This is a genomic window from Micromonospora costi, from assembly GCF_003626655.1.
In the GTDB taxonomy this organism is placed as follows: Bacteria; Actinomycetota; Actinomycetes; order Mycobacteriales; family Micromonosporaceae; genus Micromonospora; species Micromonospora costi.
This window is the reverse complement of record NZ_RBAN01000004.1, coordinates 343,482-399,897: the sequence shown is the minus strand read 5'-3', so window position 1 is coordinate 399,897 and position 56,416 is coordinate 343,482. Positions and strand designations below refer to the sequence as shown.

General features: G+C 73.4%; 55 protein-coding genes and 1 riboswitch (2 of these 56 only partly in view). Of the genes, 35 read left to right on the top strand and 20 right to left on the bottom strand.

Annotated features, from left to right (window positions below; genetic code table 11):
• Window positions 1-143, top strand: partial view of an MmcQ/YjbR family DNA-binding protein gene (locus D7193_RS23635; RefSeq protein ID WP_120781728.1) — the 3' end only. The gene continues 199 nt to the left of window position 1, outside the view; the window shows 143 of its 342 coding nt (coding positions 200-342); its start codon lies off the left edge, out of view; the stop codon is at window positions 141-143.
• Between the two features lie 19 nt (window positions 144-162).
• Here the strand turns inward: D7193_RS23635 and D7193_RS23630 are convergent, their stop codons facing one another.
• From D7193_RS23630 to D7193_RS23585, 10 genes are all read right to left on the bottom strand, one after another.
• Window positions 163-1,050 (bottom strand): alpha/beta fold hydrolase, encoded by an 888-nt coding sequence (locus tag D7193_RS23630; RefSeq protein ID WP_120781727.1) that lies wholly within the window; start codon window positions 1,048-1,050, stop codon window positions 163-165.
• A gap of 58 nt (window positions 1,051-1,108) precedes the next feature.
• Window positions 1,109-2,332 (bottom strand): 4-hydroxybenzoate 3-monooxygenase, encoded by a 1,224-nt coding sequence (locus D7193_RS23625; RefSeq protein WP_120781726.1) that lies wholly within the window; start codon window positions 2,330-2,332, stop codon window positions 1,109-1,111.
• A gap of 115 nt (window positions 2,333-2,447) precedes the next feature.
• Complete coding sequence (locus D7193_RS23620; RefSeq protein ID WP_120781725.1) at window positions 2,448-3,644, bottom strand: MFS transporter; 1,197 nt, start codon at window positions 3,642-3,644, stop codon at window positions 2,448-2,450.
• Window positions 3,641-4,471, bottom strand: coding sequence for an IclR family transcriptional regulator (locus D7193_RS23615; protein ID WP_120781724.1), 831 nt, complete (start codon window positions 4,469-4,471; stop codon window positions 3,641-3,643). The genes D7193_RS23620 and D7193_RS23615 overlap by 4 nt, the downstream gene beginning before the upstream one ends.
• A gap of 14 nt (window positions 4,472-4,485) precedes the next feature.
• Window positions 4,486-5,946: a benzaldehyde dehydrogenase gene (locus tag D7193_RS23610; protein WP_120781723.1), complete on the bottom strand. Its 1,461-nt coding sequence runs from the start codon at window positions 5,944-5,946 to the stop codon at window positions 4,486-4,488.
• Between the two features lie 44 nt (window positions 5,947-5,990).
• A complete protein-coding gene (locus D7193_RS23605; protein ID WP_120781722.1) occupies window positions 5,991-7,589 on the bottom strand; it encodes a thiamine pyrophosphate-binding protein in 1,599 nt (532 codons plus the stop codon).
• Window positions 7,586-8,416 (bottom strand): ABC transporter ATP-binding protein, encoded by an 831-nt coding sequence (locus D7193_RS23600; protein WP_120782174.1) that lies wholly within the window; start codon window positions 8,414-8,416, stop codon window positions 7,586-7,588. Before D7193_RS23600 ends, D7193_RS23605 begins: the two co-directional genes overlap by 4 nt.
• Before the next feature lie 5 nt (window positions 8,417-8,421).
• Entirely contained in the window at window positions 8,422-9,216 is a 795-nt protein-coding gene (locus D7193_RS23595; RefSeq protein WP_120781721.1) for an ABC transporter permease, read from the bottom strand.
• Entirely contained in the window at window positions 9,213-10,040 is an 828-nt protein-coding gene (locus D7193_RS23590) for an ABC transporter permease (RefSeq protein WP_206611951.1), read from the bottom strand. Before D7193_RS23590 ends, D7193_RS23595 begins: the two co-directional genes overlap by 4 nt.
• Window positions 10,037-10,999: an ABC transporter substrate-binding protein gene (locus tag D7193_RS23585; protein ID WP_120781720.1), complete on the bottom strand. Its 963-nt coding sequence runs from the start codon at window positions 10,997-10,999 to the stop codon at window positions 10,037-10,039. The genes D7193_RS23590 and D7193_RS23585 overlap by 4 nt, the downstream gene beginning before the upstream one ends.
• A 305-nt stretch (window positions 11,000-11,304) precedes the next feature.
• Here D7193_RS23585 and D7193_RS23580 point away from each other — a divergent pair, with 305 nt between their 5' ends.
• Genes D7193_RS23580 through D7193_RS23540 form a run of 9 tightly spaced genes read left to right on the top strand, consistent with a single transcriptional unit; the run spans window position 11,305 to window position 18,641 of the window.
• Complete coding sequence (locus tag D7193_RS23580; RefSeq protein WP_120781719.1) at window positions 11,305-12,123, top strand: CoA transferase subunit A; 819 nt, start codon at window positions 11,305-11,307, stop codon at window positions 12,121-12,123.
• Entirely contained in the window at window positions 12,120-12,884 is a 765-nt protein-coding gene (locus D7193_RS23575) for a CoA-transferase subunit beta (protein ID WP_120781718.1), read from the top strand. The genes D7193_RS23580 and D7193_RS23575 overlap by 4 nt, the downstream gene beginning before the upstream one ends.
• Complete coding sequence (locus D7193_RS23570) at window positions 12,881-14,062, top strand: thiolase family protein (RefSeq protein ID WP_120781717.1); 1,182 nt, start codon at window positions 12,881-12,883, stop codon at window positions 14,060-14,062. The genes D7193_RS23575 and D7193_RS23570 overlap by 4 nt, the downstream gene beginning before the upstream one ends.
• Before the next feature lie 11 nt (window positions 14,063-14,073).
• Window positions 14,074-14,826, top strand: coding sequence for a protocatechuate 3,4-dioxygenase subunit beta (gene pcaH, locus D7193_RS23565; protein WP_120781716.1), 753 nt, complete (start codon window positions 14,074-14,076; stop codon window positions 14,824-14,826).
• Complete coding sequence (gene pcaG, locus D7193_RS23560; protein ID WP_120781715.1) at window positions 14,819-15,391, top strand: protocatechuate 3,4-dioxygenase subunit alpha; 573 nt, start codon at window positions 14,819-14,821, stop codon at window positions 15,389-15,391. The genes pcaH and pcaG overlap by 8 nt, the downstream gene beginning before the upstream one ends.
• The gene (pcaB, locus tag D7193_RS23555) at window positions 15,366-16,706 is read left to right on the top strand and encodes a 3-carboxy-cis,cis-muconate cycloisomerase (RefSeq protein ID WP_120781714.1); all 1,341 of its coding nucleotides are present in this window, start codon (window positions 15,366-15,368) and stop codon (window positions 16,704-16,706) included. Before pcaG ends, pcaB begins: the two co-directional genes overlap by 26 nt.
• The gene (gene pcaD / locus D7193_RS23550; RefSeq protein WP_174242711.1) at window positions 16,703-17,482 is read left to right on the top strand and encodes a 3-oxoadipate enol-lactonase; all 780 of its coding nucleotides are present in this window, start codon (window positions 16,703-16,705) and stop codon (window positions 17,480-17,482) included. The genes pcaB and pcaD overlap by 4 nt, the downstream gene beginning before the upstream one ends.
• Window positions 17,479-17,859: a 4-carboxymuconolactone decarboxylase gene (gene pcaC / locus D7193_RS23545; RefSeq protein WP_120781713.1), complete on the top strand. Its 381-nt coding sequence runs from the start codon at window positions 17,479-17,481 to the stop codon at window positions 17,857-17,859. Before pcaD ends, pcaC begins: the two co-directional genes overlap by 4 nt.
• Window positions 17,856-18,641, top strand: a complete 786-nt coding sequence (locus tag D7193_RS23540; protein ID WP_120781712.1) for an IclR family transcriptional regulator — start codon at window positions 17,856-17,858, stop codon at window positions 18,639-18,641. The genes pcaC and D7193_RS23540 overlap by 4 nt, the downstream gene beginning before the upstream one ends.
• A gap of 22 nt (window positions 18,642-18,663) precedes the next feature.
• On the opposite strand, the gene D7193_RS23535 is transcribed toward D7193_RS23540, so the two are convergent.
• Window positions 18,664-19,236, bottom strand: coding sequence for a TetR/AcrR family transcriptional regulator (locus D7193_RS23535; protein WP_120781711.1), 573 nt, complete (start codon window positions 19,234-19,236; stop codon window positions 18,664-18,666).
• A gap of 73 nt (window positions 19,237-19,309) precedes the next feature.
• Here D7193_RS23535 and D7193_RS23530 point away from each other — a divergent pair, with 73 nt between their 5' ends.
• From D7193_RS23530 to D7193_RS23510, 4 genes are all read left to right on the top strand, one after another.
• Entirely contained in the window at window positions 19,310-21,088 is a 1,779-nt protein-coding gene (locus D7193_RS23530) for an ABC transporter ATP-binding protein (protein ID WP_120781710.1), read from the top strand.
• 108 nt (window positions 21,089-21,196) lie between these two features.
• On the top strand, window positions 21,197-22,744 hold the full coding sequence (locus D7193_RS23525; protein WP_120781709.1) for a tannase/feruloyl esterase family alpha/beta hydrolase: 1,548 nt from the start codon (window positions 21,197-21,199) through the stop codon (window positions 22,742-22,744).
• Between the two features lie 104 nt (window positions 22,745-22,848).
• Window positions 22,849-23,760, top strand: a complete 912-nt coding sequence (locus D7193_RS23520) for a TIGR03619 family F420-dependent LLM class oxidoreductase (RefSeq protein ID WP_120782171.1) — start codon at window positions 22,849-22,851, stop codon at window positions 23,758-23,760.
• Window positions 23,761-24,089: 329 nt separating this feature from the next.
• Complete coding sequence (locus D7193_RS23510) at window positions 24,090-24,857, top strand: VOC family protein (RefSeq protein ID WP_120781708.1); 768 nt, start codon at window positions 24,090-24,092, stop codon at window positions 24,855-24,857.
• A gap of 236 nt (window positions 24,858-25,093) precedes the next feature.
• On the opposite strand, the gene D7193_RS23505 is transcribed toward D7193_RS23510, so the two are convergent.
• The 3 genes from D7193_RS23505 to D7193_RS23495 form a co-directional block, all read right to left on the bottom strand.
• Entirely contained in the window at window positions 25,094-25,636 is a 543-nt protein-coding gene (locus D7193_RS23505) for a hypothetical protein (RefSeq protein WP_241563334.1), read from the bottom strand.
• Between the two features lie 162 nt (window positions 25,637-25,798).
• Entirely contained in the window at window positions 25,799-27,235 is a 1,437-nt protein-coding gene (locus D7193_RS23500; RefSeq protein ID WP_120781707.1) for an MFS transporter, read from the bottom strand.
• A 136-nt stretch (window positions 27,236-27,371) separates the two neighbouring features.
• Window positions 27,372-27,581, bottom strand: coding sequence for a hypothetical protein (locus D7193_RS23495; protein WP_120781706.1), 210 nt, complete (start codon window positions 27,579-27,581; stop codon window positions 27,372-27,374).
• 655 nt (window positions 27,582-28,236) lie between these two features.
• Between D7193_RS23495 and D7193_RS23490 the strand changes: the two genes are divergently transcribed.
• The 12 genes from D7193_RS23490 (at window position 28,237) to D7193_RS23435 (ending at window position 38,860) form a co-directional block, all read left to right on the top strand.
• A complete protein-coding gene (locus D7193_RS23490) occupies window positions 28,237-29,460 on the top strand; it encodes a multidrug effflux MFS transporter (RefSeq protein ID WP_120782169.1) in 1,224 nt (407 codons plus the stop codon).
• 378 nt (window positions 29,461-29,838) lie between these two features.
• Window positions 29,839-30,600: a DeoR/GlpR family DNA-binding transcription regulator gene (locus D7193_RS23485; protein ID WP_120781705.1), complete on the top strand. Its 762-nt coding sequence runs from the start codon at window positions 29,839-29,841 to the stop codon at window positions 30,598-30,600.
• A 97-nt stretch (window positions 30,601-30,697) separates the two neighbouring features.
• Window positions 30,698-32,038 carry an ABC transporter substrate-binding protein gene (locus D7193_RS23480; protein WP_120781704.1) on the top strand — a complete coding sequence of 447 codons (1,341 nt, stop codon included), beginning with the start codon at window positions 30,698-30,700 and terminating at the stop codon, window positions 32,036-32,038.
• A 62-nt stretch (window positions 32,039-32,100) separates the two neighbouring features.
• Entirely contained in the window at window positions 32,101-33,036 is a 936-nt protein-coding gene (locus D7193_RS23475; RefSeq protein WP_120781703.1) for a carbohydrate ABC transporter permease, read from the top strand.
• On the top strand, window positions 33,033-33,905 hold the full coding sequence (locus tag D7193_RS23470; protein ID WP_120781702.1) for a carbohydrate ABC transporter permease: 873 nt from the start codon (window positions 33,033-33,035) through the stop codon (window positions 33,903-33,905). Before D7193_RS23475 ends, D7193_RS23470 begins: the two co-directional genes overlap by 4 nt.
• Window positions 33,902-34,915: a zinc-dependent alcohol dehydrogenase family protein gene (locus D7193_RS23465; protein ID WP_120781701.1), complete on the top strand. Its 1,014-nt coding sequence runs from the start codon at window positions 33,902-33,904 to the stop codon at window positions 34,913-34,915. The genes D7193_RS23470 and D7193_RS23465 overlap by 4 nt, the downstream gene beginning before the upstream one ends.
• A gap of 91 nt (window positions 34,916-35,006) precedes the next feature.
• Complete coding sequence (locus D7193_RS23460) at window positions 35,007-35,786, top strand: SAM-dependent methyltransferase (RefSeq protein ID WP_241563429.1); 780 nt, start codon at window positions 35,007-35,009, stop codon at window positions 35,784-35,786.
• Between the two features lie 58 nt (window positions 35,787-35,844).
• Window positions 35,845-36,294, top strand: coding sequence for a VOC family protein (locus D7193_RS23455; RefSeq protein WP_120781699.1), 450 nt, complete (start codon window positions 35,845-35,847; stop codon window positions 36,292-36,294).
• Between the two features lie 45 nt (window positions 36,295-36,339).
• Window positions 36,340-36,807: a nuclear transport factor 2 family protein gene (locus tag D7193_RS23450; protein WP_120781698.1), complete on the top strand. Its 468-nt coding sequence runs from the start codon at window positions 36,340-36,342 to the stop codon at window positions 36,805-36,807.
• Window positions 36,808-36,943: 136 nt separating this feature from the next.
• Complete coding sequence (locus D7193_RS23445; protein ID WP_120781697.1) at window positions 36,944-37,699, top strand: phosphatase PAP2 family protein; 756 nt, start codon at window positions 36,944-36,946, stop codon at window positions 37,697-37,699.
• A gap of 236 nt (window positions 37,700-37,935) precedes the next feature.
• Complete coding sequence (locus tag D7193_RS23440; RefSeq protein WP_120781696.1) at window positions 37,936-38,184, top strand: hypothetical protein; 249 nt, start codon at window positions 37,936-37,938, stop codon at window positions 38,182-38,184.
• Window positions 38,185-38,452: 268 nt separating this feature from the next.
• Window positions 38,453-38,860, top strand: coding sequence for a DUF2267 domain-containing protein (locus D7193_RS23435; protein ID WP_120781695.1), 408 nt, complete (start codon window positions 38,453-38,455; stop codon window positions 38,858-38,860).
• 47 nt (window positions 38,861-38,907) lie between these two features.
• On the opposite strand, the gene D7193_RS23430 is transcribed toward D7193_RS23435, so the two are convergent.
• Entirely contained in the window at window positions 38,908-40,353 is a 1,446-nt protein-coding gene (locus tag D7193_RS23430; RefSeq protein ID WP_120781694.1) for a coiled-coil domain-containing protein, read from the bottom strand.
• 290 nt (window positions 40,354-40,643) lie between these two features.
• On the opposite strand from D7193_RS23430, the gene D7193_RS23425 reads away from it, so the two are divergent.
• The 3 genes from D7193_RS23425 to D7193_RS23415 all read left to right on the top strand — a co-directional run bounded on the left by D7193_RS23425 (window position 40,644) and on the right by D7193_RS23415 (window position 45,064).
• On the top strand, window positions 40,644-41,435 hold the full coding sequence (locus D7193_RS23425; protein ID WP_120781693.1) for a maleylpyruvate isomerase family mycothiol-dependent enzyme: 792 nt from the start codon (window positions 40,644-40,646) through the stop codon (window positions 41,433-41,435).
• Window positions 41,436-41,964: 529 nt separating this feature from the next.
• Window positions 41,965-42,927, top strand: coding sequence for a LamG-like jellyroll fold domain-containing protein (locus tag D7193_RS23420; RefSeq protein WP_120781692.1), 963 nt, complete (start codon window positions 41,965-41,967; stop codon window positions 42,925-42,927).
• A 40-nt stretch (window positions 42,928-42,967) separates the two neighbouring features.
• Complete coding sequence (locus tag D7193_RS23415; RefSeq protein WP_120781691.1) at window positions 42,968-45,064, top strand: PQQ-dependent sugar dehydrogenase; 2,097 nt, start codon at window positions 42,968-42,970, stop codon at window positions 45,062-45,064.
• A gap of 67 nt (window positions 45,065-45,131) precedes the next feature.
• On the opposite strand, the gene D7193_RS23410 is transcribed toward D7193_RS23415, so the two are convergent.
• Window positions 45,132-46,160, bottom strand: coding sequence for a LacI family DNA-binding transcriptional regulator (locus tag D7193_RS23410; RefSeq protein ID WP_120781690.1), 1,029 nt, complete (start codon window positions 46,158-46,160; stop codon window positions 45,132-45,134).
• Between the two features lie 219 nt (window positions 46,161-46,379).
• On the opposite strand from D7193_RS23410, the gene D7193_RS23405 reads away from it, so the two are divergent.
• The 3 genes from D7193_RS23405 to D7193_RS23395 all read left to right on the top strand — a co-directional run bounded on the left by D7193_RS23405 (window position 46,380) and on the right by D7193_RS23395 (window position 49,614).
• Entirely contained in the window at window positions 46,380-47,531 is a 1,152-nt protein-coding gene (locus tag D7193_RS23405) for a Gfo/Idh/MocA family protein (RefSeq protein ID WP_120781689.1), read from the top strand.
• Window positions 47,528-48,691, top strand: coding sequence for a dihydrodipicolinate synthase family protein (locus D7193_RS23400; RefSeq protein ID WP_120781688.1), 1,164 nt, complete (start codon window positions 47,528-47,530; stop codon window positions 48,689-48,691). Before D7193_RS23405 ends, D7193_RS23400 begins: the two co-directional genes overlap by 4 nt.
• 89 nt (window positions 48,692-48,780) lie before the next feature.
• Complete coding sequence (locus D7193_RS23395) at window positions 48,781-49,614, top strand: sugar phosphate isomerase/epimerase family protein (RefSeq protein ID WP_206611981.1); 834 nt, start codon at window positions 48,781-48,783, stop codon at window positions 49,612-49,614.
• A 27-nt stretch (window positions 49,615-49,641) separates the two neighbouring features.
• On the opposite strand, the gene D7193_RS23390 is transcribed toward D7193_RS23395, so the two are convergent.
• From D7193_RS23390 to D7193_RS23375, 4 genes are all read right to left on the bottom strand, one after another.
• A complete protein-coding gene (locus D7193_RS23390; protein ID WP_120781686.1) occupies window positions 49,642-50,385 on the bottom strand; it encodes an amino acid ABC transporter ATP-binding protein in 744 nt (247 codons plus the stop codon).
• Window positions 50,382-51,161 (bottom strand): amino acid ABC transporter permease, encoded by a 780-nt coding sequence (locus tag D7193_RS23385; RefSeq protein ID WP_120781685.1) that lies wholly within the window; start codon window positions 51,159-51,161, stop codon window positions 50,382-50,384. The genes D7193_RS23390 and D7193_RS23385 overlap by 4 nt, the downstream gene beginning before the upstream one ends.
• Before the next feature lie 44 nt (window positions 51,162-51,205).
• Window positions 51,206-52,069, bottom strand: a complete 864-nt coding sequence (locus D7193_RS23380) for an ABC transporter substrate-binding protein (RefSeq protein WP_120781684.1) — start codon at window positions 52,067-52,069, stop codon at window positions 51,206-51,208.
• A 288-nt stretch (window positions 52,070-52,357) separates the two neighbouring features.
• Window positions 52,358-52,470: riboswitch (SAM riboswitch) on the bottom strand.
• Between the two features lie 171 nt (window positions 52,471-52,641).
• Complete coding sequence (locus tag D7193_RS23375; RefSeq protein ID WP_120781683.1) at window positions 52,642-53,859, bottom strand: S8 family peptidase; 1,218 nt, start codon at window positions 53,857-53,859, stop codon at window positions 52,642-52,644.
• Between the two features lie 279 nt (window positions 53,860-54,138).
• Between D7193_RS23375 and shbA the strand changes: the two genes are divergently transcribed.
• The 3 genes from shbA to D7193_RS23360 form a co-directional block, all read left to right on the top strand.
• Window positions 54,139-54,711 carry an RNA polymerase sigma factor ShbA gene (gene shbA, locus D7193_RS23370; RefSeq protein WP_120781682.1) on the top strand — a complete coding sequence of 191 codons (573 nt, stop codon included), beginning with the start codon at window positions 54,139-54,141 and terminating at the stop codon, window positions 54,709-54,711.
• Window positions 54,708-56,024, top strand: coding sequence for an anti-sigma-D factor RsdA (locus D7193_RS23365; RefSeq protein ID WP_120781681.1), 1,317 nt, complete (start codon window positions 54,708-54,710; stop codon window positions 56,022-56,024). Before shbA ends, D7193_RS23365 begins: the two co-directional genes overlap by 4 nt.
• A gap of 84 nt (window positions 56,025-56,108) precedes the next feature.
• A protein-coding gene (locus tag D7193_RS23360) for a ChaB family protein (protein WP_120782168.1) crosses the window boundary here: on the top strand, window positions 56,109-56,416 show its 5' portion. The gene runs 100 nt beyond the window's last position; the window shows 308 of its 408 coding nt (coding positions 1-308); its start codon is at window positions 56,109-56,111; the stop codon falls past the right edge of the window.

The following is a 56,416-nucleotide window of genomic DNA, read 5'->3' as shown; positions in this document are numbered from 1 at the left end:
TGCCCGGCGTGTCGGACCTGCGGTTCAACTGGGTCTGCTGCCACACCGCCCGGCTCGACCACGACCACATGACCGAGCTGGTGACCGAGGCGTGGCGCATGTGCGTGCCGAAGTTCCTCGCCCGGCAGCGGCTCGGCGACTGACGGCCGGGGTCGCCTGCGGTCAGGCCAGCGCCTCGGCCTGGCCGATGAAACCGATGGTCCGCTCGACCACGAGGTCGGGGGAGTGCACCTGCAGGTCGTGGCTGGCCCCCGGCACGACCTCGACGTGGGCGGCCGGCAGCAGGTCCCGCAGCCGGGCCGCCACGACGCCCGCGTCGTACATCTGGCTGCGCTCCCCGAGCAGGACCAGCACCGGGGGCGCGATGCCCCGCCAGTCGTCGTCGGAGAGCGGGGGCGGCGCGGGCAACCGCCGGCGGAACCGCATCGTGGCACCGGCGAGGCGCATCAGCTCGCCGTCGAGCAGCGTGGCGTTGTGCAGCCAGCGGGCGAGGCGCCGACGGGCCGGCGCGGGGGTGAGCGCCGCGAGCCCACCGGCGAGCACCCAGAGGAGGAACCGCCCGCTGATCCGGCCGAGACCGGCGGGGTCCAGCAGCGTGATCGTGGCCGTCCGGCCGGGCGCGTGGAGGGCGTGTTGCAGGCCGACCCAGCCGCCGTAGGAGCAGCCCACCACGTGCGCGCGCCCGACGTCGAGGGCGTCGAGCACCTCGTCGAGCCAGCGGGCCAGGTCACGGCCGTCGCCGATCGGCGCGCTCTGGTCGGAGGCGCCGGGTTCACCGACCGGATCGACGGCGATCACCGGGTGGGTCCGGCCGAGCCTGGTCACGTACCGGTACCAGGTGAGCGCGTTGCCGCCGGCGCCCGGCAGTAGGACGACGGGAACGCCGTCGGCCGGCCCGGACCGGTAGACGCGGGTCGTGCCGAAGGCGGTGGGCACGTCGAGTGACGTCCGCTCGACCGGCCACAGTCGATCCATCGCCCGGGCGTAGGCGGCCAGGAACGTGGTGCGCGCCCGGTCGCTGGTGAATGCGCTGATCCGTGGTTCCGCCATGGTGGCCTCCGATCCCCGGCAGCCGCTTTTTATGGTGCAACCGTACCATAAAAAGCGCTCACCGGACCCCGCCCGCCGGCAGGCCGGGCTCGTCGGCGATCCGGCCCGCGAGGTCCTGCCACGGCAGGCCCACGTAGTTCTCGGCCAGGCTCGTGGCGTACGCCCGGGACGTGGTCACGTACCGCAGGGTCGCCGACTGGAGCCGGGCCTCGTACGGGTCGTCGGCGGCCAGCCGGTGCAACATCGAGGTCATCCACCAGGAGAAGTGCTGGGCCCGCCACACCCGACGCAGCGCGGTCTCCGAATAGCTCTCCAGCAGGTCCGTCCGCCCCTCGCCGTACCACGCCGCGAGGGCCTCCCCGAGCAGCGCGACGTCGGCCAGGGCCAGGTTCATGCCCTTCGCGCCGGTGGGCGGGACGATGTGCACGGCGTCGCCGGCCAGGAACAGCCGCTGCCACTGCATCGGCTCGACCACGAAGCTGCGCATGGGCGTGATGCCCTTCTCCAGGATCGGGCCCTCGTTCAGCGACCAGCCCGGCACCGTCTCCAGGCGGGCGCGCAACTCCGCCCAGATCCGCTCGTCCGGCCAGTCGGCGATGTCCTCGTCCGGCGCTACCTGGAGGTAGAGCCGGGAGATCTGCGGCGACCGGAGACTGTGGAGGGCGAAGCCCCGCTCGTGGTTGGCGTAGATCAACTCGTCCACGGCCGGGGGAGCGGCGGCCAGGACGCCCAGCCACGCGAACGGGTACGTCCGCTCGTACGTGCGCAGCACCCCCTCCGGCACCGCGCCGCGGCTGATCCCGTGGAAGCCGTCGCAGCCCGCCACGATGTCGCAGTGCAGCTCCTCGTCGCGACCGTCCCGGCGCAGGTGGACGACCGGCGCGCTGTCGAGGTCCGACAGGCGCACCGCCTCGGTGTCGAAGAGGATCGTGCCGCCGGCCGCGAGCCGGGCGGCGATGAGGTCCTTGACCACCTCCTGCTGCCCGTACACGGTGATCGCCCGCCCGGTCAGCTCCGTCATCGGCACCCGGTGCGACTCGCCGTCGAAACGCAGCTCGATGCCCTCGTGCCGCATCCCCTCCCGGCGGAGCCGCTCGCCGAGCCCGGTGCGGCACAGCAGGTCGACCGAGCCCTGCTCCAGCACGCCGGCGCGCACGCGCTGCTCCACGTACGCCCTGCTGCGGGACTCGACGACGACCGACTCGATTCCCTGCAGGTGTAGCAGGTGCGAGAGCATGAGCCCCGCGGGTCCCGCGCCGACGATGCCCACCTGGGTCCGCATCCGTGCCTCCTCACTCCCGTCGCGGCACACCGCGACGCCGTTGCGCGCCGGGCACCAGCCTGCCCCCACGGGCGACGGATCGTCCCGCCCGGTTTCCACTCAGTGGAAGCTCCGGTCACACCGTCCGGTCCCGTCCCGCACCCACGGCGGCCACCGCCATCGCCACCGCCGCCACGCACAGCGCGCCGAGGGGCAGGCCCCACCCGCCGGACCGGTCCCGGAGCACACCCACCAGCAGCGGGCCGGTCGACCCGACCAGGTAACCGACCGACTGCACCGTCCCGGACAGGTCGCGGGCCCGCTGGGGCGTCCCGGCGCGCAGCACCAGCAGAGCCAGCGCGAGGCCGATCCCGGCGCCCTGGGCCAGGCCGGTCACGGTGGCCCAGAGCAGATACAGCGACGGCGCCACCAGCAGGCCGAGAAGGCCGGCGCCCCAGGTGGCCGCCACCAGTACGCCGAACCCGCGCTGCCGGCGCAGCCGCGCGGCCAGCGCGGGCGCGGCCACCGCGGTCGAGATGCCGAGCAGGTTGAACAGTCCCAGCGCCCAGCCGGCGCCGGCCGCCGACACCCCGGCGTCCCGGACGATCGTCGGCAACCAGGCGAGCAGCGCGTAGTAGGTCAACGACTGCATGCCCATGAAGACGGCCAGGGCCCAGGTCACGGGGGAGCGGAGCACCGAGGCGCCGCGTACCGCCACCACCGGGACCACGTGCCGGCGCCGCACCCGGGGCAGCCACGCGACGGCGGCGACGGCGGCGGGCACGCCCACCAGCAGCAGGGCGCCGCGCCAGCCCAGCCCGGTGTGCGCGAGCGGGGCGGCGACCGCCGCCGCCACGGCCGCCCCGCCGGTCAGGGCCGCCGTCGTGAACGCGGTGACCGTGCCCTGCCGCGCGGGGAAGTCCTGTTTGACCGCGCTGGGCACCAGCACGTTGCCGACGGTGATCCCGGCGCCGATGACCACCGTGCCGGCGATCATCCACCAGAACCCGGGCGCCGTGCGCAGCACGCTGCCCGCCACGATGGCGAGCATCGCGGCCAGCAGAGCGGACTCGACGCCGACGCGGCGGCCGAGGAGCGCCGCGAACGGTGACAGCAACCCGAAACAGAGCACGGGAAGGGTGGTCAGCAGCCCCGCCGCGCCGCTGCCCAGGTGCAGGTCGGCGCGGACGTCCGGCAGCAGCGGCGCGAGTGCCGCGATGGCGGCCCGCAGGTTGAGCGCCAGCAGCAGCACACCGAGCAGGGCCAGCGGGCCGGTGGTGCCCGCCGTGCCCGCGCGCTCGCCCGTCCGCGGCCGGTCGTCGGCCACTCTCATGTGCCGGCCCGCCGGCCCGCCCGGCCGCGCAGCGCGATGGCGTGCTGCAACGTCGGGTACGGATCGTCCGCCGTGTCGGCCAGCCGGGCGGCCACCTGCTCGGCCGCCTCCCGCAGGGCCGGCGCCAGTCGTTCCGGCGCCGCGCCGAGGCTGTGCCCCACGACCCCGATCGACGCCAGCGCCGTGCCGTCCGCGTCGCGTACGGGCACGGCCACCGAGCAGGAACCGAGGGTCATCTCCTCGCTGGTCCGCGCCCACCCCCGCGCACGGACGGTGGCCAGTTCCCGGGCCAGCCGGCCGGGCTCGGCGATCGTGTACGGCGTGCAGCGGGTCAGCGGCCGTCGCAGGTGGGCCGCCACGAACGCCGGTGGGGCGAAGGCGAGGAGAGCCTTGCCGACGCCGGTGGCGTGCAACGGCAACCGGCCACCGACCCGGGAGATGATCGGCACCGCCCGGTGGCCGGTCACCTTCTCCACGTAGAGCGCCTCGTCCCCGTCGCGGACCGCCAGGTGCACGTTCTCCCGGACCGCGGTGTGCAGATCCTGCAGGAACGGCAGCGCGACCTCCCGCAGCCGGGTGTGCAGCGGCGAGAGCAGCCCGGCCTCCCAGAGCCGGACGCCGATGCGATAGGCGCCGTCCGCGTCGCGGGTCAGCGCCCGCCAGGCGACCAGTTCCCCGACCAGGCGGTGCGCCGTGGCGAGCGGCAGCCCGGTCCGCCGGGCGAGGTCGCTGAGGGTGAGCGCGGGGTGGGTCACGTCGAACGCGCCGAGGATGGCGAGCACCCGGGCCGTCACCGACGTGCCCGGGGTCCGGATTCCGCCCGCCACAGTCGTCCGCCCGATCAGAACGGGTACCGGCTGATGTCGCCCTGCACGGTCAGCCACTGCGTCTCGGTGAACGCCTCGACGTTCGCGGCCGGGCCGCCGAAGCGGGAGCCGGTGCCGGAGGCGCCCACCCCGCCGAACGGCGCCACCGCCTCGTCGCTCACGGTCTGGTCGTTGATGTGCACGATGCCGCTCGGGATGCGGTCGGCCAGAGCCATGGCCCGCATCACGTCGCGGCCGAGGATGCCCAGTGACAGCCCGTACTCGGTGTCCCGGGCCAGCGCCACGGCCTCGTCCGGGTCGGCGAAGGTGAGCACCGGGGCGACGGGGCCGAACACCTCCTGCGCGTACGCCGGGGTGGTGGGGGTGACGTCGGCGAGCACGGTGGGGCGGTAGAACAGCCCGTCGTACCGGCCGCCGGCGGCGAGCCGGGCGCCCGCGTCCACACTGGCCGTGACCAAGTTGTGGATCTTGTCACGCTGCCGCTCGTCGATGATCGGCCCGAGCGCCACCTGTTCCTTGGCCGGGTCGCCCACCGGCAGGTGGTCGGCCTTCTCGGCGAGCGCGGCCACGTACCGGTCGGCGATGCTCTCGTGGACCAGGTGCCGGCCCGTGGTCATGCAGATCTGCCCCTGGTGCAGGAAGGAGCCCCAGGCGCCGGCGGAGACCGCGAGGTCCAGATCCGCGTCGTCGAGCACGATGAGCGCCGAGTTGCCGCCGAGTTCCAGGTGCGCCCGCTTCAGGTGGCGGGCGGCCGCCTCGCCGACCTTGCGTCCGGCCGCCGTCGAGCCGGTGAAGCTGACCACGCGCACGTGCGGATCTGCGACCAGCGCCTCCCCGGTCTCCACGCCTCCGGGCAGCACGTGCAGCAGCCCCTCGGGCAGGCCCGCCTCCTCGAAGACGCGGGCGATGGCCAACCCGCCGCCGACCGCGGTGCGCAGGTCCGGCTTCAACACCACCGCGTTGCCCAGCGCCAGCGCCGGCGCGACCGAGCGGATCGCCAGGATGAGCGGGAAGTTGAACGGGGCGATGACCCCCACCACGCCGACCGGGATCCGCCGTACGAGGCTCAGCCGGGGCTGCGCACTCGGGATGATCTCGCCGAGCGGGCGCGAGGCGAGAGCTGCCGCCTCGTAGCACTCCTGCGCCGCGGTGTCGGTCTCCACGCCGGCCTTGGGCGGGATCGACCCGGCCTCGCGTACCAGCCACTCGCCGACCTCGGCGGCGTGCCGCTCCCACAGTTGCCCGGCGCGGCGCAGCACCGCGGCGCGTTCCACGTAGCTGGTCGCGGCCCACGCCCGCTGCGCCTCGGCGGCGCGGGCGCAGGCACGTGCCACGTCGTCGGCGTTCGCCACACCCACCACGCCGATCTCGTCCCGGGTGGCGGGGGAGCGCACCGGCGCCGTTCCGCCGGCTGCCTCCACCCAGCCGTCGCTGTAGAGCGTGCCGTGCCAGGTGCCGGTGTCGAGCAGGGTCATCGTGGTCTCCTTGAGAGGGGGCGGCGCGGGGGACGCCGGCGGAGTCAGGGTTCGAACCGCGTGTCCACCCGGACGGGCACGTCGAGCAGCAGCGGTTCGGTGCGGTGGGCCAGCGTCGGGACCACCTCGTCGAGGACGGCCAGGAGTTCCGGGTGGTCGACCACCCGGCGGGCGGGACAGCCGAGGGCCTGCGCGATCCCGTGCACCGAGACGTCCTCGAAGGCCGGCCAGGGGGCCTTCCCGCCGGCCTTGTCGGCGAGCCGGTCCAGCACGGCGTACCGGCCGTTGGACAGGACGACGAAGAGCACGCCGCAGCCGTACCGCGCGGCGCTCCAGAGCCCCTGGATGCCGTAGAGGGACGAGCCGTCGCCGAGCACCGCGACGACCGGCCGGGACGGGTCGCCCATCCGCAGTCCGGCCGCCGCCGGCAGCGCGAAGCCGAGCCCGCCCATGGCCGCGCTCACGAAGCCGCGGGGTTCCCGGGCGGGGAGCAGCCGGTGCAGGTCCGGCCGGGACGACGGTGTCTCCTCGACCAGCACGACGTCGCGGGGCAGCCGCTCGGCGAGCGCGGCGAACACGTGCACGGCCCGCATCGGCTCGCCGGCCGCCGGCGGCTCGACGGTCCCGGCGCGGGGCGCCGGTGCCGGTGCCCGCCGCGGCGTCACCTGCTCGGCCACCGCGAGGCAGAACGCCGCCGGGTCGGCGAGCACCGCCAGCTCGGCCCGGCTGTGGTGCAGCTCGTCCGGGTCGTCGGAGACGACGGCCACCGTGAGGCCGTCGGGCACCAGCGGCCCGGGCTCGTACGGGTACTGCCGGAACGCGCCGGTGCCCACCACGAGCGCCACGTCGTGCGGGGCGAGCACCGCACGCAGCCGGGACCGGCCGGCCGGCAGGTGACCGGCGAAGCGCGGATGGTCCTGCGGGAACCCGGCGCGGGCGCCGAACGCCTCCTGCCAGACCGGCGCGCCGATCCGCTCCGCGAGCGACACCAGCGCGTCCCAGGTGCGGCGGTCGTCGGCGCCCGCGCCGACCACCACCAACGGGTTCGCCGCCCGGTCCAGGAGCCGGACCACCTCACCGGCGGCCGCGTCCGCCTCCGGACCGGCGCGCAGCACGGTGGTCGGCGCGGCCAGCCCGAGCGCCGGGTCCGTCGGCGCCGACCAGTCGTCCATCGGCACGACCACGATGGCCGGGCCACGGTGCTGCCGGGCCTCGTGCCACGCCCGCCGGATCGCCGCCGGTACGTCCTGGGCGAGCGCCGGCTGGTTGACCCAGACCGGGTACGGCCCGGCCAGCCCGTCCAGGCGGCCGGCGAGGAACGGCTCCAGGGCGAGGTGCCGGCGGTCCTGCTGGCCGACCACCACGACGAGCGGCGCCCGGTTGACCCGGGCGGTGGCCAGCGCACCGACGGCGTTGCCGAGCCCGGCCGTGGTGTGCAGGTTCACGAACGCCGGCCGACCGGTGGCGATGGCGTGCCCGGTGGCCATCCCGACCACCGAGCCTTCGTGCAGCGCGAGGACGAACTCCAGGTCGTCCGGCAGGTCCGCGAGGAAGGCGACCTCGGTCGAGCCGGGATTGGCGAAGATGCGGTGCATCCCGTACCGGCGCAGGACGTCGAGGGTGGCGTCGCGGACCGTCGTCATGCCGGCTCCACCGCGCCACGCTGTTGCTTGGCCCGCTGGATCTGCGCGAAGACCTGCCCGCGCAGTTCGGCGAAGCGGGTCGAGGAGCGGGTGGTGAGCTGGTCCCGCTCCTCGGGCAGGTCGATGGCGATGTCGTCGAGCACCACCGTCGGCGCGGACGAGAGCACCAGCACCCGCTGGCCCAGGTAGACGGCCTCGTCGATGTCGTGGGTGACGAACAGGGTGGTCACCCCGAGGCGGTGCCACAGCGACCGGACCAGGTCCTCCAGGTCCGCGCGGGTCTGCGCGTCCACGGCCGCGAACGGCTCGTCCATCAGCAGGATGTGCGGCTCGTACGCGATCGCGCGGGCGATGGCCACCCGCTGCTGCATGCCGCCGGAGAGCTGCCACGGGTACGCGGTGTGCACGTCGGCGAGACCGACCGCCTCCAACGCCTGGTGGACCAGCTCGCTCCGGCGCGCCTTCGGCAGCTTCTTCTGCTTCAGCGGCAGCTCGACGTTCCTGCGCACGGTCATCCACGGGAAGAGGCTGCGGCCGTACTCCTGGAAGACCACCGCCATGCCCGGCGGCGGGCCGTCGACCGCCGTGCCCTCCAGCACCACCTCGCCGCCGGTCGGGGCGAGCAGGCCGGCGATGCACTTGAGCAGGGTGGTCTTGCCGGCGCCGGACGGGCCGACCACGCACACGAGGTCACCGCGTGCGACCGCGAACGTCAGGTCGCGGACGGCCTCCACCGAACGGCCGTGGCCCTCGTACACCTTCCGCATGCCGCGCACGTCGAGCAGCACCTCGGTGCGGGTGGCGGACTGGGTCTGCGTCTCGCTCATGACGGTCATCGACTCCCCCCTCGCTGCGCCTGGCGCAGACCGAAGTACCAGTTGAGGGCCCGCCGTTCGAACAGCCGCATGAGCATGGCGAGCAGGAACCCGAGCAGGCCGAGCAGCAGGATGCCGGTCCACATCTCCGTGACGGCGAACGTCCGCTGGAACTGGATGATGCTGAACCCGAGCCCGTTGCTCGCGGCGAACATCTCGCTGATGACCATGAGGATGATCCCGATCGACAGGCCCTGCCGCAGCCCGGTGACGATCTGCGGGCTGGCCGACCGGACCACCAGGTGCCAGAGTCGGGACGGGCCGCGCAGGCCGTAGCAGCGGGCCGTCTCCACCAGCACCTCGTCGACGGCGCGGACCCCCTCGACGGTGTTGAGCAGGATCGGCCAGACGCAGCCGGAGACGATCACCAGCACCTTCATCGTGTCGCCGATCCCGGCGAAGAGCATGAGCACCGGCACCAGCACCGGCGGCGGGATGGCCCGGAGGAACTCCAGCACCGGCTCGCAGAAGGCCCGCAACCGGCGGGACGACCCGATCGCGATGCCGAGCGTCACGCCGAGCGCGACGGCCAGCAGGAAGCCGCCGAGCAGTCGGAGCAGGCTGGGGAGCACGTCCGCGCTCAGCCGGCCGGAGCGCAGCCACACGTCGTCGACGGCGGCGAGGATGTCCGACAGCGGCGGCAGGTAGTAGCTCTCGCTGTCGGCGGTGAGGATCCACCAGAGGGCGAGCAGCGCGGCCGGCAGCGTGAGTGCCGCGAGGCTCGCGCGGGTGACGCGCCGGAGGATGCTCACGACACCACCTCCCGGCGCAGGGACGGGTGCCAGGACAGCAGCCAGCGTTCGAGCCGCCGGGCCAGCACGTTGACCGCCACGCCGAGCAGCCCGGTGACGACGACCAGCGCGTACATCCGGGCCACGGCGCCTCCGGACTGCGCGATGCCGATCTCGTTGCCCAGGCCGGGCGCGCCGATGACGAGCTCCGCGGTGATGGCGAGGATCAGCGCCACCGCCGCCGCGAGGCGGACGCCGGTGAGCACGTACGGCAGGGCGGTCGGCCAGGTGACGTGCCGTACGCGTGCCCAGCGGCTCAGTCCGAAGGTGCGCGCGGTCTCGCTCGCGACCGGGTCGACGTCCCGGACGCCGTAGAGCACCTGGACCAGCACCTGCCAGAACGAGGCGTAGACGACCAGAAGCAGGACGGAACGCAGTTCGGTGCCGAAGACCAGCACCGCCAGCGGAATGAGCGCGACGGAGGGGATGGGCCGCAGGAACTCGATGGTCGAGGCGGTGAACTCGCGCAGCACCGGAACGGTGCCGATGACGAACCCGACGGTGACACCGAGGGCGACCGCGATGGCGAGGCCGAGGAACCAGCCCCGCACGGTGTCGCCGAGCGCGGTCCAGAAGGCGGCCTCGCCCGCGAGGTCGGCCAGTGCGCCGCCGACCCGGCTCAGCGGCGGCAGGTAGTCCGGTGAGACGAGGCCGGCGCGCGGCACGGCCTCGAGCAGCGCGAGGAAGGTGGCGAAGCCGAGCACGCCCAGCAGGGCGTTGCCGCCGGCCAGCCGGCCGGCCCGGGACCTGCGGGTCGGCGCGGCGAGGGTGGACGGCGACGTCACGGGAGCAGCGCCCCGACGTCGACCTTCTCGGTGATGAGCCCGTCGGTGAGCATCAGGTCGGCCAGTGTCTGGACCGAGTCCCGGTTGATCTGGCCGGACCAGGCGGGCAACGTCATCTTCTCGGCGACGGCCGGGTCGATCTTCGCGTACGACGGCAGCACCGCCCGGGCCTCGTCCGGGTGCTCCTGGGCGTACGCCAGTGACTTCTCGATGGCCGCCGTGAAGCGCTTGGTGAGGTCGGCCTTCTGCTGGACCGTCCGCTCGGTGGTGAAGTACGCCGCGATCGTCAGGTTCGGCGCGGTGTCGACGAAGTTCGAGGCGATCACCTTGGCGCCCTGGTTCTGGGCGACCGTGAAGAACGGCTCGACGATCCAGGCGGCGTCGACCCGCTTGTTGGCGACGGCGGCGGGCATGTCCGGGAAGGCCAGCTCGACGAACTTGACGCCGGTCGGGTCGCCGCCGGCCTTGCGGATCGAGGCGCGCACAGTGGTGTCGCCGATGTTCTTGAGGTTGTTGACGGCGACGGTCTTGCCGGCCAGTTGGGCGGCGCCGGTGATCGGGCTGTCCTTCGGCACCACGATGCCGCCGAAGTCCTTGCCCTGCTGGCCGGTCGAGGAGTTGCCCTCCGCGACCGCCTTGAGGGGCAGCTTCTGCGCGCGGGCGACGATGAGCGAGACCAGGTTGCCGAAGGCGAAGTCGAACTCGCCGCTGACCACCCCCGGCACGGCGGCCGCGCCGCCGGTGGTGTTGACGACCTCCACCTCGAGACCCTGCTCGGTGAAGAAGCCCTTCTGGATGCCGAGGTGCAGCGGGGCGACGTCCACGATGGGGATGGCGCCGACCTTGATCTTGGTGGTGCCGCCGTCGCCCGCGGACCCACCCTCGTCCGAGGAGCCGCAGGCGGCGGTGGCGGTGAGCAGAGCTGCGGCGGCTATGGCACTGATGACGAGACGGCGCATGTAGGTACTCCCGCGTCCGGCGGTCCGAAGAGGACCGGGGGGTGTGGTGGGGCGTCCGTGCCGGAAAGCCGCCCGTGGTCGTGTTCGCTAGCCGAACGGCTGTTCTCATCTAGAACGTTGGCACGTGGCCTGGCTCACGTCAACGGGTCGTCGCAACATTTCTGCAACGGGGCCGACGCCGTCCGGCCGGTCCGTCCGGGCCGCGTTGACGGATGCCGTTGCGGGGCATTACGTTCGTGATAAGTACGGCAGTCCGCATAGCGAACAGCGCGGTCCGTGGGGATCCGCGGGAGGCGGGGAGGCTCATGGCGAAGCTCGTCTCGCTGGCCGAAGGCGTGGCGGACCTGGTCCGCGACGGCGATGTGGTGGCCCTGGAAGGGTTCACCCACCTCATCCCGTTCGCCGCCGGACACGAGATCATCCGTCAGGGACGGCGGGACCTGACCCTCGTCCGGATGACACCCGACGTCATCTACGACCAGCTCATCGGCGCCGGCTGCGCCCGCCGCCTGGTCTTCTCCTGGGGCGGCAACCCCGGCGTGGGCTCGCTGCACCGGTTCCGCGACGCCGTGCAGAACGCCTGGCCGGGGCCACTGGAGCTGGAGGAGCACAGTCACGCGGGCATGGCGAACCGGTACGTGGCGGGCGCCTCCGGGCTCCCGTTCGCGGTGCTGCGGGGCTACACCGGCACCGACCTGCCGCGCCACACCGCCAACATCCGCACCATCACCTGCCCGTTCACCGGCGAGGAACTCACCGCGGTCCCCGCGTTGCGGCCCGACGTCACGGTGGTGCACGCGCAGCGGGCCGACCGGGCCGGCAACGTGCAGATGTGGGGCATCACCGGCGTGCAGAAGGAGGCCGTGCTCGCCGCGCGCCGCTCGCTGGTCACGGTCGAGGAGGTCGTCGACGAGCTGAGCCCCGTACCCGGCCAGGTCGTCCTGCCCGGCTGGGCGGTCACCGCGGTGGCCGAGGCGCCCGGCGGCGCGCATCCCTCCTACGCCCAGGGCTACTCGGTGCGGGACAACGACTTCTACGTGGGCTGGGACGCCATCAGCCGCGACCGGGACCGGTTCCTGGACTGGGTGCGGCAACAGGTCCTGAAGGCGGAGGCGATGGCATGAGCGGGGCGTACACGGCCGACGAGATGATGACCGTGGCCGCCGCCCGGCAGTTGCGCGACGGCGCCGCCTGCTTCGTCGGGATCGGACTGCCCAGCACCGCGGCGAACCTCGCCCGGGCCACCCACGCGCCGAACCTCGTGCTCGTCTACGAGTCCGGATGCCTCGGCGCGAAGCCCGACCGGCTCCCGCTGTCCATCGGCGACGGCATCCTCGCCGACACGGCCGACGCCGTCGTCTCCGTGCCCGAGGTGTTCAACTACTGGCTGCAACCGGGCCGGATCGACGTGGGGTTCCTGGGCGCCGCCCAGCTCGACCGGTACGGCAACATCAACACCACGGTCATCGGCGGCGAGTACGACGACCCGACGGTGCGCCTGCCCGGCGCGGGAGGCGCCCCGGAGATCGCGGCCTCGTGCGGGGAGGTCGTGGTCATCGTCCGGCAGAACCTGCGCACCTTCACCGAGCGGGTCGACTTCGTCACCTCGGTCGGATACGGCTCCGGGCCGGGCGACCGGCAGCGGCTCGGCCTGCGCGGCGGCGGCCCCCGCATGGTCATCACCGACCTCGGCGTCCTGGAGCCAGCCCCGGACACCTGCGAGCTGACCCTCACCCGACTGCACCCCGGCGTCACCGTCGCGCAGGCCCGGGCCGCCACCGGCTGGGCGCTCGCCGTCGCCGACCAGCTGGTCACCAACGAACCGCCGACGGCGGACGAACTCGCCGTGCTCCGTGCCCTGGAAGCGACGAAGGGGACCCGATGAGCCGCGACGTCTACGTCCTCGACGCCGTACGCACCCCGATCGGCCGCTACGGCGGCGCCCTCGCGGGCGTACGCCCCGACGACCTCGCCGCCCACGTGATCCGCGAACTCGTCGCCCGCAGCCCCGGGCTCGACCCGGCCCGCATCGACGACGTGCTGCTGGGCGACGCCAACGGCGCCGGCGAGGACAACCGCGACGTCGCCCGGATGGCTGTCCTGCTGGCCGGCCTGCCCCCGTCCGTGCCCGGCGCGACCGTCAACCGGCTCTGCGGTTCCGGCCTGGAGGCGGTGATCGGCGCGTCCCGGGCGATCGCTCTCGGCGACGCCTCGATCTGCGTCGCCGGCGGTGTCGAGTCGATGAGCCGGGCGCCCTGGGTGCTCACCAAACCCGAGCATGGCTTCCCCCGAGGCCACGAGACGCTGCACTCGACCACGCTCGGCTGGCGGCTGGTCAACCCCCGGATGCCGCGGGAGTGGACCGTCCCGCTCGGTGAGGGCGCCGAGATCCTCGCCGACCAGTACAAAATAACCCGGGAGGACCAGGACGCCTTCGCCCTGCGCAGCCACCGGCTGGCCGCCCGCGCCTGGGACGACGGGGCGTACGCCGCCGAGGTGAGCCCGGTGCCCGACACCGCGCTGGAGCGGGACGAGAGCATCCGGCCGGACACCAGCGCCGAGGCGCTGGCCCGCCTCACCCCGGTCTTCCGCCCCGACGGCACGGTGACCGCCGGCAACGCGTCCCCGCTCAACGACGGCGCGAGCGCGCTGCTGCTCGCCGACCGGGCCGGCGCCGACGCGATCGGGCGGGAACCACTGGCCCGGATCGTCTCCCGCGCCGCCACCGCCGTCGAACCCCACCTGTTCGGCATCGGCCCGGTCGCCGCGGCCCGCGAGGCACTGCGCCGCGCCGGCCTCGACTGGGCGGACCTCGACGTGGTCGAACTCAACGAGGCGTACGCCGCGCAGTCCCTCGCCTGTCTGGCCGAGTGGCCCGACCTCGACCCGGCCGTCGTCAACCCGCAGGGCGGCGCGATCGCCCTCGGGCACCCGCTCGGCTCGTCCGGGTCCCGGATCCTCGGCTCGCTCGCCTGGCAGTTGCACCGGCGGGGAGGCGGGCGCGGGCTGGCCGCGATCTGCATCGGCGTCGGCCAGGGGCTGGCCGTCGTGCTGGAAGCCTGACGGGAGAGGACATGACCCAGGAGACCGCCCATCCGACCGGCAGCCGGCTGGTGCTGCCGCGGTACCGCCGTGACGACGTCGACGCCCACCCGCCGCTGCTCAGCCCGGGATACGGGTCCACCGTGCTGCGCGCGCCCCGCCAACCGCTGACCTACCTGCCGCAGCGGCTGACCGAGGTCACCGGCCCGTTGCTGGGGGAGGGGCGGCTCGGCGAGTTCGACCACGACCTCACCCGCCAGCACGGCGGCGAGCCGCAGGGCCAACGGATCATCGTGCACGGCCGGGTCCTCGACGGCGACGGCCGGCCGGTGCCGCACACCCTGGTGGAGATCTGGCAGGCCAACGCGGCCGGGCGCTACCGCCACGCGACCGACACGTGGCCGGCCCCGCTCGACCCCTACTTCGAGGGTGTGGGGCGCGTGCTCACCGACGACCGGGGCCACTACCGCTTCGTCACCATCCAGCCGGGCGCCTACCCGTGGCGCAACCACGACAACGCGTGGCGGCCGGCGCACATCCACTTCTCCCTCTTCGGCCGCGCCTTCACCCAGCGGCTGGTCACCCAGATGTACTTTCCTGGCGACCCGCTCTTCTTCCAGGACCCGATCTTCAACTCGGTCCGCGACCCCGAGGCCCGGGAGCGCATGATCGCCCGGTACGACCACGCCACCACCGTCCCGGAGTGGGCGCTGGCGTACGAGTTCGACATCGTGCTGCGGGGGCGGGAGAGCACCCCCTTCGAGGACGGGGACGACGATGAGTGAGCGGCTGGGGCTGACACCCGCCCAGACCGTCGGGCCGTACCTGCACATCGGGCTGCGCTGGCCCGACGGCCCGTACGTGGTGCCGCAGGGCACGCCGGGGGCGTTCTGGATCCGCGGCCGGATCGTCGACGGCGCCGGCCAACCCGTGGTCGACGCGCTGGTGGAGAGCTGGCAGGCCGACCCGGACGGCCGGTTCGACCACCCGGACGACCCGCGGGGCGCCCGGCCCGCCTCCGTTCCCGGTTTCCGTGGCTTCGGACGCAGCGAGACCGACGCGGCGGGGGAGTACGCCCTTCTCACCGTCAAACCCGGCCCACTGCCCACTCCGGACGGTGGCACCGAGGCGCCGCACCTCACTCTCTCCGTCTTCGCGCGGGGCCTGCTGCACCGACTCGTGACCCGGATCTACTTCCCCGACGAGCCCGCCGCGAACGCCGCCGACACGGTGCTGGCCGGCGTCGACGCGGACCGCCGCGACACGCTGCTGGCGACCCCCGCGCCGGACGGCCTCCGCTTCGACATCCGCCTGCAGGGAGACCATGAGACCGTCTTCTTCGCCGTCTGACCGCCTGCTCGGCGGGCTCTCCGGCGCCGTGGACGTCGACGCCGAACTCGACGACGGGGCGCTGCTGCAGGCCATGCTCGACGTCGAGGCCGCGCTCGCCCGCGCCGGCGCGGACCACGGCCTCCTACCCGCCACCGCGGCCGAGGAGATCGTCGGGCAGTGCCGTGCCGAGCGGTACGACCCGGTCGCGCTGGGCCGCGCCGCCGACGCCGCCGGTAACCCGGTGGTGCCGCTGGTACGCGAGCTGACCGCCCGGGTCGCCGAACCCGCCCGGCCGTGGGTGCACCACGGCGCGACCAGCCAGGACGTCCTCGACACCGCACTGGTCCTGGTCGCGGTGCGGGCCGGGGCGCCGCTGCTGCGCCACGTCGCGGCCGCCGGCGACGCGGCGGCCGCTCTCGCCGAGGCCCACCGCGGCACACCGCAGCTCGCCCGCACCCTCGGGCAGCAGGCCGCGCCCACCACGTTCGGGCTCACCGCCGCGCAGTGGCTGCTGGGTCTGGCGCAGGCACGGGCCCGCCTGGAACAGGCGTGCGCCGCCCTGCCCGCACAACTCGGCGGCGCGGTCGGCACCCTCGCCGCGCTCGGGCCGGCCGGGCCGGCGGTGGCCGAGCGCCTCGCCGCGCACCTCGGCCTGGCCGCACCACCACTGCCCTGGCACACCCGCCGCCAGCCGCTGCTCGACCTGGCCGCCGCCCTCGGCGCGCTCGTGGCGGCCACCGGCACGGTCGCCGTCGACGTCGGGCTGCTCGCCCAGACCGAGGTCGGCGAGGTGGCCGAGGGCGGCGCCGGGCGGGGTGGCTCGTCGGCCATGCCGCACAAGCGCAACCCGGTCGACGCGGTCCTGGTCACCGCCGCCGCGCGACGCGGCCCGGGTCTGGTGGCCACCCTGTTCACCGCCGCCGTGCAGGAGCACCAGCGCGCCACCGGCGGCTGGCACGCCGAGTGGGAGCCCCTGCTCGACCTGCTGCACCTCGCCGGTGGGGCGTCGGCCCGCTGCGCCCGGATGCTCGCCGGGCTGCGGGTGTTCCCCGACCGGATGCGGGCCAACCTCGACGCCGCCGGCGGGATGGTCCTCGCCGAGGCGGTGGCCGCGCGACTGGCGCCGGCCCTCGGCCGCGGGGCCGCGCACGACCTGGTCACCCGTGCCGCGGCCGAGCCCGACTTCCGCGCGGCGCTGCTCGCCGACTCCGCCGTGCGGGCGCACCTGGGCGAGGCGGACGTCGACGAGGCACTCGACCCGCGCGGCTGGCTCGGCTCCGCCGGGCCGTTCGTCGACCGGGCACTCGCCGTCCACCGTGCGGCGACGCCGTGACGTCGCGGCTGCACGCCACCGTGGACGGTCCGGCGCACGCCCCGGTGCTCGTGCTCGGCAGCTCGCTCGGCACCACCGGCGCGATGTGGCAGCCGCAGGTAGCGGCGCTCGCCCAACGGTTCCGCGTCGTGCGCTACGACCACCTCGGCCACGGTCGCTCGGCCGTCCCGTCCGGCACGTACACCATCGAGCAGCTGGGCCGGGAGGTGCTGGCGCTCCTCGACGACCTCGACGTCCGGCGCGCCTCCTACGCGGGGCTCTCCCTCGGCGGAATGGTGGGCATGTGGCTCGCCACGCACGCGCCCGAGAGGGTGCACCGCCTCGCGCTCCTCTGCACCTCCGCGGCGCTCGGCCCGGCCGAGCAGTGGCGGCAGCGGGCCGCGACGGTGCGGGCCGCCGGCCTGGCGCCCGTCGCCGACGCCGTGGTGGCCCGGTGGTTCACCCCCGGATTCGTCGCCGCCCATCCGGAGGTCGTGGCCGCGCACCGCGCCGCCCTGACCGCCACGCCCGCCGACGGCTACGCCGGCTGCTGCGAGGCGATCGCCGCCATGGACCTGCGCGCCGACCTCGCCCGCGTCACCGCGCCGACGCTGGTGGTCGCCGGCCTGGACGACCCCGCCACCCCGCCCGCGCACGCCCGGGAGATCGTCTCGCGGATCCCCCGGGCGCGGCTGGCCGTGCTCACACCGGCCGCGCACCTGGCGAACGTCGAGCAGCCCGAGCCGGTGGGCCGGATGCTCCTGGAACACCTCTGGGAAGGGACGGTGGACCGATGAACGACGAGGAGCGCCACGACGCCGGCATGGCGGTGCGCCGGCAGGTCCTCGGCGACGCGCACGTCGACCGGGCGGTCGCCGACACCGACGGGTTCACCGCCGACTTCCAGGACCTCATCACGCGGTACGCCTGGGGCGAGATCTGGACCCGGCCCGGCCTGGACCGGCGGACCCGCAGCTGCATCACCCTCGCCGTCCTCGCCACCCTCCGCCACGACGAGGAACTCGCGATGCACGTGCGCGCCGCCCTGCGCAACGGGCTGACCCCGGAGGAGGTCGCCGAGGTGCTGCTGCAGGTCGGCATCTACGCTGGCGTACCGGCGGCGAACCGGGCGTTCACGGTGGCCCGACAGACCCTGCGGCAGGAGGCCCAGTGACCGAGGAGGCCACGCGGAGTCCCGAGTTCGTCCAGTCGCTGGAACGCGGGCTCGCCGTCATCCGCGCCTTCGACGCCGAGCACCCGCAGCTCACGCTCAGCGAGGTGGCCCGGCTGACGGGACTGACCCGGGCCGCCGCGCGCCGGTTCCTGCTCACCCTGGTCGAGCTGGGGTACGTGCACACCGACGGCCGGCTCTTCTCCTTGCGCCCGCGGATCCTCGACCTCGGCTACGCCTACCTGTCGAGCCTCAGCCTGCCGGAGGTCGCGCAGCCGCACATGGAGGCGCTGGTCGCCCAGGTGCACGAGTCGTGCTCGGTGTCCGTGCTCGACGGCGACGAGGTGGTCTACGTCGCCCGCGTACCGACCAAGCGGATCATGACGGTGGGGATCAGCGTCGGAACGCGCTTCCCGGCGTACGCCACCTCGATGGGACGGGTGCTGCTCGCCGCGCAGCCCGCCGACTGGCTCGACGACTACCTGGCCAAGGCGGTGCTGCGCCCGTTGACCCGGCGCACCGTGACCGACCCCGCGAAGCTGCGCGCCCTGCTCACGAAGATCGCGAGCCAGGGGTACGCCATCGTCGACCAGGAGCTGGAGGAGGGGCTGCGGTCCCTGGCCGCCCCCATCCACGGCGAGAACGGGTCGGTGATCGCCGCGGTGAACGTCTCGGCGCACGCCAGTCGAGGCTCGTTCGAGGTGATCCGTCGGGAACTGCTGCCGCCGCTGCTCGCGACGGCGAAGCGCATCGAGGAGGATCTGGGGGCCGGCCCGGGCCGGTGAGCCCCGAGGCCGCCGGCGGCCGTCAGGCCGGCCGCGGGGCGATCGCGCCGTCGACCGTACGCAGGACGAGCCGCAGCACGTCGTGCCGGGACGCTCCCGTCTCCGCCCGGTACGCCCAGCCCGCGTAGAGCTGGGACCAGATGAGGCTCTGCACCCAGTCGACGGGCAGTTCCGGGTCGATCGTGCCGTCCCGGTGGCCGCGTTCGACCATGGCGACGAACGCCGGGTCGCAGCCGCCCGCCCCGCTCCAACCCTGGTCGGCCGACAATAACGACTCGTTGAAGATGATCGAGAGGACGGTGCCCAGGTCGAAGTACTCCTGGCAGAGCCGGCGTACGGCGGAGGCGCCGGTGCCGTCGGCCATCCGCGCCTGGGCGGTCGCCCGTTCCAGCCGGGCTGAGGCCTCGGCGCTCACGGCGCGCAGCAGGTCGGCCCGGTCGGTGAAGTAGCGGTGCAGGGTGGTGCGGCCCACCTCGGCGGCGGCCGCGATGTCGCCGAGTGACGCGGCGGGATTGCGCCCGAGCAGGTCGATCGCCGCCTCCACGATGGCCTGCCGGGTGCGGGCCCGGCTGCCGGACACCTGTGCCTCCGTCACCGGACGAGGATAGCAACGGGCTACTTCGGTAAAGCCGTTGCCCGGAATGGAACATCGATGTTCCAATCAAGGTATGCCGTCCTCCACCACGTTCGCCCTTCCCCGGCTACGGCTGCTCCTGTCGTTCCTCACCCCGCACCGGTCGACGCTGCTTCTCGGCCTCCTGCTCGGCCTCGCCGCCAACGCGGCCGGGCTCGCCACGCCGATGGTGACCAAATGGGTGCTCGACACCCTCGGCGCCGGGGAGTCGATGACCCGCCCCATCGGCGCGCTGCTCGTCCTCGTCCTCGTCGGCGCCGCCATCACCCTGTGGCAGTGGCGGCTCCTCGGCGCGCTGGCCGAGCACATCGTCCTCGACGCCCGCACCGCGATCATCGGCCGCTACTTCCGGGCCCGCATCGGTGAGCTGCAACGCCGGCCGAGCGGCGAGCTGGTCACCCGGGTCACCTCCGACACCGCCCTGCTGCACCAGGCGTCCAGCAGCATCGTCGGCCTGGTCAACAGCACGATCGCCCTGCTCGGCACGCTCGTGCTCATGGGCGTGCTCGACCTGTTCCTGCTCGGCTGCACGATCGCCGCGGTGGCCGTCGTCGCCGCCGTCATGGGTGCGCTGCTGCCCGCGATCGGCAGGGCGACCACCTCGGCGCAGGAGTCGGTGGGACGCCTCGGCGGGACCCTCGAAGGGGCGCTCCGGGCCATCCGCACGGTCAAGGCCAGCCGTGCCGAGGCGCGCCTCGGGGAGCGGGTCGTCGCCGACGCGCGGGACGCCGGCGCGCACAGCGTCCGGGCCGCGCGGATCAGCGCGTCCGTCTGGACGATCGCGTGGACCGGTATCCAGCTGGCCGTCATCGCGATCCTCGGCATCGGCGCCTGGCGCGCCCAGCGCGACCTGCTGGAGATCTCCAGCCTCATCGCCTTCCTGCTCTACACCTTCCAACTCATGGGGCCGATCAGCGAGCTGACCCAGAACGTGACGGCCCTGCAGGCCGGCGTCGCGGCGGCCGGGCGGATCCGGGAGATCGAGGAGATCGGCGTCGAGCCGTCCACCCCCGCGCTCGCGCCGAGCCCGACCCACCCCCGATCCGACACCGACCAGCCCGTCCTCGCCTTCCGGGACGTCACCGCCCGGTACGGCCCGGACGTCCCGCCCGCCGTCCGGGGCATCGACCTGGAGATTCCCCGGCGGGGGCACACCGCCATCGTGGGCCCATCGGGCGCCGGCAAGACCACTCTCTTCTCGCTCGTCCTGCGGTTCCTCGAACCCGAGCACGGCGCGCTGCTGCTCGACGGCCGCCCCTACGCCACCTGGACCCACGACCAGGTACGCGCCCGGTTGGCGTACGTCGAGCAGGAGACCCCGGTCGTGCCCGGCACGATCCGCGACAACCTGCGGTTCGCCCACCCGGACGCCACCGAAGCGGAGATCCGCGAGGTGCTGCGGGCCGTCCAGCTGGACGAGAAGGTCGACTCACTGCCGGACGGGCTGGACACCTCGCTGTCGTCGACCGAGCTGTCCGGCGGCCAGCGGCAACGGATCGCGCTCGCCCGGGCGATGCTGCGGACCCCGGAGGTCCTGCTGCTGGACGAGGCGACGGCCCAGCTCGACGGCCTCACCGAGGCGGCCCTGCACGAGTGCGTCCGGCAACGCGCCGCGGTGGGCGCGGTGGTCACCATCGCGCACCGGCTCTCCACGGTGCTCGACGCCGACCGGATCGTCGTCCTCGACGACGGCCGGATCCGGGCGCAGGGCACGCACGATGAACTACTCGCCGGCGACGACCTCTACCGCCGGCTGGTCGAGGCGCTGCGCGTCGCCGCCGACCGGGACGTCGCGGCCGTCGCCGTGCCGTGACCGCCGCGCCGCGGCGCCGATTTTGTCCTTTCCACCTGCCGGAAGCACTTCATTGCCCTCCTCCCAGCCCGGGGTGACGGTGATCCCACCCACCGGAAGGGACGGACAATGAGACCCAGACGCACTGTTCTCACCGGACTGGCGATGCTGGCCAGCGTCGCGTTGATCCTGTCGGCCGGGCCCGGCGCCAGTGCCGCCGGCGCGAAGCGACCGAAGACCACCTGCGCGAGCCTGACCGCCGTGGACCTCCCGCACACGACGGTCCTCAGCGCGACAACGGTCGCGGCCACCGCCTCGGTGCCGGCGCACTGCGCGGTACAGCTGGTGGTCACCAACCCGCCCGCCAACGACCAGGTCAGGGTCGGGGTGTGGCTACCGACCGAGAACTGGAACGGCCGGTTCCAGGGCGCGGGCGGCGGTGGCTTCTCCGGCGGCTCGCCGACCACGGTCCCGGCGGCCGCCCTGCGAGACGGATACGCCGCCGCGGCGACGGACACCGGACACACCGGCGGCAGCGGCAGCTTCGCGCTCAATCCCGACGGAACGCTCAACTGGCAGCTCATCGCCGACTTCGGCTACCTCGGTGTCCACGAGATGACCGTGACGGCGAAGGCCCTGGTCAAGACGTTCTACGGCAACACCTCCTTCTACAGCTACTTCAACGGCTGCTCCACCGGCGGTCGCCAGGCGCTCATGGAGGCGCAGCGCTACCCGAGCGACTACGACGGGATCGCCGCTGGCTCCCCGGCAGTCAACTGGACCAAGTTCCACCCCGCGCAGTTCTGGGGGCAGCTGCAAATGGCGCTCTCCGGCAACGTCGTCCCGCCGTGCAAGCTCGCCTTGGCCACCCAGGCCGCGATCACCGCATGCGACCCGCGCGACGGAGCCGCCGACGGGATCATCGGGGACTGGCAGGGCTGCCGGTTCGACGCCCGTACGCTGATCGGCACCGCGACCGGGTGCGGCACGTTCACCGCCGCGGACGCCGACGTGGTCAACAAGATCTGGGAGGGTCCGCGCGACGCGGGCGGCCAGTTCCTGTGGTACGGGCTGGATCGCGGTGCCAACCTGCAGAGCCTCAACAACAGCGTCGACGGCAACCAGCTGCCGTTCGGCGTCGGGCTGGAGTGGTTCCGCTACTTCCTCCTGCAGAACCCCGGCTGGGACTGGCGGACGATGACCTACGACCAGTATCTGCTGCTCTTCCAGCAGTCCGTGCTCCAGTACCAGGCGGTGATCGCGACCGACGACCCGGACCTGTCCGCGTTCCGCGACGCCGGCGGCAAGGTCGTCTTCTGGCACGGCACCGCCGACCCGCTGATCTTCTTCCGTGGGACGGTGGACTACTACCAGCGACTGGAGGCGGCGATGGGCGGTGCCAGGCAGACGCAGAAGTTCGCCCGGTTCTTCGTGGCGCCCGGCGTCGGCCACTGTGGCGGTGGTCAGGGTGCCGCGCCGACCAACCTGATGGACGCCGTGGTGACCTGGGTCGAACGCGGCAAGGCCCCGAGCCAGCTGATCGGCCAGCGGACCGACGCGTCGGGCAACCCCACGCTCACCCGTCCGGTCTGCCAGTACCCCCAGGTGGCTCGGTACAAGGGCCACGGCGCCACCACCGAGGCGAAGAACTTCACCTGCGTCGACAACCACCGCTGACGACGGTGCGGTGGCTCGGGCAAGCGCCGGAGCCACCGCACCCCCGCCATCGGGCTGCGGCGTCGTACCGGGCGGACGGCACCGGAACCCGGTACGGTGCCGGCGTGGAGATTGGATTCGCCCTGCCCGTCTCCGGCTCCTGGGCCACGCCGGAGCACATGGTCCACGTCGGCCGCCGCGCCGAGGAACTCGGCTACCACTCGCTGTGGACGTTCCAGCGCCTGCTCGTCCCCGCCGACCTCGCCTGGAGCGAGACGTACCACAGCGTCCATGACCCGCTGACCACGCTGGCGTTCCTCGCCGCCCACACCACACGGGTCCGCCTCGGCGTCGCGGTGCTCAACATGCCGTTCGTTCCACCCGTCCTGCTCGCGAAGCAGACGGCCACCCTCGACATCCTCTCCGGCGGGCGACTCGACGTCGGGCTGGGGCTGGGCTGGTCGGCCGAGGAGTACGAGGCGACGGGCGCCAGCCGGCAGGGCCGTGGCCGGCGGGCCACGGAGTTCATCGGGCTGCTGCGCAGCCTCTGGCAGGACGAGGTGACCACGCACCGCGGCGAGTTCTACCAGGTCCCGCCCACGCGGATGGAGCCGAAGCCGGCGCAGCGGCCGCATCCGCCGATCCTGCTCGGCGGCCAGGCGCCTGAGGCGCTGCGCCGCGCCGGCCGGCTCGCCGACGGCTGGGTCAGTGGCAGCCAGGCCGACCTGAACGGCATCGGCACGGCCGTCGCGACCGTCAAGGCCGCCGCCGCGGAGGCGGGCCGGGACCCGGCCGCCCTGCGGTTCGTCTGCCGGGGGGCCGTCCGGGTACGGCCCGAGGGCGGCACCGACCGGGAACCGCTCACCGGCACGCTCGACCAGATCCGCTCCGACCTCGGACGGCTCGCCGAGGCCGGCATCACCGAACTCTTCGTCGACCTCAACTTCGACCCCGAGATCGGCTCCCCGCGGGCGGACGCGCGGGAGTCGCGGCGGCGCGCCGACGAGGTGCTCGACGTGCTCGCGCCGACGCGCTGATGTTCCCGGCGGCGTCCTCCGACGTCCTGTTCGGCGCGCTGCGACGCAGGCGGTCCCGCGACCGCCTGCGCTGAGCGCACCCGGACGGCGGTTCAGCTGACGATTCGCCCGATCCGCCCCGTAGGACGCGCGAACGGTGCCACGATGCCGGCAGGGCGCGCCGGCGGTGGCCGCCCCCAGTCGAGAGGAGTAGACGTGAGCACCGTCCCGCCGGGCACGCCCTGCTGGGCCGACCTGGCCATCGCGGATCTCGCCGACGCGCGCTACCCGGGGCCGTTCGGCTGGAACCGAGCGGATCACACCCGAGCAGGGGAAGCGAAGCCGAAGCCATGACGGATATTCCACCGGGGGCACCCGCCTGGGTCGACCTGGTCACCAGCGACCTTCAAGGCGCGGTGCGCTTCTACGCGCCCCTGTTCGGCTGGGCCGTCGCCGACGCGGACCGGCAAGCCGCGGTTGACGGTCACCTCGTCTTCCACCAGCAGGGCAAGCCGGTGGCCGGTGCCGGGCTGGGGGCCGGCCCGCAACGGCCGCCTGCCTGGTTGCCCTACCTGGCGACCGATGACGTCGAGGGGGTCTGTCGGCGGGTGACCGCTGCCGGCGGCTGGATCCTGACCGAGCCGGTCGACGCTCCCGGTTCCCGGCGGACGGCGCTGTTCGCCGATCCGGCCGGGGCGTCGTTCGGGGTGTGGCAGTCGCTCGGCATGCCGGGGGCTGAGGTGTTTGACGTGCCCGGCTCGCTGACCTGGTCTGAGCTGGCGACGCGGGAGTGGGACGGGGCGAAGGAGTTCTACGGGTCGGTGTTCGGGTGGGCGGCGGACGACCAACCGATGGGCCCGATCACCTATACCACGTGGCAGCTGGATGGCCGCCCGGTCGCCGGGATGATGCCCATGGTCGGCGGAGACTGGGGCGATCTTCCGTCGCACTGGATGGTCTACTTCGCGGTCACCGACACCGACAGGGTCGTCGCCGAGGCGCTGAGGACGGGCGCGACGCTCGCCGTCCAGCCGACGGATCTGACGCGGGGCCGGTTCGCGGTGCTCACCGACCCCCAGGGAGCGTTCTTCTCGATCCTCGGGACAACCCCGCCCTGACCGTACGCATCTTCGGCCGCACCGGCCGGTGGTCCCCGTCCATCACCCGCACGCCGGCCCGGCAGTGCTCGGCGAGCAAGATTTTCGGTGACCTTCCGGGCCCGGAAGGTCACCACCCGACGCGGACAAGGGAATACCCGATGCTCTGCTGATTCGGGGTAGCCCGGCTGACGTTCGCTCCCGCATGATCGTCACCGCTAAGGTCACGATCTAAGAAGCGTGTGCCCCGGCCGCGGTCAGAGCCGGCCGGCCACCGTGCGGGCCAGCTCCTCCAGCGGCTTGCGGTTCTCCGCCGGGTCGTTGAGCCGGACCAGCCGGATCGAGATCCACAGGCCGGCCTTGTTGATGAAGACCTGCCCGTCCTCGAGGTACGCCTCGTCGCCGACCCCGGACAGCGGCGTGAACTCGTGCCCCAGCTGCCGGTCGATGTCGAGGATCTTCTTCGCGCCGTCACCCACGAAGATCTCGACCTGCGCGGTGGGCCCCGTGACCGGGCCGGTGTACGAACACGTCTCGCGCACCGGGGCGGCGTCGTCCAACCGCGTGCCGGCCAGCTTCTCGGCCTCGGCCTTCGTCACCAGGGAACAGGCGTCCACAGTGGGCGCGGCGGCGGTCGGGCTCTCCGCGACCGCGGCCTCCGCCGTCGTCTCGACCGCCGGCGGCGCGGCCGCCGGCGGGGCCGGCTCCTCGTCCTTCCCGCCGCACCCGGCGACGGCGGCCACCGCCACGGCGGTCATCACCAGCAGCGGGAACCGGTGGCCCACGCGAATTGGCAGCATCGACGGTCTCCTTCCGGCCGTCGCGCCCGGACCCCGAGCGAGGGTGGTCAGCGGCGGCACATCGAACGCTATGCCGGATCCGCCGACGGGGAATCGGGGGATTCCCTACGAACTGACGCGCGTCGCGCGACCTCGGCGCGGCGGGCGTCCCCGCTCGGCTGGTCAGGGGCCTGGGGGACCCGACGGTTGGGCCAGGACGACGGGCTCCGGCTGCGGCTCTCCGGCCCGCCCCGGCTGCGGCTCCCCGGCCTGCTCCGGCCACCGGCGCCCGCCCTGCCAGTACGCGTGGATCGCGTCCAGGCTGCGGCCACGGGTCTCCGGGGCGGACCGCAGGACGAAGATCCAGGCGAGCACGGTGACGCCGGCCAGCAGCGTGAACGTGGCCGTGCCGCCCAGGGCGGTGAGCACGGTGAGGAAGAACTGGGCCAGGAGGAAGTTCGCCAGCAGGTTCGGCAGCAGCATCATCGTCGTGCCGGCCGTCCGCAGGCGGTCGTCGTAGCCCTCCGCCGCGTACACCCAGATGAGCGCGCCGAAGCCGCTGTTGAAACCCACGGAGAAGCACAGCAGCCCGACCAGACCCACGACCGGCGTCCCGCCTGCCGCGAACGTCACGACCAGCAGAGCATGCCCGACGGCCATGATGCCGGTGCCGACGAGCAGTGTCGCCCGCCGGCCCAACCGGTCGACGGTGAACGACGAGGCGAGCGCGGCGAGCAGGCCGGCCACCTGGATGAGCGCCGGCACGACCAGGATCGCGAAGTACCCCTCGTAGCCCATCCGCTGGACGATCCGGGGACTGAAGGACCCGACGGCGCTGACGCCGGTGATCTGCGCGAAGAAGCCGAGCGCGACGACGAAGAGCGTCACCGAGCGGTAGCGGGCGCCGAACAGCTCGCGGAGCACGCCGACCGGAGCGCCCGCGTCGATCGGAGCGCCCGCGCCGACGGGAGCGCCCGCGTCGATCGGAGCGCCCGCGCCGACCGGAGCGGGCGCGGGCGCGCGGCGGGTGGCACCCGCCGGCCGCCAGCGCGGCGTCTCCGGGACGGACGCCAGCACCGCCACCACCACGGCCGCGAGGACCGCCGAACCCCACAGCATCAACCGCCAGTTGCGGCTCTCCGCGAGGCCGTACGCCACGAGGAACGCGGACACCACCCCGGCCACGGTCGCCACCTGGTAGAGCACGCCGATCCGCCCCCGGGCCGCCGCCGAGGCGGACTCGGCGATGAAGATGGGCGTCACCACGAGGATGACGCCCATGCCGACGCCGAGCAGCAGGCGCGTCGAGTCCAGCCACACCAGGTGCGCCACCACCGGCGACAGCGTCGCCACGAGGGTGAACCCGGCAGCGGCGGCGACCAACGTGCGCCGGCGGCCGTACGCGTCGGCCAGACGGGCCGCCACGAGGGTGCCCAGGATCAGGCCGACGATCGTGCTCGCGTGCAGGGTGCCCTGTTCGGTGGTCGACAGGCCGAGACGATCGGTCACGAAGAGCTGCGCCCCGGCCATCACCGCGCCGTCGTAGCCGTACGTCGCGCCGAGCGCCACGACCACGAGCGCGAGGCGCCTGTCGCGGGCCCGCTCGTCCGTTGCCACCACGTGGTCACCTCACCGTCAGGCGTACCGGTCCGGGCGAGTACACCAGACGGGTCCGACACGGCGGCGCGCCGCATGCCGACACGGCGGCGCGCCGCACGCCGACCCGGGGGAACCCGACCCCCGGGCCGGCGCCCGGTCAGACGGCGGCGAGACTGAACCGCTGACGCTCCGGGTCGATGTCGAGGATCCGGGCCGTCACCCGCGTGCCCACGGGCCAGGACTGCTGGTACGCGAGGCCGGTGACACCGTCGGACTCGACGAACGACCCGAACGGCGCCTGCGCCGTGACGACACCGTCGATGACATCACCGACCCGGTGCCGGGCGAGGAAATCCTGCCAACTCATGCTTCACCTCCTTCCGTCACGAGCGGCGGAACGCACGTCTCGCGACGGGGCGGGCCTCTGGCCCGCGAGGTGCTCAACCGGCGGCCGGGCGTCCGTCCTGTGCACGGCCCACGGCCGACCCGGCAGTCATGGCCCGATCCTAGGCCACCGGGGAGCCGGGCCGGCGCGGGTGTGGATTGATCGACTCCGGTTCCAGGAAGTCGGGGTGTCCCGCGCGTCCCGACGGCGCGACTTCAGGAAAGTCGAGTCGATCACGCGGATGTGGCGGGGTCTCCGCCCGGCGGATACCGCCATGTCGGCGATCTGGTGTCGATCACGTCCATGGTCGGCCATCCGGCCCCGGCGCCCGCTCTGGGCAGCCTTGATCGACTCCGGTTCCAGGAAGTCGGGGTGTCCCGCGCGTGCCGACGGCGCGACTTCAGGGAAGTCGAGTCGATCACGCGAGATGGCGCACTGCGGCACGGAGTGTGGATCACCCACTCCGGCTGTGAGCTGGGTTACCTTCCGCCGCCCCGGGAATGACCGGCGTCGTCCGGGGTTTGGTGGCAGGTGTGATCACTGCATCGATGCTGAACCAGGGCCGCGGCCACCACCCGGAGGTGGGGGCATGACCGCCACCACCGTACGGACCGAGGAAACCCTGCCCGGCGACCTGATGAGCGCCGGACAACGGCTGCGTCTGGTCCTGGTGCTCGGCTCCCTGATCGCCATCGGGCCGCTCACCATCGACATGTACCTGCCCGCGCTCCCAGACATCGCCGTGGACCTGCACACGTCGTCCGCAGCCGTCCAGCTGACCCTCACCGGAACGCTCGCCGGGCTGGCGTTCGGCCAGCTGCTGATCGGCCCGCTGTCGGACGCGGTGGGGCGGCGCGCCCCGCTGCTCGCCGGCATCGCGCTGCACGTCGTGGCGTCGGTGCTGTGCGTTCTCGCCCCGTCCATCACCGTCGTCGGCGTGCTGCGGCTGTTGCAGGGGCTGGGCGTCGCGGCCGCCTCGGTGGTGGCGATGGCTGTCGTCCGCGACCTGTTCAGCGGCACCGCCTTCGCGCGGTTGTTCTCCCGCCTGATGCTCGTCATGGGTGTGGCGCCGATCCTGGCGCCGACCCTCGGCAGCGGGCTGCTGCGCTGGTCGGACTGGCGGGGCGTGTTCGTGGCCCTCGCCGTGTTCGGTGTGCTGCTGACGGCCGTCGCGTCGTTCGGGCTCCGCGAGACGCTGCCCGTCGCGGCCCGCCGTCGCGGCGGCGTCGCGGAGACCGCGCGGGTGTACGCGTCCCTGCTGCGCGACCGTACCTTCGTCGGCCTCGTCCTGGTGACCGGTCTGGCCATGGCCGCCCTGTTCGCCTACGTGGCCGGGTCGTCGTTCGTCTTCCAGGAGCAGTACGGCCTCGACGAGCAGGAGTTCGGGCTCGCGTTCGGCGCCGGCGCGGTCGGTCTCATCGCGGCGACCCAGCTGAACGTGCGACTGCTGCGCCGCCACCCGCCGCAGCGGATCCTGGTCACCGCCCTGGTCACGGGGACCGTGGCCGGCCTCACGCTGCTCACGATCGCGGCCACCGGCTTCGGCGGTCTGCCGGCCGTGCTGGCGACGCTGTGGGTGGTGCTCGCCGCGGCGGGGCTCGCCATGCCGAACGCGCCCGCCCTGGCGCTGTCCCGCCACGGTGAGGCGGCGGGCACCGCGGCGGCCCTGCTCGGAGCCGTGCAGTTCGGCGTGGGCGCGCTGGCAGCGCCCCTCGTCGGCATGCTGGGGACCGGGATCGTGGCCATGGCCGTGGTGGTGGCCGGCGGCATGGTGGCGGCCCTGGCCGTGCTGTTCCTGGTCGTCCGGCCGGCACGGCTGGGGGAGGTCACGCAGCCGGCGGTGGCCGTCGCGGTGCACTGACCGGCGCTCGCCGGCGCTCCGCCGGGCGCCGGTCCCCGCCGGGGTCCGGCGTCCGCCCGCCGCCGCACGTGGGCCCGGATCGGCGGCGCCGCCGCACGTGGGCCCGCATCGGCGGCACCACCGCGACCTCGGCGGTCCGTGCCGCGGTGGCCGGCGCGGTGCCCGGGCATGCCCTGGTCGCGAGGACGGGCGTGGAACGGGCATCCGGGAGGCCCAATCGGGCGCACCATTTGCCGGCCACACGATGATTTAACGCCATTGATGGCGCCGGTCACGCGCGCCGATCGGGCACTAACCCTCTCGATTGGCGCTGATGCGCTGGACGTCACCTCCCCGTAACGGTGTTAAAACATAGGCACCGATGGGCGGAGGTGAGCGATGAACTCCATGGAGCGCCGGCAGCGCATCCTCGCTCTCGCCCGCGAACACGGCGCGGTCGACGTGCAGAAACTGGCCGCCGACCTGGCCGTCTCGCCGGAGACCGTCCGGCGTGACCTGCACCGGCTCGAGCAACAGGGTCTGGTGCGGCGCACCCACGGCGGCGCCTACCCGGTGGAGACGGCCCGATTCGAGACCACCCTCGACACACGGACCACGCGACTGGTCACGGAGAAACGCCGCATCGCCACGGCCGCGGCGCAACTGCTGGGCGACGCCGAGTCGATCTTCGTGGACGAGGGGTACACCCCCCGGTTGATCGCGGAGGCGCTGCCGGCCGAGCGGGCGCTCACCGTGGTCACCGCGTCGCTGGACACCGCGGCGATCCTTGCCGCGTCACCCGCCACCACGGTCCTGCTGCTGGGAGGCCGGGTCCGGGGCCGGACCCGGGCAACCGTCGACCACTGGGCGGTCGACATGCTCGCCGGCTTCGTGATCGACCTGGCGTTCGTCGGCGCGAACGGCATCTCGCGGCAGCACGGCCTGACCACCCCCGACCCCGCCGTCGCCGCGGTGAAGGCGCAGGTGATCACCGTCTCCCGACGGGTCGTCTTCGCCGGCGTACACACCAAGTTCGGCTCCAGCAGCTTCTGCCGCTTCGCGGACGTCGCCGACGTCGACACCGTCGTCACCGACGTCGGACTGCCGGCGTCCGAAGCCCACCGGTACTCACTGCTCGGCCCGGTTGTCCAGCGAGTCTGACCGCTCCAGCGCGTCTGACCGCCGGACCGGCCGCATTCCCCACCACCGAATCGGATCCTGGAGGTTCGCCGTGTCCAGATCATGGTCCCCGCACCGCTTGCGACCCGCACTGGCTCTGTCGGTCGTGGCCGTCCTCGCCGCCCCCGCCTGCTCCGGGGCCGGCGGTGGATCGTCCGACGGCGGGGACGGCAAGACCATCACCGTGCTCATGGTGGGCAACCCGCAGATGGAGGACCTCGCCAAGGTCACTGCGGACAGCTTCACCAAGACGACCGGCATCACCGTCCGGTTCACGATCCTTCCGGAGAACGAACTGCGCGACAAGGTCACCCAGGACGTGGCCACCCAGGGCGGCCAGTACGACGTGGCCACGATCGGAGCGTACGAGGCGCCGATCTGGTCGAAGAACGGCTGGCTGCACGAGCTGAGTTCGTACGCCGACGCCGACGGCGGCTACGACCGGAACGACCTGCTCCAGCCGATGGTCACCTCGCTCTCCGGCGAGGACGGCAAGCTCTACGCGGCCCCGTTCTACGGGGAGTCGTCGTTCCTCATGTACAACAAGGAGCTCTTCGCGGCCAAGGGACTGACCATGCCGGAGCGCCCGACCTGGCAGCAGGTGGCGCAGTTCGCGGCGCAGCTCGACGACGACAAGGCCGGCGTCTCCGGCATCTGCCTGCGCGGGCTGTCCGGCTGGGGCGAGCTGTTCGCCCCGCTCACGACGGTGGTCAACACCTTCGGCGGCACGTGGTTCGAGAAGGACTGGACGCCCAGGGTGAACGCGCCCGAGTTCGTCGAGGCCACGAAGTTCTACGTCGACCTGGTCCGGGCGCACGGCCAGCCCGGCGCGCCGCAGGCCGGCTTCACCGAGTGCCTGAACACCTTCGGTCAGGGCAAGGCCGCGATGTGGTACGACGCCACCTCCGCCGCCGGGACGTTGGAGGACGCGTCGGCCAGCACCGTGGCCGGCAAGGTCGGCTACGCGTACGCGCCGGTCGCGAAGACGGCCTCGTCGGGCTGGCTCTGGGCCTGGGCGCTGGCCATGCCGAAGACCACCAAGCACCCCGACGCGGCCTGGCAGTTCATCTCCTGGGCCACCGGGAAGGAGTACGAACGCCTGGTGGGCTCGACGCTCGGCTGGTCGCGCGTGCCGGCGGGCAAGCGGCAGTCGACCTACACCATCCCGGAGTACCGGCAGTCGGCCGCGGCGTTCGCGGACCTGACGCTCGCGTCGATCCAGGAGGCCGACCCGAAGAACCCGGGCGTGCAGCCGCGACCGGCGCTCGGGGTGCAGTTCGTCGGCATCCCCGAGTTCGCCGACCTGGGCACCAAGGTGTCCCAGGAGGTCTCGGCGGCCATCGCCGGGAGCACCACCGTGGAGAAGGCGCTCGCCGACGGCCAGAAACTGGCCGAGGACGTCGCCCGGGAATACCGGTAGTCACCCGTCGGGAGCGGCCGCTCCGAGGTGCGGCCGCTCCCGGCCCGACGTGAGGTGAACCGATGTCACAGACACGTACCACCGGCGTCGTCGTGACGCCCCGCGCCCCGGTCGCGGCTCCGGCCCGCGGCCGCGCCGACGGCCGCTGGGCCCGCCGCGCGCCGCTGCTGCCCGCCCTGGTGTTCGCGATCGTCGTGACCCAGATCCCGTTCCTGGTCACGCTCTACCTGTCCACACTCGACTGGAACGCGCTGCGCCCCGGCGAGCGGAGCTTCGCCGGGCTCGCCAACTACGCCCAGGTGCTCACCGACGGCCGGCTGCGCGCCGCCCTGCTGAACACGGTGGTGCTCACCGCCTGCGCCGTCGTCGCGTCGGTGCTGCTCGGGCTCGGCGTCGCCATCCTGCTGGACCGGAGGTTCCCGGGGCGGGGGGTTGTCCGGACCCTGCTCATCACCCCGTTCCTGGTGATGCCCATGGCCGCCGCGCTGCTGTGGAAGCACGCCATCTACAACCCGGCGTACGGCCTGATCAACGGCATCGTGGGCGGCAGCACCGACTGGGTCTCGCAGTATCCGATGCTCTCGGTCGTCGCCACCCTGGTCTGGCAGTGGACGCCGTTCATGATGCTGATCATCCTGGCCGGCCTGCAGAGCCAGTCCACGGAGATCCTGGAGGCGGCCCGGGTCGACGGGGCGGGCGCCTGGCAGATCTTCTCCCGCGTCACGCTTCCGCACCTGCGGCCGTACCTGGAACTCGGCGCGCTGCTCGGCTCGATCTACCTGGTGCAGACGTTCGACGCGGTCTTCACCATCACCCAGGGCGGCCCGGGCACCGCCACCACCAACCTGCCGTACGAGATCTACCTGACCACCTTCCGGAAGTTCGAGTACGGCGAGGCGGCCGCCGCCGGCGTCGTGGTCGTGATCGCCACGATCGTGGTGGCCACCTTCGCGCTGCGGGTGATCTCGAGCCTGTTCCGGCTGGAGGATGCCCGATGACCGCCGTTCGCACCGATCCGAAGGCCCCCGCCGCCCGGCAGCGTCGCCGTGCCCGCCGGACCGACCGGGCCGGGGCCGGCTGGACCGCGCTCGCCTGGCTGGTCGGGCTTTTGTTCTTCCTCCCGGTGCTCTGGATGGTGCTCACCGGCTTCAAGCGGGAGGTCGACGCCGCCAGCAACCCGCCGACCTGGGTGTTCACGCCGGTGCTCGACGGCTACCGGCAGGTGTTCGACCGGGACATCACCCCGTACCTGCTCAACTCGCTGATGGCCAGTGTGGTCTCCACGCTGTTCGTCCTGCTGCTGGCCACCCCGGCCGCGTACGCGCTGTCGATCCGACCGGTGGCCAAGTGGCGCGACGTGCTCTTCTTCTTCATCAGCACCAAGATGCTCCCCGCGGTGGCCGCGCTGCTGCCCATCTACCTGCTGGTCAAGGAACTCGGCCTGCTCGACAACGTCTGGACGATGGTGGTCCTCTACACCGCCATGAACCTGCCGCTCGCCGTCTGGATGATGCGGTCGTTCCTGCTGGAGGTGCCGCCGGCCCTGATCGAGGCGGCCGCGGTGGACGGCGCGAGCGTCCTGGTGACGATCCGCCGGATCCTCCTGCCGATCGTCGCGCCCGGGCTGGCCGCCACCGCGCTGATCTGTTTCATCTTCAGCTGGAACGAGTTCTTCTTCGCGGTGAACCTGACCGCGACCCGGGCCGGCACGTCACCGATCTTCCTGGTCGGCTTCATCACCTCCGAAGGGCTGTTCCTGGCCCGGCTCTGCGCGGCGGCGACGCTGGTGTCGCTGCCGGTCGTACTCGCCGGCTGGATCGCCCAGAAGCAACTCGTCCGTGGACTCTCGATGGGGGCGGTCAAGTGAAGGCAGCGGTCATCGTCACGCCGGGGCAGATCTCGATCGAATCGGTGCCCGACCCGACACCCGGGCCCCGGGACGTGGTGGTGGAGGTCGCCGGCTGCGGCATCTGCGGTACCGACCTGCACATCCTCGACGGCGAGTTCGCCCCCGCGTACCCGATCGTGCCCGGGCACGAGTTCGCCGGCACGGTCGTGGCGACGGGCCGTGACGTCACCGAGGTCCGTGTCGGCGACGCCGTCGCGGTGGACCCGTCGCTGCACTGCGGGGAGTGCTACCAGTGCCGTCGCGGGCGCGGCAACCTCTGCGAGCGGTGGGCGGCCATCGGGGTGACCGTGTCCGGCGGGGCCGCCGAGTACGCGGTGGCCCCGGTCAAGAACTGCTTCCCGCTCCCCGACGCCGTGGCGCCCGTGGACGCCGCGCTCATCGAGCCGCTGTCGTGCGCGGTCCGGGGCTTCGACGTCCTGCCCCGGCGTCTCGGCGACCACTACCTGATCTACGGGGCCGGGACGATGGGGCTCATGATGCTGGAACTGGCCAAGCGCTGCGGCGCCGCGAGTGTCAGCGTTGCGGATCCGAACCCGGCCCGGCTGGCCACCGCCGTGAAGCTGGGCTGCTCCGCGTCGGCGCCGAGCGCCTCGGAGCTGACCCGGTCCCGCGGGTGGGACGTGGTGATCGACTGCACCGGCGTGCAGGCGGCGATCGACGACGGGCTCCGCCGCGTCGCGCCGGCCGGAACGTTCCTGCAGTTCGGCGTCTCCGAGTACCGGACGCGGGCGACCATCGAGCCGTACCGGGTCTACAACCAGGAACTCACGGTGACCGGGTCGATGGCCGTGCTGCACAGCTTCGAACGGGCCGGCGAGCTGTTCGCCGGGGGGCTCCTCGACCCCGACGTGTTCATCAGCCACCGGTTCCCGCTGGACGGCTACGCCGATGCCGTCGCCCAGTTCCGGGCCGGTGTGGGCCGGAAGATCGAGATCGTCGGGTCGGGCGCCGCGCCCCGGATCCTCTAGGCTTCGCTCGTCGATATCGGACGATCGAGGGGAGACGATCGTGTCGAACAGCAGCGCTGACGTCGCCGGCCGGGAGGTCCCACCGTCCGGCGTGGACGCGTCCGTTCCGCACTCCGCCCGGGTGTACGACTGGTGGCTCGGCGGGAAGGACAACTTCGCGGCGGACCGGGCGATGGGTGCCGCCCTCATCGAGGCGATCCCGACCCTGCGCACGATGGCCAAGGAGAACCGGGCGTTCGTCCACCGGGTCGCCCGCTATCTCGTGGGCGAGGCCGGCATCCGCCAGTTCATCGACATCGGCACGGGCATCCCGACCCGACCGAACCTGCACGAGGTGGCCCAGGCGATCGCGCCGGAGACGCGGGTGGTCTACGTCGACAACGACCCGATCGTGCTGGCGCACGCCCGCGCCCTCATGATCAGCACCGAGCAGGGACGCAGCGAGTACATCCACGCCGACCTGCGCGAGCCGGAGAAGATCCTCGCCGACGAACGCCTCACCGGCACGCTCGACCTCGACCGGCCCGTGGCGCTCACGCTCATCGCGGTGCTCATGCTGCTGCGCGACAGCGACGACCCGGCGGGCCTGCTGCGTACGCTCATGGAGGCCCTGCCGTCGGGCAGCTACCTGGCCATCACCCACCCCACGCAGGACTTCAACCCGGCGGAGATGAGCGCCGCGGTCGCCGCGGCCACCCAGGGGCACATGACCCTGGTGCCCCGCACCCGCGCCGAGGTGGAGCGCTTCTTCGACGGCTGGGAGCTGGTCGAACCGGGCATCGCCCCGGTCATGGCGTGGCGGCCGGAGGACGGCGAGCCGGACGACCCGCACGCCGCGTACTACTGGGCCGGTCTCGCCCGCAAACCCTGAGGTGTGCCGGCGCCGCCGACGGGTACCCGCCGCCGGACGAGAGCCCGGGGAGGCGCGGATGGCTATCGAGGCGCCGGACTACTTCCGGCCGGAGGACGGGATGGTGCTCACCCACCTGCTGATCGTCCGGGACGTCGACCGGTCCCGGGAGTTCTACCGGCGGGTGCTGGGCGCGACGGTGGTGCGGGAGCGGCAGCCGGCGATCCTGCGCTTCCACAACAGCTACATCGTGATCAACGACGAGGGCGGTCCGACCGACGACAAGCCGACCGTACGGGCGCAGGCCCCGCCGGACCCGGACGTGCTGAGCGGCGCGATGAACGTGCGGGTCACCGACGTCCGGGCGGTCTACGAGCAGTGGCGTTCCCGGGGCGGGGAGTTCCTCACCGAGCCGAAGGACCACGGCGTCGAGATCCGGTGCTACCTGCGGGACCCGGACGGTTACCTGATCGAACTCGGCCAGGGCACCGGGATCCTGGCCGAGGTCGCCGGCCCGACCTCCGGGTGAGTCGGGGCCGCCGTCGGGCTCGATCCCGAGGAAAGGGGTACGCGCATGACCGAGGCACGCCCACCGTTTCCGCCGTTCGACCTCGACTCCGCGATCGCCAAGGTGCAGGCCGCGGAGGACGCCTGGAACAGCCGCGATCCGCAGCGGGTCAGCTTGGCCTACACGGAGGACTCCGCCTGGCGCAACCGTGAGCAGTTCATCTACGGCCGCCAGGCGATCGTGGAGTTCCTCACCGCGAAGTGGGAGCGCGAACTGGACTACGTCCTGCGGAAGAGTCTGTGGGGCTTCCGGGAGAACCGCATCGCCGTGCGCTTCCAGTACGAGTGGCACGACCACGACGGCCGATGGTTCCGCAGCTACGGCAACGAACTGTGGGAGTTCGACGACCGCGGTCTCATGCGGCGACGGGAGGCCAGCATCAACGACGTGCCGATCTCGGAGTCCGATCGCCGGTACTTCGGGCCGCGACCCGACGAGGAACGCGGAGCGGGCCACGAGATTCCCCTCCAGTGACGGCCGCCCCCGACGCTCTCTCGCGCGCCACCCGTTCGCGGGCCTAATCGACGGCTCGCCGACCGTGCTGGTTCATTTTGGGATATTTTCGCCCTGTTGAGTCGGATGCTGCCCGGCGGCAGAGCGGAGAGGGACCATGCCAGCGGGGACACCGTCGCGACGCCGCCCACCGCGGCCGCTCGGCGTGCCCGTGCTGGTGCCGGTGCCGAAGAGCTGGTGGTTCGACGGACTGCTGCTCGCGGGGCTGGTGGCGCTCACCGCCGGGTTGATCTGGTGGCCACCGCTGCTCCGGCTGGACATCGTCGTACGCGACTGGTGCGACCAGCACCGCCCCGATCCGGTGTCGACGATGATGTGGTTCTTCGACCACCTCGGCCAGGGCGGCATCCTCACGGTCGTGACCGTGCTGGTCTCGTTCTGGCTGGCCTGGCGGCACCGCACGGTGCGCCCGATCATCCCCGCCGGGCTGGCGCCGATCGTCAGCACCCTGCTGATCGTGGGACTGAAGCGGTGGACCTCGCGGGGGGCGCCGCACCACGGTTCCGTGGAGATGTTCAGCGACGGCTGGGAGGAGTACTACCCGTCGGGCCACGTCAGCAACGGCATCGTCTACTACGGCGTGCTCGCCATGCTGCTCTCGCCCTACCTGTCCGTCCTGGCCCGACGGCTGCTCATGTGGGTGCCCGGAGTGCTGACCTTCATCGGCACGACCTATCTCGGCTACCACTGGCTCACCGACAGCATCGCGGGATATCTGCTCGGCCTGCTCATCGTGCGGCTGCTCCTGCGGGTCCCGTGGCGGACGCTGCCGCTGCCCCGGTGGCTCGACCGGCGCGGCCGGGTGCGCGACGGCGACCCGGCGGCGCCGACACGGCCGGGTGTGTCGCGGTGACCGCCGGAGAACGACCCGTCCTTGTCATCCTTTCTCCGGTGCCGTAACCCGGCACCACGGGCGTCGTTTTGCCGGGCGTGGAATTCGTCTTCCTCTCGCGCATTCCAGTCGCTCCTTCCGGCCGGACTCTTTCCGTCGCACCGTTCTCCGGTGGCCGATTCCGCGGCCACGGACGAAACCCGCTACGGTAGGTCGCCAGCGACGTCAGGCGGGCTCCCCGGCCTGCCTCCTGCGGGATGCGCGAGGCAAGCATCGGGTCGCAAGTTGCGTTCACCGACGCCGTCGCGACCTGCGTGGGGTGCAATTCCCGCCCCCATTTCCATGCGACGAACTCCCGCCAGCTCCAACCCGAGCTGATCGAGGCCGGGTTCACGGCGGGCCAGTTGGACGCCTTCCGCGCCCTCCTGCGCGACCCCGGGTTCGCCGTCATGTCCTACCAGTTCGTCTCCACACGGGGGCGCCGCCCGGGCGGCTGGGCGGCCTGACGGCTGGCGGTGTGCGCGCGCGTACCGCCGGTGATTGAGGCTCCCGCCCGCGCCCGGTGTGCCAGACTCGGGGGAGCGGGGGCCGTCCGGGACCGGGCGTAGGCAGGTGCCGCCCGACGACCGCACCGGCGCCCCGAGACGGCGCACGCCGACCGGCCGCACCCGCGCGCGGGCCGGCCGCACCCGCGCGCCGGCCCGGTGACCGGCCGCGTCCCGCCGTTCCCTCCGGTGCGGGTTGCCGACCCACCGTCAGGAAGGGGACACCGTCGTGAAGCACCACGAGTTCGTCGCCGCCGTACGCCAGCGCGGCGAGTACGGCAGCGCCGCCGAGGCCGAGGCCGTCATCCGTGCCGTGCTCGGCGTGCTCGCGGCGCGCCTGACTCCCGACGAGGCGCACGACCTTGCGTCCCAGCTGCCGGAGGGCATCGCCGAGATCCTCGAGGAGCAGTCCGAGCCGACCCTGCGCCTCACGGTCCAGGAGTTCCTCCAGCGCATCGCCGCCGGAACCGGCGCGACCACCCGGACCGCCGAGTGGGACGCGGGGGCCGTGCTGTCGACGGTGGCCGACGCCATCACCGACGGCGAGTTCAACGACCTCATCACCCAGCTGCCGTCCGGCTACGCCGACCTCTTCGGCAACGTCGCGGTGCGGCGCCCCGGGCCGCCGTCAGTATGACCCGGACATCGGAGCGGCGCCGCTGAGGGTGCCGGCCACAGCCGCCGTCAGCTCTGCTGAACCGCGGCGACCTCCTCACCGTGCGGGTCGGCGGACTCCTCGGCCGGCTGTCCCTGCCCCTGCTCCGTGTCCGGCTGCCGGTGAGCCGGCGCCCGCTCCGGCGCCGACGCCGCCGCCCGCGCGTGCTCGCCGGTCGTCCGTGACCGTCCCGGCTCGCGCGCACCCACCATCGGGTACTCGGCCGTCTCCGCGCCGCCCGCGGCGGCGGCCATCACCGCGGCCGCCGCGAGGTCGGCCACCCGCTTCGCCTCACGCTGCACCCGCGCACGGACGTCCTTGGCGTGCCGCTCGGCCGAGTCGGCCGCCCGACGTGCCTCCTCGAGCCGCTCCGCCTCACCGGCCAGCTCCTGGTGGACCTGCTCCAGGCGCTGCTGCGCCTCGCTGAGCTGGTGCTGCGCCGCCTCGTGCTGCTGGCGTGCCTCGGCGAGCTGCTCGCGGGCCGCGTCCAGTTCGGACTGCACCTGCGCGAGCGCCTGCTGGCCTGCCGCGATCTCCTGCTGGAGCCGGGTGAACTGCTCCTGGTGGGCCGTGATCTGCTCGTCGGCCCGCTGGCGCACATCGGTCGCGTACTGCTGCGCCTCGGCGATCAGCGACCCGATGGTCTGCTCCGCGGCGGTGCGCTGGCCGGCGATCTCACGCTCGGCGGCGGCCCGCTGCTCGGCGATCTCCTGCTCGGCGGCGGTTCGCCGCTCGGTGACGTCCCGCTCGATGTTGGCCTGCCACTGCGCCAGTTCCTGTTGGCTCTTGGCCCGGGCAGCCTGCAACTCCTGCTGGATCTGCGTGCGCGCCGCGCGGGTCAGCGCCTCGGACGCGGCCCGGGCCTGCTCCACCTGCTGCGCGCTCTGCTCGCTGATCCGCTTCGCCTCCTGCCGGGCGCGCTCGTGGGCGGCCTCCCCGTCGGCGCGTAGCTTCTCCGCCGCGTCGCGGATCTCGGCGAGCTCGGTCTCGGCCGCGGTGCGCCGCTCCTCGTACGCCTTCTCCTGCTCGACGCGGCGCGCGGTCAGCTCCTCCTCCAGGTCGTGCAGCGCCCGGGCCACCCGCTCCCGCGCCTCGCCCAGCAGCCGCTCCGCCTCCGCGTGCAGCTCGCCGGCACGCTGCGCCGCGGACTCGGTGATGACCCCGGCCTGCTTCTCGGCCAGCGCGAGGATCTGGTCGACCATCGGGCCGAGGTCACGGAAGGACGCCCGGTCCGGTTGCGTCGGGCGCTGGCGCAGCTCGGTCAGCTCCGCGTGCAACTGCTGGACCTGCCCTGTCAGGTCCCGCACCTGCCCGGTCGCCCGCTCCCGCTCGGCCGTCAGCGCCGCGAGCCGGCCGTCGAGCTGCTCGACGTACCGGTCGACCTGCCGCTTGTCGTAGCCGCGCAGCGTCAGCTCAAAGGTGGGCCGAGAGGTGCCGTTCTCGCGTACCGCGAACGGCTCTTCGCCGTGGGACATCCGCCATCCTCCGTACGATCCTGACGCCCCCACGCGCCATGGGGTCGCGCAACGCTACCGCCGCGCCGGCGGAGCCCGTCGCCGGCCTCATGTCACCGGGCACCGTCGGCGCCCGTGACAACCGGCCCGGGCCGCGTCCGGCCCGAAGGCGTCGAGATTAGAGCATGGGACGGCTCGCGTGGACCGCCACGGGGGCCGGGCGGCGCGCGGCATGATGGTTGGCGGCGCCGACACTGGCCAGCCCCGCAGGCCGCGGGGCGCGGCGGCGCCGAGCAGCTGACAGGAGAGACATGTCTTCGATCGCGGACCAGACGATAGCCGCCCTGCGCAGTGGGCACGACGCGCTCGCTGCCTTCGTCGGGAAGCTCGGCCCGGACGACCTCACCAGGCCGTCCGGCGCGAGCGACTGGCAGGTGTCCCAGGTGCTCAGCCACCTGGGCAGCGGCGCCGAGATCAACCTGGCGGCGCTGCGTGCCGCGCAGGCCGGCGACCCGCCGCCCGGTGGTGACTTCAACCCGTCGGTCTGGGCCCGGTGGGACGCGATGCCGCCCGCCGAGCACGCCAGCGGCTTCCTGGAGGCCAACGAACGGCTCGTCGAGGCGTACGAGGCGCTGGACGCGTCCGCCCGCGCCGACCTGCGCATCGACCTGGGCTTCCTGCCCGAGCCGGTGGACGTCGCCACGGCGGCCCGGATGCGGCTCAGCGAGTTCGCGCTGCACCGCTGGGACGTCGAGGTCGGCTTCGACCCGGCGGCGACCGTCGCCGACGACGCGGTGCCCCTGCTGCTCGACCAGGTCGGTGCGATGCTCGCGTGGACCGGCCGGCCGGACGTCCTCGCCGGGCGGCATGCCCTGCTCGCGGTGCGACTGCACGACCCGGACCGGACGTACGGGCTCCAGCTGGGCGACCGTGTCGAGCTGACCGACGCGCCGGAGCGGCCCGACGGCGAGCTGACGGCGCCGGCCGAGGCGTGGCTGCGTCTCACGGTCGGGCGGCTGGGCCCGCAGTACACGCCGGAGGACGTCCGGGTGACCGGGCCGGTGAGCCTCGACGACCTGCGGGGTGTCTTCCCCGGCTTCTGACGCGCCTCCGCAACTGCCGCACGCCGGCCGGGCGCCCGTCCCGGCCAGCGTGCGGCGGCCCCGCCGCCCACCGCCCCGCTCGCCCGCCCGGCCCACCCGCCCGGGCACCCGGTGATCATGAAGTTATTGCCCCGACACGCCGATGCCGCGGGCAATAACTTCATGATCACCGCGCGGGCCCATCGTGCGGAGGGTCGGCCGGAGAGGCCGGCCGGCGGACATCGGCACGTGCACATCGATGGCTATTGCCAGCCGTGCGGAGCGCGGCCTAGAGTCGAAAGCGCTTTCGTAAGCGCTTCCACCCGGCGTCCGGATGCGCGACGCCGGCCGCCGTCCTGCTCGGCGGGCAGCGCACGCCGGGCGCGGGAGACCGCCGGCGAGCGATCGTCCCGGCGGGCGGCCTGCCGGCCCGCCGGTGACCCCGTGGCGCCGGGGGTTCCGTACCGCACCACCGACACGGGGAGGTCCGGGCCGCTCCGGAAAGCGCTTGCCGAGGGCGGTACGTCCGTGGCACAGAGAGGTGTACGCGATGTCGAGAACACGGCGCGTCGCCGCCGCCACCGCCGCCGTCCTGGCGGCCGGTGTGCTGGCGGGCGTCGCGGCGCCACCCGCGTCGGCCGGTCGGGCCGGCCCGCGCGACGTCCACCCGTCCCTACGAGAGAACCTGGTCGCCTTCTACGACTTCGACCACCCGGTGCCCGGCGACGTGGCGCTGGAACGCGACCAGGGCCGCTCCGGCACGGAGATCGAGCTGGTCAACGGCGGCGCGGCGATGCGCGTGGCCGACCGCGCGTACGCCGGCAGCGGCCGCGCCCTGCAGACCCGGCAGGTCGAGCCGACGGTCGCCGGCAACGACGACTGGAAGGCCGGCGTCTTCTCCGCCAGCGGCGTGCGTACGCTGCGCCCGTTCAACGCCGTGGCCGGCACCACCGTGATGGGCTGGTTCAAGGTCGGCATGACCGCACCACGGCCCAACTCGAACACCGCCGACCCGAACGACCTGTTCAACGCCATCGGGCTGGCCGGTGTGCTCACCGGCGACTCCGACGGGCACGGCGTACGCGCGCTGCTGGAACTCATCGACGTCTCCGGCGAGCTGCGGCTGGTCGCGCTCGGCCGGCGGCTCGACGGCGGCGACTCGCAGACGTTCGCGGCCGCCGAGGACTGGCGCACGCTGTTGCCGGTGGGGCAGTGGGTGCACCTGGCCGCCACGTTCGACTTCGCCACCGGAACGATGGCGCTCTACCGCAACGGCCGGCCGGTGGACGGCTTCTACACCCGTACCGACGACCCGTGGCGGGTCGGCGGGCCCGGCCCGCACGTCACGACCGCCTCCGACCCGCGCGGCATCAAGATCGGTGGCAGCTATCCGCAGGACACGCGCGAGCAGAACCCGTGCGACTGCCGGATGGACTCGCTCATGTTCCTCGACCAGGCGCTGTCCGCGCGCGACGTCGAGAGTCAGTACCGGCACATGGTCCGCGGGCGTTGACCCGCACCCCCACCACCCGTCGATGAGAACGGAGTGACCCATGCGCATCTCCACCCGTAGCCTGCGCAGACCGGTGGCCACCGCCCTGCTGGCGACCGCCGCGCTCGCCCTGTCCCTGGTGGCCGTACCGTCCGCGCAGGCCGCCGACGCGATCTACGATCCGATCCCCGAGGCGCAGACCCAGAGCCGCCTCGGGCTCGTCCTCACCGAGTACGCCTCGTTCCCCAGGTCGGAGCCGACGCCGGCACCCACCGACGCCCGCCTCATGCGGCAGGCCCGGATCAACACCATCATGGAGATCCCCGACGGCTCCGGCCGCCGGGCCGTACCGGACCTCAACGGCAAGCTCTACGTCGTGAAGGACGGCGTGCCGCACGTCTACCTCGACGTCGCGGCGACGTTCGCGCCGAAGTTCTTCTCCGGCCGCGGCCTCGGCCAGGGCTTCGGCTACGTCGCCTTCCACCCGGACTTCAAGCGCACCGGTAAGTTCTACACCGTCCACACCGAGCAGGCGTCGCTCGCCACCGAGGTGCCGGACTGGTCGCAGACCGGCACCATCTACCACGGCATCATCACCGAGTGGACGGCCGACGACCCCGCTGCCGACACATTCGCCGGCACCCGCCGCGAGGTGCTCCGCATCGGCTTCGGCGGCCAGGTCCACGGCATCCAGGAGATCAACTTCAACCCGACGGCGAAGAAGCACGACCCGGACTACGGGATGCTCTACATCGCCGCCGGTGACGGTGGTCTCGGCGTACGCAACACCGACCCGCAGAACCTCGCCCTGCCGCACGGGAAACTGCTGCGGATCGACCCGCTCGGCACCAATGCCGCGAGCCGGCGGTACGGCATCCCGCCGTCGAACCCGTTCGTCGGCCGGGCCGACGCGCTGGGTGAGATCTACGCCGTCGGCTTCCGCGACCCGCACCGATTCAGCTGGGACCGGCAGACCGGGAAGCTGTACCTGGGCCACATCGGCGAGCACGCCATTGAGGCGATCTACGAGGTCCGCGCGGGCGACAACTTCGGGTGGAGCGAGCGGGAGGGAGCGTTCGTCTTCGACAAGACGTCCACCGCGCCCTGCGACAAGCTCTTCCCGCTGCCCGCGGACGACGCGAGCTACGGCTACACCTACCCGGTGGCCGCGTACGACCACGACCCGGCGCCAGGCTGGAACTGCACCTCCGACGTGGGCGTCGCGGTGGCCGGCGGTTTCGTCTACCGGGGCCGGGACGTGCCGGCCCTGCGTGGCAAGTACGTCTTCGGTGACCTGGTCGACGGCCGGGTGCTCTACACCGAGGCGAGCCAGATGCGGCGTGGGGCGGACCTGGCCCCGATCCACCGGCTGGCGCTCTTCGACGCCGCCGGCACCCCGGTGCGGATGCAGGACCTCTCCGGTCCGGGCGCCCCGGGCGACCCGAACCGGGTCGACCTCCGTTTCGGCACCGACGCTCAGGGTGAGCTCTACCTTCTGGCCAAGGCGAACGGGAAGATCTGGAAGGTGACCGGCACGAGGCAGTTCGCCAGCGGATCCGTGGGCAACACCAGGGTGCGCGACACCATGCGCCCGACCAACTGGGCGCCGGTGACCCCGTCGAAGTGGCAGTTCACCGGCCGGGAGGTGATCCTCGCCGAGGCGGGCGTCCAGCGTCCCGGCCCGCGCCGGCCGTTCGAGTACGCCGTGCTCACCGCCGGCCCGGAGTTCGCGGCGGTGGACATCACCGCCCAGGTGCGCCTCGACACCCCGGTCGAGGTGACCAACCGTGACGTCATCATCGTGTTCGGCTACCGGTCGGACACCGAGTTCTACTACGCCCACCTGTCCACCGACAACACGATCCTCCCGCACAACGGCATCTTCAAGGTCAACAACGCCGACCGGGAGCGGATCGACTACCAGTGGAACGGGCGGTCCCGCGGTGCGGCGCCCGCCATCGTGGACGCGGACTGGCACAGCGTCCGGGTCCGGCACCTGCCGGCCACCGGGGAGATCGCGGTCTACGTCGACGGGGCGAAGGACCCGCTCATGACCGCGCGGGACACCACGTTCGGCTCGGGCCGGGTGGGCTTCGGCTCGTTCGACAACGTGGGGCGGCTGCGTGACCTCACCGTACGCGGCACTCCGGCGACCTGACCGCCGGCGTGAGGGGCGGGGGAGCGGTGGCTTGGCCGCCGCTCCCCGGCTGCTCGGCGACGTCCGCTCAGCCGGCCACGGCGGGGGTGCTGGCGCGGACCACGACCTCACCGCCGACGCGGCGCAGCCGCGGCCGCTCGACGTCGTCGTCCAGCGCCAGGCGGACGGCCAGCGCGCCGATCTCCTCGAGCGGGATCCGCACGGTGGTGAGCCCCGGGCTGACGTCGCGCAGGGTGGCGATGTCGTCGAACCCGGCGACCGCCATGCCGGCCGGCAGGTCGACGCCCGCGTCACGCAGCGCGGCCATCGCGCCCACCGCCATGACGTCGTTGACCGCGAACACACAGGTGACGTCGGGCCGCCGGTCGAGCAGCCGGCGCATCGCCTCGTAGCCGCCGTCGCGGGTGAACGGCCCGGACACGATGTGCTCCGGGGCGAGCTGAGCGCCGCGCAGCGCCAGCGCCTCCCGGAAGCCGCCGACACGCTCGGTCGCGGTGAGCAGGTCGGTGGGCCCGGCCAGCACCGCGAACCGCCGGTGCCCCAGGTCGTACAGCGCGTCGCCGAGGTCGCGCGCCCCGCCGTGGTTGTCGATCGAGATGGTGTCCACGGGCAGGCGGGGCTGGCTGACGGCCACGGCCCGACCACCCTCGGCCTCGAACGCGGCGAGTTCCTCGGCGAGCTGGTCGGTGGCGGCCCGGTCGTCGGTGCGGCTGCCGACCACGATGACCACGCTCGCCCAGTGCCTCCGGAAGGCGCCCACGTAGTCGGTCTCGGCTCCGGGCCGGCGCTCGGTGCTGGCCATGGTGACCAGCAGGCCGTGCGCCTCGGCCTCCCGCATGACACCGGCGGCGACCGCCGAGAAGTACGGGTCGGCGATGTCGTGCAGCGAGAGACCGACGATGTTGGTCCGGCCCCGCGCCATCGCCTGCGCGTGGGCGTTGGGGGCGTAGCGCAGCTCGGCGGCGGCCCGCAGCACCCGCTCACGCAGCTCCTCGCGGACCACCCGGTTGGGGCTGCCGTTGAGGGCGCGGGAGGCGGTGGCCAGCGAGACCCCGGCGCGGCGTGCCACGTCGTGCAGCGTGACGGAACCGGTCACGACACCGTCCTTCCCGGGCGCGGGTGGAAACCGTTTGCCGCCAGCGTAGGAAGCCGTCGATCACACCGTCAATCCGCGTGCCGGCCCGGTGACCTGCGTCGCCGTGGCCACAAGGGCCGGTTCCGGCGTACGGCGACCGGCCGGTGGGTACGGGGCTTGCACCCGCGCCGGACTCTGCCATACGGTTCCCGGTAAGCGCTTTCCCAAGGAGGTCTGTCGATGGCCGGTCGCAAACTCGGCGTGGTGATGAACGGGGTGACCGGCCGCATGGGCTACCGGCAGCACCTCGTCCGGTCGGTCCTCGCCATCCGGGAGCAGGGCGGCGTGCCGCTCTCCGACGGCACCCGGGTCCAGCTCGAACCGCTGCTCGTCGGGCGGAACGCCACCAAGCTGCGGGAGATCGCCGAGCGGCACGGGCTGCCCCGCTGGACGACCGACCTGGACGCGGCCCTGGCCGACGACGATCACCCCGTCTACTTCGACGCCCAACTCACCCAGGTGCGGGAGAAGTCGCTGATCAAGGCGATGGACGCCGGCCGGCACGTCTACACCGAGAAGCCGACCGCCGAGTCCCTGGCCGCCGCCCTCGACCTCGCCCGGCACGCCCGCCGCGCCGGGGTGAAGAACGGGGTGGTGCACGACAAGCTCTACCTCCCCGGGCTCATCAAGCTCAAGCGGCTGGTCGACGGCGGGTTCTTCGGCCGGATCCTGTCGGTGCGCGGCGAGTTCGGCTACTGGGTCTTCGAGGGCGACTGGCAGCCGGCCCAGCGTCCCAGCTGGAACTACCGGGCGCAGGACGGCGGCGGCATCGCGCTGGACATGTTCCCCCACTGGAACTACGTGCTGGAGAACCTCTTCGGGCACGTCCACGCGGTCACCGCGCGGGTCGCCACCCACATCCCGCACCGCTGGGACGAGCAGGGCGTCCGCTACGACGCGACCGCCGACGACTCGGCGTACGCCATCGTCGAACTCGACGGCGGCGTCATCGCCCAGATCAACTCGTCCTGGGCCGTCCGGGTCAACCGGGACGAGCTGGTCGAGTTCCAGGTCGACGGCACCGACGGCAGCGCCGTGGCCGGGCTGCACCGCTGCCGGGTGCAACACCGTGCGGTCACGCCGAAGCCGGTGTGGAACCCGGACGTCGTGGAGACCCAACGGTTCCGCGACCAGTGGCAGGAGGTGCCGGACAACGGCGTGCTCGACAACGGCTTCAAGGCCCAGTGGGAGCAGTTCGTACGGCACGTCGTGGAGGACGGGCCGAACCCCTACGACCTGCTCTCCGGCGCGCGTGGCGTGCAGCTCGCCGACGCCGCGCTGCGCTCGTCGCGGGAGGGCCGCCGCATCGAGCTGCCGGAGCTGACGGCGTGAGCGTCACGGTGCGGCTGCCGCGACCGGACGGGTCCCTGGAGGAGCGGCGGCTCGCCGAGCCGGCCCGGTGGGCGCGGCCGGCCAGGCCCCTCACCTCCCGGGTCGCCTTCGCGGCGGCGCACGTGGTGGCCGATCCGCTGGGCGACAACACCCCCGGCGCCCCCGCCGCCGTCGACTGGGAGTCGACCCTGGCGTTCCGCCGGCACCTGTGGTCGTACGGCCTCGGCGTGGCCGAGGCGATGGACACCGCGCAGCGCGGCATGGGGCTGAACTGGGCGACCACCCGCGAGCTCATCGACCGCAGCGCCGCCGCCGCGCGCGAGGCCGGCGGCCGGATCGCGGCCGGCGCCGGCACCGACCACGCGCCGCCCGACCTCGACTCCCTCGACGACGTGGCGACCGCCTACGGCGAACAGATCGAGGTGGTGGAGGCCAGCGGCGCCCAGGTCATCCTGATGGCCAGCCGCCAGCTCGCCCGGCTGGCCCGCGGGCCCGAGGACTACGCGAAGGTGTACGACCGGCTGCTCGGCCAGGTCTCCCGCCCGGTGATCCTGCACTGGCTGGGCCCGATGTTCGACCCGGCGCTGGCCGGCTACTGGGGCTCGCCGGAGGTCCCGGCCGCCACGGCCGCCTTCCTGGAGCTGATCGGCCGGCACGCGGCCAGGGTCGACGGGGTCAAGGTGTCCCTCCTCGACGCCGCCCACGAGCGCGGGCTGCGGGCCGCGCTGCCGGCCGGCGTCCGCCTCTACACCGGCGACGACTTCAACTACCCGGAGCTGATCCGCGGCGACGGCACCCACCACAGCGACGCCCTGCTCGGGGTGTTCGCGGCGATCGCGCCGGCCGCGTCGGCCGCGCTCCAGGCCCTCGACGAGGGCGACCTGGCCCGCTACGACGCCGCCCTCGCGCCGACCCTGCCGCTGGCCCGGCACGTCTTCACGGCGCCGACCTGGTACTACAAGACCGGCATCGCCTTCCTCGCCTGGCTCTGCGGTCACCAGCCCGGCTTCACCATGGTCGGCGGCCTCCAGAGCGCCCGGTCCGTCCTCCACCTGGCCGAGCTGGCCCGGCTCGCCGACGACGCCCGGCTGCTGCCCGATCCCGACCTCGCCGCCACGCGCCTGCGGGCGTTCCTCGACGTGGCCGGAGTGCCCGGGTGAGCGCTGGCCCGGCGTCCACGGTGGACGCCCTCGACGTGCCCTCCGGCCGACCGGCGGCCGTGCCGACACCGCCGCCGGGCGACCCGCGGCTGGCCCGGCTGTCACTCAACCAGAAGACCACGGACCGTTGGTCGGTCGCCGAGGCCGTGACCGGCTGCGTCCGCGCAGGCCTGCCGGCGATCGGCCTGTGGCGGGAGCCCGTCCAGGCGATCGGCGTGCCCGCCGCGGCCCGCCTCGTGGCCGACGCCGGCCTACGGGTCTCCTCGCTGTGCCGCGGCGGGTTCCTCACCGCCGCCGAGCCGGCCGCCCGCCGGCGCGCGCTCGACGACAACCGGCACGCCGTCGACGAGGCCGCCGGACTGGGAGCGGCCTGCCTCGTGATGGTGGTCGGCGGTCTGCCCGAGGGGTCGCGCGACCTCGCGGGCGCCCGCGAGCGCATGGCGGAGGGGATCGCCGAGCTGGCGCCGTACGCGGCGGAGTGTGGCGTACGGCTGGCCCTGGAGCCGATGCACCCGATCTTCTGCGCCGACCGGGGCGTGCTCTCCACCCTGGGCCAGGCGCTCGACCTCGCCGAGCGGTTCCCCGCCGAGCAGGTCGGTGTCGTGGTGGACACGTTCCACGTCTGGTGGGATCCCGACGTGCTGCCCCAGATCCAGCGGGCAAGCGGCCGGATCGCGAGCTTCCAGGTCTGCGACTGGATCACGCCGCTGCCGCCCGACGCGCTGCTGTCGCGGGGCATGATGGGCGACGGCCACATCGACTTCCCGCTGCTGCGCCGGGCCGTCGAGGACGCTGGCTACGACGGCGACGTCGAGGTGGAGATCTTCAACGCCGACGTGTGGGCGGCCGACCCCGACGCCGTGGTCGCCACGCTGGCCCGCCGCTACGTGACGCACGTCCTGTCCGACCGGCTGGCCGGCTGAAACCCGGGTCGACGGGCGGACGCGCCCTCAGAGCACCTGCGCGAGGAACCGGCGCAGCCGCGGGTGTTCGGCCGCCTCGAAGACCGCCGCGGGCTCGCCGGCCTCCAGCACCACGCCACGGTCCATGAACGCCACCGTGTCGGCGACCTCGCGGGCGAAGCCCATCTCGTGGGTGACCACCACCATGGTCATCCCGCCGGCCGCGAGGTCGGCCATCACCCCGAGCACGCCCTTGACCAGCTCGGGGTCGAGGGCGCTGGTCGCCTCGTCGAACAGCATCACCTGCGGCTGCATGGCCAGCGCCCGAGCGATCGCGACCCGCTGCTGCTGGCCGCCGGACAGGTACGCGGGCCGGGAGTCCGCCTTCGCGGCCAGCCCCACCAGATCCAGCTGTTCCCGGGCGACGGCCACGGCCTCGTCCTCCGGCAGCCGCCTGATCCGGCGCAGCGCCAGCGTGACGTTGCGCAGGACACTCATGTGCGGGAACAGGTTGAACTGCTGGAACACCATGCCCACCCGCTGCCGCAGGGCGTCCGGGTCGTCCCCCAGCACGCTGCGCCCGTCCAGCAGCACGTCACCGCGGTCCGGCTCGATGAGCCGGTTGATCGTCCGCAGCAGCGTCGACTTGCCGGAGCCGGACGGCCCGATGACGCACGCCGTCTCGCCCCGGGCCACCTCCAGGTCCACACCGCGCAGCACCCGGTTGGCGCCGAAGGCGAGGTGGACGTCGCGTACGCCCAGGCTGACCGACGTGCTCGTGTCGACGCTCATCGCTGGTTCCCTCCCACCGCTCCCGGCAGCGCCAGGTCGGCGTCCTCGATCTCGTCGTCGGGTGCGCCGGCGGCGCGGCCGTGCCGCAACCGCCGGTCGATGGCGTTGACCACGTGGGTCAGCGGCACCGTCAACGCCAGGTAGAACAGGCCGGCCAGCAGCAGCGCCGACTCGTTGCCGGTGGTGGCCGCGTAGTCCTGGCCGATCCGGAACAGCTCCCGCTGGCTGGCGACCAGGCCGAGGAAGTAGACCAGGCTGGAGTCCTTGATGAGCGCGATGAGCTGGTTGACCCAGGCCGGCAGGACGCGGCGTACGCCCTGCGGGATGATGACCACCCGCATCGCCTCGCCCCAGGAGAACCCGAGGGCGCGGGCACCTTCCATCTGCGCGGCCTCCACCGACTGGATGCCGGAACGGAAGATCTCGCCGATGTAGGCGGCCGCGATGAGCGAGAGCGCGAGGATGCCCAGCGGGTACGGGTCGGGGCCCCACACCTGCATGCCGAGCGGCGCCAGGCCGACCCCGATCAGCAGGATGGTCGCGGCGGCCGGCAGGCCCCGGAACACGTCGGTGTAGACCCGCGCGGGCCAGCGTAGCCACCGGCTGCGGGAGATGCCCGCGACGGCCAGGACCATGCCCAGCACCGAGCCGAGCAGCGCGGCGGAGACCGCCAGGATCAGCGTGTTGGGCAACCCGACGGTCAGCATCTCGGGTAGCGCCTCGCGCATCGAGTCCCAGTCGAAGAACGTCTCCCACAGGGTGCGCAACGGATCCATCTCTCGCCTCTCCTACCGCACTGCTCGCTCGTGGTCCCGTACCGTCAGGACGCAGCCGAGGCCGACGCCGCCGGGACCGGCACCGTGCCGCTGCCCGGCTTGAAGTCCTCCGGGATCGGCCGGCCCGGGTAGTACTGGGCCTGCAGCCGGCTCCACGTGCCGTCGGCGATGACCTCGTCCAGGCCCTTGTTCAGCGCCTCGCGCAGGGCGTCGTTCCCCTTGGCGACCGCGTACGCCGTCGGCGCCGGGCTCAGCAGCTTCGCGGCCACGGCGATCTTTCCGCCGCTGTCGGCGGCCGACTTCTCGCCGATCTCGGCGGGCGCGATCCACGCGTCCGCGGTGCCCGCCTTGAGCTGGTTGATCGCGCCGTTGTAGTCCGGCACCCGCACCGGGTCGAGGCCCTTGCCCGAGGCGTAGTCGTCCTGGACGGTGCCCTGCACCACGACCACCCGCTTGCCGGTCAGCTCGTCGAAGCTGTGGATGGGCGAGCCGGCCGGCACGTCGAGGCCGAAGTAGCCGAAGTCGTAGCCGTTGCCGAAGTCCACGGTCTTCTTCCGGGCCTCCGTGATGGTGATCGACGAGCTGCCGACGTCGAACTTGCGGTTGTTGACCTGGGAGAGCAGGGCGGAGAAGTCGGTGCCCACGAACTCGACCTTCAGGCCGATCTTCTCGGCCACCGCGCGGAGCAGGTCGTTGTCGAAGCCGGTGAACTCGCCGTCCTTCAGGTACACGTTCGGCGGGGCGTCGGTGAGCGTGCCGGCGCGCAGCACGCCGGGCTGGAGCAGGCCGTACGGGTTGCCGGCCGCGTCGGACGACGCGTCGTCTCCGCAGGCGGTCAGGGTGGCGGCCCCCAGGATCGCGGCCACGCCGAGGGCGGCCACCCGGGTCAGGGCAGGAAGAAGTCGCACAGGTGTCTCCGGAAATGGTGTGAGCGGCGGGGCACGGGCGTGCGCCACCGACGGTGCGCCCGCTGGGCGCACCGCTGGACGGATCGGTGTGAGGGGAGGGGCCGCGCTCAGCGCGGGGCGCCGGGCCGACAGGCGGCGCTGCAGACCCACATCATGTCGACGTGCCGGCGCCGCGTCAGGGCCGGCGGCGTGGGCCACGGGGCCGACGTGTCGGCGCCGAGGCCGACGAGGGGGATGGTGTCACGGGGCGACATACGGCTCTCCTGGGTCGTTGCTGACCTGGGAACCAGGCCACGCTTGCACCGGAGGTCGCTCCGGTGCCCGGTCCTCACCCGGGGCACCCCACCGCGGAGGAGGGTTGCCGGCCAGCAAGCCGGGGCTTCGCGCTGGCGCTCATGACCTGCGCAGAATCTAGCAGCCGGGTGCGGGGCGTCGTCCAGCCGTTATGACCACCCTCACGCGGGACCACCGGTCGGCTCCGGACCGGGGCGCCGCCCGCCCACTGCCGCGGCGCCCGACCGACGGAACCGTCCCGGCCCCCGACGTGGGGACCGGGACGGTCACGTCACCGATCAGAAGGTGGAGAGGTTCAGCAACTTCTCCTGGATGCCGTCCGGGTCGCCGGCCGGCCAGCTGTAGGCGGTGGTACCGGCGGCCTGGAGGGCCGACTTCACGGCGCTGGGGGACGCGCTCGGGTGGGTGGCCTTGTAGAGCGCCGCCCCGCCCGCGACGTGCGGGCTCGCCATCGAGGTGCCGGAGATGGTGTTGTACCCGGCGCCCTTCCAGGTGGAGTAGATGCAGACGCCCGGCGCCATGATGTCGACGTCGGCGCCGTAGTTGGAGAAGTCGGCGATCGTGTCGTCCACGTCGCTGCGGCAGGTCGCCGCGGCGCCGCCGCCGGGGAGCCCGTTGAAGTCGGCCAGTGCGCTGACGGTGATCACCTCGTCGTACGCCGCGGGCACGTGGTTGGCGGCGTTGTCGGTCTCGTTGCCGGCGGCGACCACGTAGGTCACGCCGGCGGCCACGGACCGGCAGATCGCCTCGTGCATGGCGTCCCGGTTGGAGCCGCAGGCGCTGTCGCTGCCCGAGCCGCCGAGGCTCATGTTCGCGACCTCGATCTCGCTGGCGTGCGCCGTCACGTAGTCGATGCCGCAGATGATCGCCGAGAACGATCCGCTGCCGGCGTTGTTCAGCACCCGGACCGGCCAGATGCGGGCACCCGGCGCGACCCCGACCACGCCGGCGCTGTTGTCCAGCGCGCCGATCGTCCCGGCGACGTGCGTGCCGTGACCGTTGCCGTCGTCGGCGCTGTTGCCCGTGGAGCAGTTCCGGGCACCGGCCGTGTAGACGTTCAGGTCGGGGTGGTCCAGGTCGACCCCGCTGTCGATGACCGCGACGTCCACATCGACCCGCTCGTCGACACCGTTGATCTTCGCGGTGGGGCTGAGCTCGACGTCGGCGCGGTTGATGCCGGTGGGAGTCGTCTGGGCGTCGGCGGTCACCACACCGTCGCGCTGGACGAAGAGCACCCGGGAGTCGCGCGCGAGGCGCGTGGCCGCGGTGTCGCTCATCCGGGCCGAGTAGCCGCGCAGCGCGTGCTCGTACACGAACCCGATGCTGGCGCCGCGGGCCCGGGCGTGTTCGGCGGCCACCGACGGGGCGTCGGTGCCGGCGCGGAGGACCACGATGTAGTCGTTGGTCGTCTCGGCGGGGGCGGCGGTGGCGCCGCTCGCCGCGGTGGCGGCGACGACGATGCCGGTCAGCATCGCGACGCCCAGGGTTCTGCGCATGGGGTTCCTCTCCACTGCGGTAGGTGGGCGGTTGGCCCAGGGCGAGGTTGGCCCCTCGGGAGCGGGTGAGACCAGAGCGGAAAGGCATTCGTTACAATAAATATATGGATAGACCGGAAAAGCCGCATAACGTCGGGCCCGGCGTCGGGACGTCGGGTCGCGGGGCTCCTGCCCGGTTATCGGTGTGGGGCGCCGGGGCGTTTCACCGGAGGACTCTTGGTGGCGCCCCGGTGGGCGGATACCGTCGAGCCAGCCAGAACGAGAGGGGTCCGCGCGCGCATGGAGACACCGGATCCCGACGTCGTACGCCGGGCCGCTGCGGGCGAACCGGCGGCTGTCGACCGGCTGCTGGCCCTCATCAGGCCGATCGCCGTGCGCTACAGCCTGGCCCGGCTCGGGCACGTCGGTGCCGGCGGCGCCACCGCCGAGGACGTCGCGCAGGAGGTCTGCCTTGCCGTCCTGCGCGCGCTGCCCCGGTTCACCGATCAGGGCAGGCCGTTCCTCGCGTTCGTCTACGGCATCGCCGCCCGCAAGGTCGCCGACGCCCGCCGCGCCGCGGGTCGAGACCGGGCGGAGAGCGTCGCCGAGGTGCCGGACGCACCGGATCCGGCGCCCGGGCCGGAGCACCGGGCTCTCACCGTCGACCTCGGCTCCCGGCTCGCCGGGCTGCTGGCTCAACTCCCGGCGACCCACCGGGAGATCCTGGTGCTGCGGCTCGCGGTCGGCCTGACCGCTGACGAGGTCGGTACTGTGCTCGGCATGACCGGAGGCGCCGTCCGGCTCGTCCAGCACCGCGCGCTCAGCCGCCTGCGTGCCGTCGCCGGTGACACCCTCGCCGAGGTCCTCCGGTGACGGGCGAGTTGCCGCCGCCTCAGCCGGACGACCCGGTCCTGCGCGACGACCGTCTCCTCGACGCCCTCGGCCGCGGCGGGCCGCCTCCGGCCGACCACCCGGTCGACGATCCGCTCGCCCCATTGCTCGGCGGTTGGCAGTCCGACGTGGAGACACGGGCGCGTCAGATCGAAGCCGCGATCTGCCGACCGGAGTCGGCCGCCGCCGTGCCGGCAGGGACGTCACCGTCGGCCGACGCTGCCCCGGCCGACGGGCCCCCGCACCCGCCCGGCGCCGCGCCCGCCGGCACCACGGCACCCGCCGATACCGCCGCACCCGCCGGCACCACCGCACCCGCCGCTACCCGCGCAGCTCGTCGGCCGGCCGCCCAGGTGGGCGCGGCACGCCGAGGCCCGGGCACGGCCGGTGGCGGGTCCGCGACCGGCCGGCGGCGACGAAGGGTGGTCGCCGGTGCCGCTGTGGCCCTGGCCGGCGTCGCCGGCGGGCTCTGGCTGGGCGCCGCCCACGCCGAACCGGGCGGGGCGCTCTGGCCGGTCACCCGGCTCGTTCACGCCGACCGGGCCGAGTCGTTGCAGACCCGGTGGGAGATCGGCCGGATGCTCGACCAGGCCCGGCGTGACCTCGCCGAGGGCAGGCACGACGCGGCCCGCGACCAGCTCGAGCGGGCCGCCGCACTGCTGAGCCGGGTCGGTGACGACGCGACGGCCGCCCGGCTGCGGGACGAGATCGAGGTCCTGCGCGGCCAACTGCAGCCCACCACGCCGCTCGGAACGGTCGTGCCGACGCCGACCGTCCTGCCGCCGGAGGAGGCGGCGGACCAGGGGATCGCGGCCACCGTTCCCGACCCCACCCCCACCTTGGCGGGCTCCGCGACCAGCGGCACCGAACCGCCGGGCCGGCCCAGCGCGCCGGCCGACCGGACCCCCGGTCCGGCGGACCCGACGCCGGGAGAACCGGCCTCCGCGAGCCACCCCTCGACCCTGACCGGGCGGACGCCGCGTCCGCGCGACCCGGCGCCGACCCGGTCGGCGTCCGGGAAGAACACCGCCACCGCCCCACCATCGGCCGGGAGTTCACACCGGCGGTTGCCGCCGGCCGCGACCGGCGCGGTCCCGGAGGGGCCACGGCCGGCCCACGGTCCCACACCCGCGGGTTGTACGACGGCGGCCCGTCCGGGCGCGTCCGGCCCGATCGGTGCGGACTGCCCCGCCCGAGGGCGGACGATCGTGGCCGACCCGCCGACGGGCGGATCAGGTCCGGAAACCGCTCCCCGGCGCCCACGACTCGGGCACGGCGACGATCCGGCGGCGTAGCGGGCCCGAGGCGGGGTAACCGTCGGGCGCGATCCGTCCCAGGGAGGTGCCGCCGTGACCGACAAGCACGAGCAGGCCGAGCAGATGCGCCACGACGTGCCGTCGACCGTCGCCCGATCCGACGACAAGGCGGTACGCACGTACAAGAAGACGCTGGAGTCGGCCGAGGAGACGTACGGCGACGGCGAACGGGCACACCGCACCGCGTACGCCTCGCTGAAGCACACCCACGAGAAGGTGGGCGACCACTGGGAGCCCAAGGAACGCCCGGGGCCGTCGGATCCGCAGGCGGCCCTCGGCACGCCCGCGTCGCGCGACCGGCCCCGGGAGACCGCCCAGGGGGTGGACGCCAACGCGAGCAAGGGCCACCTGGACGAGGTGGCCCGGAAGGT

Coding starts and splice junctions, on each gene's coding strand:
- D7193_RS23625 (WP_120781726.1), bottom strand. CDS start 2,332: ATGCGGACCCAGGTGGGCATCGTCGGCGCGGGACCCGCGGGGCTCATG.
- D7193_RS23630 (WP_120781727.1), bottom strand. CDS start 1,050: ATGGCGGAACCACGGATCAGCGCATTCACCAGCGACCGGGCGCGCACC.
- D7193_RS23505 (WP_241563334.1), bottom strand. CDS start 25,636: ATGCTGCCAATTCGCGTGGGCCACCGGTTCCCGCTGCTGGTGATGACC.
- D7193_RS23585 (WP_120781720.1), bottom strand. CDS start 10,999: ATGCGCCGTCTCGTCATCAGTGCCATAGCCGCCGCAGCTCTGCTCACC.
- D7193_RS23375 (WP_120781683.1), bottom strand. CDS start 53,859: ATGCGCAGAACCCTGGGCGTCGCGATGCTGACCGGCATCGTCGTCGCC.
- D7193_RS23605 (WP_120781722.1), bottom strand. CDS start 7,589: ATGACGACGGTCCGCGACGCCACCCTCGACGTCCTGCGCCGGTACGGG.
- D7193_RS23390 (WP_120781686.1), bottom strand. CDS start 50,385: ATGAGCGTCGACACGAGCACGTCGGTCAGCCTGGGCGTACGCGACGTC.
- D7193_RS23490 (WP_120782169.1), top strand. CDS start 28,237: ATGAGCGCCGGACAACGGCTGCGTCTGGTCCTGGTGCTCGGCTCCCTG.
- D7193_RS23425 (WP_120781693.1), top strand. CDS start 40,644: ATGTCTTCGATCGCGGACCAGACGATAGCCGCCCTGCGCAGTGGGCAC.
- D7193_RS23405 (WP_120781689.1), top strand. CDS start 46,380: ATGGCCGGTCGCAAACTCGGCGTGGTGATGAACGGGGTGACCGGCCGC.
- D7193_RS23440 (WP_120781696.1), top strand. CDS start 37,936: ATGCGCGAGGCAAGCATCGGGTCGCAAGTTGCGTTCACCGACGCCGTC.
- D7193_RS23530 (WP_120781710.1), top strand. CDS start 19,310: ATGCCGTCCTCCACCACGTTCGCCCTTCCCCGGCTACGGCTGCTCCTG.
- D7193_RS23620 (WP_120781725.1), bottom strand. CDS start 3,644: ATGAGAGTGGCCGACGACCGGCCGCGGACGGGCGAGCGCGCGGGCACG.
- D7193_RS23510 (WP_120781708.1), top strand. CDS start 24,090: ATGACGGATATTCCACCGGGGGCACCCGCCTGGGTCGACCTGGTCACC.
- D7193_RS23445 (WP_120781697.1), top strand. CDS start 36,944: ATGCCAGCGGGGACACCGTCGCGACGCCGCCCACCGCGGCCGCTCGGC.
- D7193_RS23450 (WP_120781698.1), top strand. CDS start 36,340: ATGACCGAGGCACGCCCACCGTTTCCGCCGTTCGACCTCGACTCCGCG.
- D7193_RS23580 (WP_120781719.1), top strand. CDS start 11,305: ATGGCGAAGCTCGTCTCGCTGGCCGAAGGCGTGGCGGACCTGGTCCGC.
- D7193_RS23420 (WP_120781692.1), top strand. CDS start 41,965: ATGTCGAGAACACGGCGCGTCGCCGCCGCCACCGCCGCCGTCCTGGCG.
- pcaC (WP_120781713.1), top strand. CDS start 17,479: ATGAACGACGAGGAGCGCCACGACGCCGGCATGGCGGTGCGCCGGCAG.
- D7193_RS23610 (WP_120781723.1), bottom strand. CDS start 5,946: ATGACCCTGCTCGACACCGGCACCTGGCACGGCACGCTCTACAGCGAC.
- D7193_RS23525 (WP_120781709.1), top strand. CDS start 21,197: ATGAGACCCAGACGCACTGTTCTCACCGGACTGGCGATGCTGGCCAGC.
- D7193_RS23455 (WP_120781699.1), top strand. CDS start 35,845: ATGGCTATCGAGGCGCCGGACTACTTCCGGCCGGAGGACGGGATGGTG.
- D7193_RS23470 (WP_120781702.1), top strand. CDS start 33,033: ATGACCGCCGTTCGCACCGATCCGAAGGCCCCCGCCGCCCGGCAGCGT.
- D7193_RS23415 (WP_120781691.1), top strand. CDS start 42,968: ATGCGCATCTCCACCCGTAGCCTGCGCAGACCGGTGGCCACCGCCCTG.
- pcaG (WP_120781715.1), top strand. CDS start 14,819: ATGAGTGAGCGGCTGGGGCTGACACCCGCCCAGACCGTCGGGCCGTAC.
- D7193_RS23575 (WP_120781718.1), top strand. CDS start 12,120: ATGAGCGGGGCGTACACGGCCGACGAGATGATGACCGTGGCCGCCGCC.
- D7193_RS23485 (WP_120781705.1), top strand. CDS start 29,839: ATGAACTCCATGGAGCGCCGGCAGCGCATCCTCGCTCTCGCCCGCGAA.
- D7193_RS23385 (WP_120781685.1), bottom strand. CDS start 51,161: ATGGATCCGTTGCGCACCCTGTGGGAGACGTTCTTCGACTGGGACTCG.
- D7193_RS23430 (WP_120781694.1), bottom strand. CDS start 40,353: ATGTCCCACGGCGAAGAGCCGTTCGCGGTACGCGAGAACGGCACCTCT.
- D7193_RS23570 (WP_120781717.1), top strand. CDS start 12,881: ATGAGCCGCGACGTCTACGTCCTCGACGCCGTACGCACCCCGATCGGC.
- shbA (WP_120781682.1), top strand. CDS start 54,139: ATGGAGACACCGGATCCCGACGTCGTACGCCGGGCCGCTGCGGGCGAA.
- D7193_RS23475 (WP_120781703.1), top strand. CDS start 32,101: ATGTCACAGACACGTACCACCGGCGTCGTCGTGACGCCCCGCGCCCCG.
- pcaB (WP_120781714.1), top strand. CDS start 15,366: ATGAGACCGTCTTCTTCGCCGTCTGACCGCCTGCTCGGCGGGCTCTCC.
- pcaH (WP_120781716.1), top strand. CDS start 14,074: ATGACCCAGGAGACCGCCCATCCGACCGGCAGCCGGCTGGTGCTGCCG.
- D7193_RS23600 (WP_120782174.1), bottom strand. CDS start 8,416: ATGAGCGAGACGCAGACCCAGTCCGCCACCCGCACCGAGGTGCTGCTC.
- D7193_RS23495 (WP_120781706.1), bottom strand. CDS start 27,581: ATGAGTTGGCAGGATTTCCTCGCCCGGCACCGGGTCGGTGATGTCATC.